Here is a 50,279-nt window from a genome sequence, read left to right as displayed (position 1 = left end):
CAAAATCCGCCGAGTCGATGGGCGAACGCGCGATCATCGAACGCGGCATGGAGACGCTCGAAGAGATCGGCAAAGGCGAGTCGACGACGTTCGTGTTGCCCCAGGAGATGACCTCGCTGTTGAGCCGCTACGGCAAACACCTCACCGGCGGCGACGCCGGCGGCGGGGAGTCCTTGGAGTCGATGGAGTTCGACGCGGAGACGCGCGAGATGCTCGGCATCGACAGCATCGACGACCTCGCGGCCGGCAACGGCGACGTCGATCTCGACCTCGAGGTCGAGACGGCCGACGTCGAGAGCGCCGACATCGAACTCGAGGACGACATCGAGTAGCGGCGACAGGTTCAGGTCGGTACGGACACACCTCCGCACATGGCCGGCGTCTCGGGACGGCTGTTGCGCTACGCGCCGCCGGCGCGGGCCGTCGATTGGTCGGTGCTCGTCTGCGTCTCGGTCGCGACCGCGAGCGGGCTGTACTCCTTTACTGTCGGGAGTCCGGCGGGCTTGGGGTGGCTCCCGGTCTGGATCCACCGCGTCGTCGGACTCGTCTTGCTCGTTCTCCTCGTGTTCAAGATCGCCCGCGTCCACCGCCGGCTCACGGACCCCGAGCGGTGGCAGCGCTCGACGGCGCTGTCGGCGGTGACCGGCGTCGTCGCGGCGGCGACGCTCGCAACGGGGATCGTCTGGGGCGTCGTCGGGCTCGTCTGGGTCGCGGTGTGGCCGCTTCTGGCCGTCCACGTCGGCCTCGGGCTGTCGTTGGTGCCGCTGACGCTTCTGCACATGTGGACGCGGTTTCGGCTCCCGCGGCGACGCGACGTCACCGGTCGCCGGACGGCGCTGAAGTACTTCGGGCTGTTGGCCGCCGGCGGGATCGCCGCCCGCCTCGGTGACGGCCTCACGCGGGTCTCGGGTGCGCCCGGCGCCGACCGGCGGTTCACCGGGTCGAAGCCCACGGGCGGGTCCGGCAACGGCTCGTTTCCGGTGACGATGTGGGTCGCGGACGACCCCGATCCGATCCGGGCCGACGAGTACGACCTCTCGGTCACGGGGCTCGTCGCCGACCCGCGCTCGTACGGGTACGACGACCTCGTCGGGGACGGCCCCGCGACCAGCGAGGAGGCGCTTTTGGACTGCACCAGCGGGTGGTACACCGTCGAGGAGTGGGGCGGCGTCCGGGTCGGCGCGCTGCTTTCGGCCGTCGGCGCGTCGGAGGCGGCGACCCACGTCCGGTTCGTCTCGGTCACCGGCTACCGGTGGTCGCTGCCGATCGCGGAGGCTCGCGGGGCGCTCTTGGCGACCCACGTCGGCGGCGAGACGCTCACCCACGGCCACGGCGCGCCGGCGCGTCTCGTCGCCCCCGGTCGCCGCGGGTTCCAGTGGGTCAAGTGGGTCGAGCGGATCGAGGTCCGCGACCGGGGCGACCCGGCGCAGTGGGTCGTAACGCTCGTCAGCGGGTTCGAGTAGCGGTCCGCCGAGGCCGTCCGCGCCGCCGGCGCCGCCGGCGGGTCAGTCGTTTTCGGGGTCGCCGTCGGGGGCCGGACGGAGATCGCGGTGCCGGAGGACGATCGGCAGGACCTCGCCGGTTTCGACGTCTCTGAGCCGGTAGGCGGCGTCGGCCGTCTCGCGATCGGAGGCGCCCTCGGCGGTCGGGTCGTCCGCGAAGACGTGAAGCACCCGACAGACCGTCCCCTCGAAGGGGCTGTCGGCCTCGGAGCCGACGCGAACCCGAACGCGGTCGCCGGCGTCGTAGGGGGTCGACGGCGGATCGGTGCGTGTCATCCCTTGGCGGGTCCGGGCCGTGGCCGTATGTCGCTGTCGGCGGCCACCAAGGCGCGCCAGGGGGTAGTGGGGCCCGACCGTTTTCTAAACCTCACTTGTCCTAAAACAACCACAATTGTTTTCACTGTGGGTTCGATTGTACCGCTATGGCACGCATAGCGCTTCCACACGACGCGAAGGCCGGGCCGACCAAACCCGAGGTCCGCTCGGTCACGGTCGGGAAACTCGGGTTGGACGAGCAGGATCACTTCGTCGAGGTCGGCTGCTGTACCGGGGCGGTGACGATCGAGGCCGCCGCCGACGCCGGCCGCGTGACCGCGATCGAGCGCAAGCCCGAACGGCTCGACGCGGCGAGAAAGAACCTCGCGGCCAACGGGGTCGACGGCGTCGAACTGATCGAGGGCGAGGCCCCCGAGGCGCTGCCCGACGACGCGGACGCGCTGTTTCTCGGCGGGTCGCGCAACTACGAGGAGGTGCTCGATCACGCCGCCGAGACGGGCGTCGACCGCGTCGTGATGAACGTCTCCCGGCTCGAGGTCGCGGGCGACGCCGTCCGGGCCTTCCGCGAGCGGGGGCTCTACGATGAGGTCGTCCAGATGCAGGTCTCGACGGGGTACGAACTCGCCGGCGCGACGAGTTTCGACTCGGAGAACCCGGTGTACGTCATCTCGGGTGGTGCGGCGTGACGCTGTACGGCGTCGGGCTCGGTCCGGGCGATTCGGAGCTCATCACGGTCAAGGGCCGGTCGGTTCTCGAGTCCGCCGACGTGGTCTACACGCCCGGACGGCTCTCGCGGGGCGTCGCGGAGGAGTACGTCTCGGAGTCCCAACTCGGGGACCTCGATTTCCCGATGACGAGAGACGAGGACGAACTCCGGCGGGCCTGGAAGGCGGCCGCCGCCGAGATCGCGCCGACGGCCCGGGAGGGGACCGCCGCCTTCGTCACGCTCGGCGATCCGAACGTCTACTCGACGTTCGGGCACCTGCGCCGGACCGTAGAGCGGTTTTACCCGGCGGTGGAGCTTGAGGTGGTCCCGGGGGTCTCGACGGTGACGGCCTTTGCGACCGCCTTCGGCGTCGAGATCACGGCCGGATCGGAGCTCGTGCTCCGGGAAGCCGACCGCGGGGCGGCCCCGATCGGCCCCGACCGGCTCGTCTTGTTCAAGGTGACCGACGTGCCGACGACCCACGAGAAGCTGACCGAGGCGGGCTACGACGTGGTCTACGGTCGCCGGCTGTTCATGGACGGCCACGAGACCGTCGTCACCGACGACCCCGAGGCGCTTGCCGAACGGGACTACTACACCGTCGCCTACGCCGAAAAGCCCGGGACCGACGAGGCCCCGGCGACGGCGGCGTTCGGCACCGAAACGGAGGCCGACGGCGGCGCGATCGGCGACCAACTCGCCGCCGCCGAGTCCGCCGGCGACGGTGAGGCCTACCGCGACGGGGAGGCTCAAGGCCGATGACGGACGAAAGCGAGGCGACGCCGCAGGCGGCGATCGACGCCGAGCGGGAGAAACACGCCCACGAGCGCGACGACCGCGTCTACGAGTTCGCCGCCGGCGACGAACAGGAGGGGATCCCCTTTGTCGGCGCGGGGCCGGGGCACCCCCGGCTGTTGACGGTCGCCGGCAAGCGAGCGCTGGAGGACGCCGAGTTGGTCGTCCACGCGGGGTCGCTCGTCAACAGCGAGGTGCTCGAGGCGTACTGCGAGCACGCGGAGTTGGTCAACAGCGTCGGCAAGGACTTGGAGGAGCTGGTGCCGCTGATGCGGGACGCCTACGAGGAGGGTCGGACGGTCGTCCGGCTCCACAGCGGCGATCCGGCGATCTACGGCGCGGCCCTCGAGCAGATGGACGCCCTCGAGCACGAGGGCGTGCCGACGTATCTCGTCCCCGGCGTCACCTCGGCGTTCGCCGCGAGCGCGACGCTGCGGACGCAGTTGACGCTCAACGAGACCGCGAACCACGTCGCGTTCACCCGGCCGCAGGGCAGGACGCTCGAGGCCGAGGACGACCACATCGCCGAGTTCGTCGGCATGGGCGACGTGACGACCTGCATCTATCTCGGCACCCACGCGGTCGCCGACACGATGGACCGGCTCCTCGCCGACGGCGTCGACCCCGACACGCCGGTGACGGTCGTGTACCACGCCTCCTGGCCCGACGAGGACGTCATCGAGGGGACGGTCGGAACGATCGGCCGGAAGGTCGACGAGGCGGGGTATCGGGCCTCGGCGATGGTGCTGATCGGCGACGCCGCGGCCGGTGCCGGCTACGAGCGGTCCTACCTGTACGGCGACTGGGCGAACCGAGGCGACACCGACGGCGGAACCGAGACGGAGACGACCTCCGACGACTGACAATGAGCACTGACACAGACGACACGGACGCTGGAACCGACACCAACACCGACGGCGGAAGCGAAAGCGGAGGCGGGGGCGGGCACTGCTCGACGCCCGACTCCGACGGCGAGGTCGCCGAGGAGATCGCGATAATCAGCTTCGAGCGGAAGCTGCCGGTCGCCAACGAGATCAGAGACGAACTGATAGACGACTACGAGTCGATCGAGATCCTCGAGTACCACGGCGACGTCTTCGCCGAGCACTGGGGCGAGTACGACTGTTTCGTCGGTCTGATGGCCTCCGGGATCGCGATGCGCAAGACGGCGGGGCTACTCGACGACAAGTGGGACGACCCCGCCGTCGTCGTGATCGACGAGGAGCTGACGTGGGCGATCCCGCTGACCGGCGGCCACCACGGCGCGAACCAGGTCGCACACGACCTCTCGACGCTCGGCGCGGTGCCGGCGATGACGACCGCCTCGGAGGCCGCGGGCAAGCAGGGCATCGAGTCGAAGGCGAAGGCCCTCGACGCCCACGTCGTCAACGGCGATTCGACGGTTGCGACGAACCTCGCCGTGTTGAACGACGACCTCGATGTCGTCGAGCGGCTCGACGGTCCCCGGGCCGTCCTCGTCGGCGACGACGTGACGGTGATGAAACGGAACGACGACGGCGTCGTCCTCGGGACGGGGACGGTCGAGGGCGTCCGAAAGGAGCAGGTCATAAACGCCTGGGAGGCCGCCCTCAACGCGGTCGATCGTAGCCTCTCGGACGTCGAGTTCGTCGCAACCGCGACCCGCAAGGAAGGCGAGGCGGGCCTCTACGAGGCGGCCGAGGAGATCGGCGCGGGCGTCGTGCTCTTCGGCAAAGGGACCCTCACGGACCACGAGGGTCCGACGCCCTCCCGGGCGAAGGAGCTCATCGGGTGGCCGGGGATCGCCGAGGCGTCGGCGATCGCCGGCGGCCGCGAGCACGAACTCCTCCGGGAGAAAGAGCGATTCGACGAGGCGGTCACCGTGGCGGTGGGGCGATAATGGCGGCCGGATCGACGCCGCCGGAGGACTACGGGACGCTGTACGTCGTCGGGATCGGCCCCGGGCTCCCGCACGCGATGACACAGCGCGCAACGGACGTGATCGAGACGGCCGACTGCGTCATCGCCTCGAACCTCTATCAGGAGTTCCTCAGGGCCGACGGGACGATCCCGCCGGAGGCCGCCGCCGACGGCGGGAGCGCGGCGGCCGCCGCCCGCCCGGAGGGGTGGACCGACGGGACGGTCGCGACCAGATCCGACGGGAGCCGACAGGAGATCGTCCGCTCCTCGATGGGCCAACAGGTCGAGTTGACGCGGGAGGCGTTCGACCGCGTCCGGGCGGGACAGGACGTCGCCCACGTCTCGGGCGGCGATCCGAACGTCTACGGCAAGAGCGATCTGGTCTTTCTGATGGCCGACGAGGACGACGCGGACGACGTCCCGATCGAGATCGTCCCCGGGGTGACGGCGGCGCTCGGCGGGGCGGCGAACCTCGGCGCGCCGCTGTCGAACGACTTCTGTACGATCTCGCTGTCCGACAAGTGGCGCGGGTGGGAGGAGATCGAGGAGAAGCTCCGGGCGGCGGCGATCTCGGGGTTCGTCATCGTCCTCTATAACTGCTGGCGCGACCACGAGCGCGCGATCGACGTGATCCGCGCGGAGCGCTCGGACGACGTGCCGGTCGCGATCTTCAACGACGCCGGGCGCGGCGAGGCCGGCCGGAACCTCGAGGACGAGACGCACACGATCACGACGCTCGGCGAGACCGACGAGCACGCCGACGAGGTCGGCGGGATGGGGACGTCGATCCTCGTCGGCACCGCCGACAGCCACGGGTGGGAGAACGACTACGGCGAGTTCCTCGTGACGCCGCGCGGCGGCCGCGAGGTGGAGGACTTCTAACATGAGCACCGACAACACCGCGGAGACCGAGGCATCGACGACGGAAACTGATTCGAGTTCGAAATGCGGCGGCGCGACGACCGAGGAGACCGAGAGCGCGTGTGGCGCGTCCGGCTCGTCTTCGTCTTCCTCCGCGTCCTCCTCGGGCGGCTGTGGCGCGTCCACGGACGCGGACGACGAGGAGGAGGTCGGCTCGACGGTCGAGGACTTCGAGGCCGATCCCGGCTCGCTGACGACCGTCGGGCTCGGCCCCGGCAGACCCGAGGGCATGACGGCGCGGGCCAAAGCCGCCCTCGCGGAGGCCGAACACATCGTCGGCTACCGGACGTACGTCGATCTCTTACCCGACGAGATCACCGAGGCCGCCGAGGACATCTACTCGACGCCGATGTGCGGGGAGGTCTCCCGGACCGAGGAGGCCATCGACCGGACCCTCGCCGGCAACGACGTGGCGATCATCGGCTCGGGCGATCCGAACGTGTACGCGCTGTCGGGGCTCGCCCTCGAGATCCTCGAATCGAAGGGCGGAAGCGCCGACGCGGTCGACTTCGAGGTCGTTCCGGGGGTCCCGGCGGCCCAGTCCTGTGGGGCGCGCCTCGGCGCGCCGCTGGTCAACGACACCGTTTCGGTGTCGCTGTCGGATCACCTCACGCCGATGGCGGAGATCGAATCGCGCCTCGAGGCGGTCGCCGGCGAGGGCTTTACGATCGCGATCTACAACCCCTGGAGCCGGAAGCGGCGGGAGAACTTCCAGCGCTGCTGTGAGATCCTCCTCGAACACCGCGATCCGGAGACGCCGGTCGGCATCGTCCACGGGGCCTCCCGCGACGACGAGGAGACGACGATCACGGACCTCGAGACCCTGCCGGAGCTCGGCGAGACCGACATCGTCGACATGACGACGACGATCATCGTCGGCAACGACGAGACCTACGTCTTCGAGGACCGGATGGTGACGCCGCGGGGCTACGAGACGAAGTACGACTACTGAGATGACCGAGTACGAGATCACGGTCGACATGGAGCTGTGTGACGGGATCTTCGCCTGTCTCGTCCGCGACGGTCGCTTCGAGGAGTCCGCCGACGGGCTGGTGACGCTGCCCGGGGGCCGCCGCGAGGACGGGACGCTTCGGGCGACGTTCGAGGACGACCGGCTGTCCGACGCCGAGGACGCCGCGGCGGCGTGCCCGACAGACGCGATCACCGTCGAGGTGAAAGGCGAATGAGCGTCGAACGGGAGACGCCGGAGCACCTCCTCGACGCCCACCCAGAGACGGCGTACTTCTGGGGGCGGGTCATCGGCGACGGCGGGGTGACAGAAAGCGGCGTGACGGTCCGGACGAACGACGAGACGGCGGCCGAGCGGCTCGCGGCGATCGCCGGCGCGGAGACGGCGGCCATCGATCACGACACGGTCGAACGGGAGTACGCCCACGACGCCTCGATCACCCGACGCGAGGACAGCTACACGGTGCAGGTACACGGCCCGATCGGCGAGCGGGCGGCGGCGGCGCTCGGGCTCCCCTTCGAGGCCGCTTCGGGGGGGTACAGACTCGACGTCCTCGCGGGGTGCGATCGGGAACTGCTCCGCGGGATAATCGAGGGCTGCGGGACGGTCTGTTTCAAGTCCTCGTCGGGCACCGTCGGGATCTCCGTCGTCCACGACGACAGAAAGCTCCTCGAGCGGGTCCAGGGGCTGATCGACGCCGCGGACGTCGAGGCGCCCTGCGGCGAGGTCTCCGAGACCTCCTCGGGGGGCTACTGGTTCGGGATCGACGACGCGGCCGCGCCGGCGTTCGGCGCGTGGCTGTACGCCGACAGCGACGCGACGGGGCTGTTCGCGCCGAGCCGGCGCCGAAAGACCGAGCGGAGCATCGAGGAGGCGGGGGCGTACTGATGCTGGACAGCGAGGCGGTCGTGCTGGCCGGGCACGGCTCCCGCCGCGAGAAGTCGAACGAACAGGTCCGGGAGTTGGCCGCGGGCTTAGAGGGACGGCTCGGGCTGCCGGCCAACGCGGGGTTCATCGAGTTGGCCGAGCCCTCGATCGCCGAGGCGATCGGGTCGCTCGTTCCCGCGGTGTCGGACGTGACGGTGGTGCCGCTGTCGCTTTTCGCCGCCAGCCACGTCAAGGCCGACGTGCCGCTCGTGCTCAACGAGGCCCGCGCCGAACACGACGTCGGGATCCACGGCGGGCGACACCTCGGCGTGCACCCCTCGATCGTCGAGTTGCTCGACGACCGGGCGGCGGCCGTCGAGGAGCGCCTCGGCGTCGACCGCGCCGAGGACGACGTGTTGATCGTGCTGTGCGCGCGCGGCTCCTCGGACCCGGACTCGAACGGCGACGTCCACAAACTCGCCCGGCTGCTGTACGAGGGCCGGGGGTTTCTCGACGCGAACGCGGCCTTTATCGGCGTGACCGAACCGCTGCTCGAGGACGCGTTACACACCGTCTCCAAGCGCCGGCCCGACGCGGTCGTCGTCCTGCCGTACATGCTCGGCGACGGGGTGTTGACCGACAGGATCCGCGAGCGGACCGCGGAGTTCGACGAGGAGTACCCCTACGCCGTCGCCGGGTGCGGCGACCCGCTCGGCACCGACGATCGGCTTCTCGACGTCCTCGCGGACCGCTTCGAGGAGGCCCGGACGGGCGACGTGTCGATGTCGTGTGACACCTGCAAGTACAAAGTCGAGATGGACGGCTTCGAGGACGACGCCGGCGGCGCGCGCGCGATGTTGCGGGCGATGACACACCGGGCGACCCACGCCGACCGCTCGTCGGTCGACGAGGAGACCGACACCCACGACGCGCCCGAGAAACACGTCTCCGTCTGTACGAACCGGACGTGCGCCGCACAGGGCGCGGCGACGGTCTTAGAGCGGCTCCGACAGGCCGTCGACGAGCGCGACATCGACGCGCGCATCACCCGGTCGTCGTGTCTCGACCGCTGTGGCGAGGGGCCGAACGTCGCCGTCTACCCGGACAGCGTCTGGTACGGCTCCGTCCAGCCCGACGACGCCGACCGCCTCGCCGACGCCGTCGCCGAGGATCGAATCGTGTCCGATTTAGTCGACCAGACCCTCTGAGAGAGTATGACGTGCCACGAGATCGAAGCGCTCCGGCTCGGCCTGATGAACAGCCTCGGCGTCGGCGACGACGCCACGGAGAAACACGCCCGCGACGAGCTCGGCGAGAGCCCCGAGCCCCACATCGCGGCGCTCGCCGACGCGGACGACCTGGCGGCCTGTCGTCGGCACCTCGACACCGCGATCGTCGAACTCGAGTCCGAGGTCGCCGCGACCGACGCCGACGACCCGGGGTACGACTACCTCCGCGGGCGGGTGGTCGCGGTCCGGGACGCCGCCGCGTCGCTCGATCGGCTGGTCGACGGCGGCGAGTCGTTCCTCGAGGACCTCGGCGACAGCCACCACGCGCTCCACGAGACGTTCCCCGTCGACGAGTGATGCGTGATCGACGATGAGTGATCGACGATGAGTGACCGGCGGGCGAACGGGGCGTTCGCGGGCCTCGAACGGCGGGTCGAACTCGGCGAGATCGATCCCTGCGGGTCGCGGCAGGCCGGACGGCGCTCCGGTCTCGCCATCTGTGACGCCGGCCCGGTCGTCGGGCGCGCCGACGGCGGCGTCCAGGCGTTCGACGACCGGGGGACCGAGCGGTGGCGCGTCGACGGCGAGGGCAGCGCGATCACGCTCGTCCCGTTCGGCGACGGCGTCGTGGTCGGGGAGCGCTCGGCGCGCGGCGCGGTCCGGTATCTCGTCGAGGGCGCCGAGCGGTGGCGCCACGACGCCGCCGACGCGATCGGCGATCCGACCGAGGAGACGCGCTTTCGTTTGCCGATGGTCGTCGACGCCGCCGTCGGCGAGGGGACCGTCTACGCCGCCGCCAGGCGCTACGAGCGGGAGGGCGGCGAGCGCCACTTCGAGAGTTCGGTGTACGCGCTGGCCCCCGACGGGTCGGTTCGGTGGCGCTACGACGCCGACGCCTCGCCGGTCTCGCTGGCGGCGTCCGACGGCGGCGTCGCGGTCGCGTACAACCGCTGTCCGGGGCGCCACGACGAGGGCCTCGTCGCGCTCGGAGCCGACGGCAGCGAGCGGTGGACGTGGGACCCTGGCGGGGGCGCCGACCGCCGCGTCGGCGACGTGGCGGCGCTCGAAGAGGGGGTCGTTGCGACGAGTCACGCCGACTACCGGGGGTACCGGATCGAGGACGGGACGGCGGTCTGGCGGGTCGATCTCGGCAGGCCCCGGGAGGGCGGCGACGAGGTGTACACCTACCCGAACCACGCGTACGCCGGCGGCTCCGGCGTGGTCTTTCTGACCGGGAACTCGTTTCCGGCGACGGGCAGGGAGACAGAGGAGAGACACCCGAACGAGCAGAGCGCCTTCGGCTACACGCCGGCGGGAACGCGGCGGTGGCGCGCCGACGTCGGCGGGTTCTGTCACGGGATCGCCGGCGACGGGGCCGAACTGCTCGCGCCGGTCGCCCAGCACTTCCGCGAGAGGGACCCCTCGGTCCACGGGTGGCGAGCGTTCGACACCGTCGAGGGGCCGATCGGTGGGGGGACGACACCGGGCGTGCTCACGGCGGCCGCCCTCGAAGACGGCCGGGCGGCGGCCATAGAGGAACCGGTCGCGTACCACGACGACGGGGCCGTCCGGGGCGCGTACGCGCTGTGGCTGTGAGCGCCCGTTAGAGGCGTCGTCGGGCGGCCGCTCTCGTCCGTTCGTGGCGATCGCGGCTCGGGCATCCGTCCACGGCTGACGGGAACGAGCGCGGAGTCAGACAGATCCGGGACCGCGAGCGCCCCGATCACGCCACGTCGTCGGCGTCCTCGCCGAACGCCTCCGAGAGCAGCGCCGGGACGTCCTCGGGGCTGACCTCGGCGTACCACTCGTTTCGCGGCTGGATCGTGATCGCCGTGCCCTCGGCGCTACAGAGCCCGAGACAGTCGGTCGTCGAGACGCCGATCGGCGACCAGAAGGCGTCGCGCTCGCGGAGCCAGGTCTTCACCGCGGCGGTCGTCTCCTCGCCGCCGGCGCCGGCGCAGGCGGCGTACTCGGAGTCGCGCTCGTTCGTGCAGACGAAGACGTGCGCCGCGAGTCGGGTCGTCTGCTCGTCGGTACAGCGCTTCATTCGGGGCTGCTCAACGCCCCCGTCCGTGGTCGTTCGGCGCGATCGGTCCCGCCGCGGCGCTGCAGCCGCGAGAAGGCCGCGGCGATCACCAGCCACAGCCCCGCCTGCGTGAGGACCGTGAGGCCGCGGTAGGCGGCCAGCAGGTCGGCCGGGAGTTCGGGGCTGATCACCGTCTGTGGGGCGAGCGTCGACAACAGAAGCGCCGCGGCCGAGACCGGCGCCGCGGCGGCGACGAGGCCGAGCCCCGGGCGTTCGGACCCGACCCGCCGGTAGGCGGCGACGGCGGCCGCGGAGACGGCGAGACCGACGGCGACGAGGCCGAGGTACGCGGCGATACGGACCTCGATCCCATAGAGGTGTTCGGCCCCGGGGGCGGCCGGCGGGAAGACGAGCCACGGCGTCGCGGAGACGCTGAAGAAGCCGACGCCGGCGAGGACGTAGGCCTTCGTCTCCGGGCGGCCGGGGAGGGCGGGTTCGAACAGGTAGAACGCGACGGCGAAGACGCCGCCGAGGAGGACCCCCCAGAGCACCCCGCTGCCGGCGCTGACGGCGGCCGTCGTCGCCTCCGAGACCGCGGGCCCTGCCTCGTGGGCGTGTTCGGCCGCGCCGGCGTGGGTGTGATCGGCCCCGTGGCCGGCCTCGTGGACGTGCTCGCTGAGCGGGTTGCCGACGAGCGCCATGTACGCCCCGTAGGCGAGACCGGCGACGGCGCCGGCGCCGACGCCGCGCTGGAAGTACTGCTGGATCATCCCTCAGTGACAGACGACGCCGGCGGCGTGCCGGAAGTTGTGCGCCGCGTCGTGGACGAGCGGTTCCTGGGCGAAAAGCAGCGCGGCGGCGATCGCGGCGCCGAAGAGGAGTCCGGCGGCGAGTCGCGTCGCGTTGAGTCGGCCCGAGGCGAGTTCGAAGCGATCGGAGACGGTGTCGTTCGCGGTCATAAAGTCTACTTGGGTTACTGAAAGTATGCTTGTAAAGCTTCGGGTGGGTCACTCCCGCGAGCGGGTCAACTCGGCCTCGACGCGTTCGGCCGTCAGCGCGTCGAGGTCGACGAGCGTCCCGTCTGTCGCCCGCGCGACGTCGCCGAGCAGGCCGCGGTCGTCGCCCGACTCGACACAAACCACGCCGGCGTCGGTCGCCGCGAGGGCGTCGGCGGCCGCCCGCGTGTCGGCGGTCGGGTTCGACGCCGCGTTCGCCCGCCCGTCGGAGACGACGACGCAGACGGCCGCGTCCGGGTCCGCGCGGTCGATCACCGACGCCGCGGTCCGGAGACCGGCCGGAAGCGGCGTTCGGTCGCCCGTCGGGAGCTCCTTGAGGTGGCGGGCGGCGAGGGACACCGAGTCCGTCGGCGGCAGCACGACATCGGCGTCCTCGCCGGCGAAGGCGACGACGGCGACGCTGTCGCGCTCGGTGTAGGCCCCCTTCAGCAGTTCGAGGGTGACGCCTTTCGTCGCCGCCATCGCGGGTCGCATCGAGGCGCTCGCGTCAACGGCGAAGACGACGAGGGCGTCGCCGCTGCCGGCCCGGACCGACTGCCGGAGGTCCCGCGTTCGCACCCGGTCCTCGCCGCGGGTCGCGGCGGCCCGGACCGACGCCGCCGCGTCGATCGATCCCGCGCCGTCGGTCGGCTCCGTTCGGACGCGAGCGCCCCTGTTTCCGGGGGCGGGATCGGACGCGGCCCGGCCGGACCCGGTCGCCGCGTCCGTCTCGGGGGCGTCGATCTCGGGGGCCGCGGCGTCGGCCGTCTCGCGTGGCTGGCCGGGGACGATCGGGGCCGCCTCCTCGCCCGAGTCGTCGCCGTCAGATCCCTCGCCGTCGCCGTCGGCCTCCGAACCGGGCGGCTCGCCCGCCTCGGCCGGCGCGGAGTCGTCGGGCGCGTCCGCGCTTTGCGGATCGGCGTCGGCGTCGGAGTCGGCGTCCCGCTGCGGCGAGGGCCCGTCGGATCGGCCACCGGAGGAGTCACCGTCCGGCGGATCGCCGCCGGGTTCCTCGTCCTCGCCGTCCCGGCCGTCGTCCGTCTCGGGAGGATCCGACCCGTCGGCGCGTTCCCCGCCGTCGGAGGGGTCGTCGCCCGACCTCTCGCCGTCGCCGTCCTCGGCGTCCGGGGCGTCCTCGAAGTGGTCCTCAACGACATCCTCGGCGTCCGGGGCGTCCTCGAACGGCGTCGACCGCATCCGGTGGCCGAGCGCGAACGTCGCCGCCCGGCGGACGTCGCCGTCCGTGACCGTCGGTCGCCCCGAGAGCGCGGCGAGGGCCCGCGCCGCCCGCGCGGTGGCGATGTCGGCGCGGTGGCCGTCGACGCCGGCGTCCAGACACAGCGTCGCGATATCGCGTTTCTGCTCGTCGCTCAGGCGGACGTCCCCGAGGAGTTCCCGCGCCGCCTTCAGCCGTTCGCGGTGGGTCTCGGTGTCGTCGCCGTCCGGGGGGCTCTCGTCGAGTTCGCCGTCGATGACGGCGACGCGGTCCTCGATGTCGCGTTCGCCCTCCACGTCGACCGACAGGGCAAAGCGGTCCCGGAGTTGGGGTCGCAGCTCCCCCTCCTCGGGGTTCATCGTTCCGACGAGGGTGAACTCGGCGGGGTGAGAGACGCTGACGCCGTCGCGTTCGACGCGGTTCTCGCCGGAGGCGGCGGCGTCGAGCAGCACGTCGACGAGGTGGTCGTCGAGCAGGTTCACCTCGTCGACGTAGAGGATGCCGCGGTTCGCGCGGGCGAGGAGGCCGGGATCGAAGGAGGCCTCGCCCGAGAGCGCCTCCGAGACCGAAAGCGTCCCGACGACGCGCTCTCTCGTCGCGCCCAGCGGGAGCGTCACGAGCGGGACCGAGCGCGTCTCGACGGGGTAACTCGCCCGGTCGCGACAGGAGCCGCACTGCCGGGCGCGGTCGGCCGGAGGACAGCCGTACGGGCAGTCCGCAACGGCGCGCTGGGCCGGGAGGAGATCGACCAGCCCGCGGACGAGCGTCGACTTCGCGGTCCCCTTCTCGCCGGTGACGAGCAGTCCGCCGAGGCCGTCGTCGGTCGCGACGGTCAACAGCGCCTCTTTGAGGCGGTCCTGCCCGACGACCGCGCCGAACGGCGTGGAAACGTTTTTCACACGAGCGGAATCAAACACAGTTGTACTAGCACAACTGGAGTTTATCAACCTTATGTCACGCATCGGACTTTACACCGCGACCGAAAACGAGCTCGGCGCGCTCGCCCGCGCCGCCGGCGAGGTCGAGACCGACCTCGCTGCCCGCTCCGAGAGCGACCTCGACGACCCCGAGGCGATCGAGGCGTTCTGCGAGGAACTGACCGACTGCGACGTCGTCGTGCTGTGGCTCCACGGCGGGAAAGACAGCATGCCCGGGTACGACCGGGCGAGAGAGGCCTGCCTCGAGGCGGGCGTCCCCGTGGTCGTCAAGGCGACCGGCGACGCCTTCGCACTCGAGGACACGACCGTCCCCGGCGAGATCAGAGAGCGCGTCTCGGAGTACCTCGAACGGGGCGGCAGCGCGAACCTCGCGAACTGCCTCCGGTATCTGACCGATCAGTTCACGCCGGCGAGCCCCGGCTACGACGACCCCGTGTCGCTGCCGACGGAGGGCGTCTACCACCCGGACTACCCCGGCGCGTCCGTCGAGGAGCTGATCGGGACCCTCGAGGCGGGGCGTCCGACCGTCGCCGTCTGGTTCTACGAGTCCCACTGGACCCACGAGAACACCCGCTACGTCGACGCCATGGTCCGGGCGATCGAGGCCGAGGGCGCCAACGCCCTGCCCGTGTTCTGTAATCCCGTCACCGACGCCGACGAGCAGCGCGACGCGGAGTGGGTCGTCGACAACTGGCTCACCGACGACGCGGGCGACGCACTCGTCGATGCGGTCTGTTCGTCGTTCATGTTCTCGCTGTCGATGGCCGAGCGCGGGCGGGCGGCCAACAGCGAGGGCGACGGCGCGGAGGAGGTCTTTTTGAAACGCCTCGGCGTCCCCGTCGTCCAGACGGTGACGACGATGCGGTCGCGGGCGCGGTACGCCTCGAGCGACACCGGCGTGATGGGCTTCGAACTCGCGCTGTCGGTCGCGCTGCCCGAGTTCGACGGCAACGTCATCACCCACCCCGTGTCGGGCAAGGAGCGGACCGACGACGAGGCGGGGATCGGGAGCGCGCCGAAACAGCACTTCCCGATCGAGGACCGGATCGACCACGCGGCCTCGCTCGCGGTCAACTGGGCCGAGTTGCGGCACACGCCGAACGAGAGAAAGGACGTCGCCGTCGTCCTGCACAACTACCCGCCGAGCGACGACGGGATCGGGACCGCCTTCGGGCTCGATTCGCCCGAGTCGACGGTGAACCTGCTTTCGGAACTGCGGGACCGAAACTACGACCTCGGCGGGCGCTTTCCCGGGTCGGGACAGGAGCTCATCGAAACGCTCACCGCCCAGTTGACCCTCGAGGACCGCTGGGTCGCCCCGGAGGACGTCCGGGAGCGGTCCGTCGACGTCGTCCCCGCCGAGCGGTACGCCGAGTGGTGGGCCGACGCGGACCCGGGCTTTCGCGAGAACGTCCGCGAGGAGTGGGGCGAGCCGCCCGAACGCCCGTTTGCGATCCCCGGCATCGAGTTCGGGAACGTCCTCGTGACCGTCCAGCCGCCGCGCGGGTTCGGGATGGACCCCTCGAAGGTGTACCACGACTCGGACCTCCAGCCGCCCCACGACTACGTCGCGTTTTACTCGTGGCTCCGAAACGAGTTCGACGCCGACGCCGTCGTCCATCTTGGCACGCACGGCTCGCTGGAGTGGCTGCCGGGCAAGACGGTCGGCCTCGACGGCGAGAGCGCCCCGGACGCGCTCGTCGGCGACGTCCCGAACGTCTACCCCTACATCGTCAACAACCCCGGCGAGGGGACCCAGGCGAAGCGGCGCTCGTACGCCGCCGTCGTCGACTACCTGACGCCGCCGATGGCGAACGCCGGCACCTACGACGACCTCGCCGAACTCGAGGAGCTCGCCGACCGGTACCGCGAGGCCGGCGGCGAGGCCGGCGAGACCACAGAGCGGCTGATACGGGAGACGATCGACGAGTTGGACCTCGCCGTCGAGTTGGGCGTCGCCGGCGAGATCGAGGAGGCGGCCGACGTGCGCGGCCCCGAGGCGGCCGGGACGACACTCGCCGAGGGCGCGGTCTCGGGCGACGAGGTGGGGATCGACGAGCTGGTCGAGCGCGTCCACGCCTACCTGACGGACGTGAAGACGACCCAGATCAGGATGGGGCTGCACACGATGGGCGAACCGCCGGAGGGCGACCGTCTCGTCGAGTACCTGATCGCGCTGACGCGGCTAGAGAACCCCGGGGGACCCTCGCTGCGCGAGTCGGTCGCGGGCGTGTTGGGCGTCGACTACGAGCGGATGTTGGACGCGCCGGGGGAGTACGACGAGACGCTGGGGATGACCTACGCCGAGGCCGCCGATGAGGTCCACGAACTGAGCGTCGAGTTGGTCGAGACGCTCGCCGAACACGACTTCGACGTGCCCGAGGCCGAACCCGACGCCGGCCCCGGCGACGAGACGACGGTGAATCTCATGGTCGTCGATGTCGACGCGCTCGGCGACGCCCGCGTGGCCGGCGGCGCACACGACGATCTCCGCGAGGCGCTCGCGTACATCTGCGAGGAGGTCGCCCCGCGGGTCGGCGGCGCACGGGCCGAGATCCCCCGGACGGTCGACGCCTTGGCCGGCGAGTACGTCCCGCCCGGCGGGAGCGGCGCGCCGACCCGCGGCGGCGTCGATCTGCTGCCGACCGGACGGAACTTCTACACGCTCGACCCCCGGAAGGTCCCCGCGAAGGCGGCCTGGGAGGTCGGCCGGGAGGTCGCAGAGGGGACGCTCCGGCGACACCGCGACGCCGAGGGCGAGTACCCCGAGGAGATCGGCGTCGTCGCGTGGGGGACCCCGACGGTCAGGACGCGCGGCGAGACGATCGCGCAGGTGCTCGCGCTGATGGGCGTCCGGCCGGTCTGGACCGACGCCGGGCGGATCGACGACGTCGAGCCGATCGACCTCGAGGCGCTCGGACGCCCCCGGATCGACGCGACGACGCGCGTCTCGGGGCTGTTCCGGGACGCGTTCCCGCAGGCCGCCGGGGTGATCCACGACGCCGTCGAGGCGGTCGTCGACCTCGACGAGCCCCACGAGATGAACTACGTCAAGAAACACGTCGAGGAGGAGGCCGAGGAACTCGAGGCCGAGGGGCTCGCGCCCGACGACGCCCGCGACGCCGCGATGCCGCGGGTCTTTACCACCCGCCCCGGCGGCTACGGCGCGGGCACGAACAAGGCCGTCGACGAGGGCAACTGGGAGGACCGCTCGGATCTGGCGGAGGTGTACGTCCAGTGGGGCGGCTACGCCTTGGGATCCCGGGGGCGCGTCTCCGAGGACCACGACGCCTTCCGGCGCCGACTCGGCAGCGTCGAGGCGACCGTCAAGATCGAGGACACGATGGAGCAAGACGAGTTCGACTCCTCGGATTGGTACGCCTTCCACGGCGGCTTCATCACCGCCGTCTCCGAGGTCGCCGGCGAGGAGCCGGCCTCCTACGTGGGTGACTCCTCGGACCCCGACAACGTCTCCGTCTACACGAACGAGGAGAAGGTCCGCAAGGCGATGCGGTCGCGCGTGCTCAACCCCGCCTGGCTCGATTCGATGGAGGAACACGGCTACAAGGGCGCGGGGGACCTCTCGAGCACCGTCGACGTCACGCTCGGGTGGGACGCGACGACGGGCGTCGTCAGCGACGCGCTGTGGTCGGAGGTGGCCGAGCGCTACGCCTTCGACGAGGACAGACGGGAGTGGATGCGCGACGTGAACCCCTGGGCGCTGGAGTCGATCACCGACACCTTACTCGAGGCCATCGAGCGGGGCCTCTGGGACGCCGACGACGGGGTCGAAGAGCGGCTGACCGATATCAACCTCCGGGTCGACGGCGACCTCGAGGAGCGCACGACGGGCGGCGACCCCGGGAGCCTCGGCGCGGGCGGGCGGCGAGGCGAGGGCGACGAGGAGGTGCCCGGCGATGACGACTGAAAGCGAGGACCACGAGGAGTACGCGGATCTGGGGGCGACGACCGCCGACGCCATGGAGATCGCCGAGACGAGCATGGACCGGGTCCACGAGTTGGTCCCACAGGAGACGCTCGCCGACAGGCTGCGCGGGAAGGCGGTCCACGCGACCGGCGACGAGGAGTTCCAGTACCTGCTGCGGTTCACCGGCGACGACGAGGACGAACCGGTCGTCGCCGGGGCCGAGGCCGTCCTCGCCGAGCGCCCGATCGTCACCGACATCACGATGGTCAGATCCGGGATCACGGGGCGGGGCCACGACTGCCCCGTCCGGAAGGCGATCGGCAACGGGGCGGAGTTGGCCGCCGAGACCGGGATGACCCGGACGGCGGCGTCGGTGCTCGAACTCGACCGCGAGGGGGCCTACGAGGGCGCGATCGCGACGATCGGCAACGCGCCGACGGCCGCCCTCGCGCTCGCCGACTGCATCGACCAGGGCACCCGCCCGGCGGTCGTCGTCGCCACGCCCGTCGGGTTCGTCAAGGCCGCCGAGAGCCGCGAGCGCGTCCGAGAGGTCTGTGCCGAACACGGCGTCCCGGCGGTCACGAACGTCGGACGGCGCGGCGGGAGCGGGCTCGCGGCGGGGCTGACAAACGAGTTGGTCCACGTCGCCAGCGACGCGCGAAACGACGAGGTGACCCTCGACCGATGACCGACGGGGTCGAGTTCCCCGAGGACCCCGGGGCGTTCGCCGCCGAGCGCCCCGAGGCGATCGGCGGGGACCGAAGCGGACGCGGCGAGGAGCCGGTGTACGCCGTCGGGATCGGCCCCGGGAACCCCGAGTACCTCACGCGACGGGGCGCGCGGGCGATCCGGGAGGCGGACGTCGTCGTCGGGTTCGAAACCGTCGTCGGGTTCGTCGGCGAGGAGATCACCGGCGAGGCGCTGTGTTGCGGCTACGAGGACGAACCGGAGGTGCTCGCGGCGTTCGCCGACCGGGTCGCAGACGGCGAGCGCGGCGCGGCCGTGCTGATGGGCGACCCCAACCACTCGGGATACCAGTTCGTCGGGAAACTCGAGTCGGCGGTCGGCGCTCCCGTGCGGGTGATCCCGGGGATCTCGTCGCTGCAGATCGCGGCCTCCCGGGCGCGCACGCCGATGGAGGAGACGACGTTCGTCACGCTGCACAAAAGCGGCCCCATCGAGGCGGACCTCGGGCGGCTCGAACGCGACGTCGGCGACCGGAACCTGCTCGTGTTGCCCCGGCCGTTCGACTGGATGCCCGAACGGATCGCCCGCCGGTTGCTCGAGGGCGGCGCGTCCGACCGCTCGGTTTGGGTCTGTGAGCGGCTGACACACGACGACGAGTCGATCACGAGGACGTCGCTTTCGTCGCTTGCGGCCGACGTCGACTCGAAAGAGGAAACGGCGTTTTCGGACCTCTCGGTGATGGTCGTCCGTCGGTAGATCCGGGCCGGGCGAAACGCCGCGTCGCCGCCCTCCTGTGGGGTGCGCCGGCGGGTCGGCCGCCCCGCGACACCACCGTTATGTGACCGACCCGTCTACGTCGGGGTGGGATGCCCGAGACCACACCGCCGAAGCCGTCGCTCGGAAACCGGATCCTCGACGCGGTCATCGGTCTCGGCGCGATGTTGCTTCTGTTGCCCGCCGCCCCGATTTTGGCGCTGATCTGGCTGCTTGATCGTCTCGGAAAAAACGACGAACCCGACGACTGACCCCGGGACTCGGGGGCTACTCCTCGTCGTCGTCGTCGACGTCCTCGAAGTCGGCGTCGACGAACTCGTCGTCGCCGGCCTGCGCGCCGGGTCCGGCACCGCCCGCACCCGGGCCGGGGCCGCCCGGACCGGCACCGCCCATGCCGCCCATACCGCCCATGCCGCCCGCGCCAGCGCCGGCACCGGCCCCTTCGGCGCCGGCGGCCTGCTGTTCGTACATCTGCTTGCCGATCTCCTGGAGTTTCTCGGTGAGGTCCTCGGTCGCCTCGGTGAGTTCCTCCGTCGTCGCGTCGTCGTCCTCGATGACGGCTTCGAGGTCTTCGATCGCGGCCTCGATGTCGCTTTCGGTCGCGTCGTCGATCGCGTCGTCGTTCTCCTCGAGGAGCGTTTCGGCCCGCTGGACGGTCGATTCGGCCTCGTTGCGCGCCTCGATCCGCTCGCGGCGCTTTTCATCCTCCTCGGCGTGTTCCTCGGCCTCCTCCTGCATGCGCTCGATCTCCTCGTCGGAGAGGCCGACGCCGCCCTCGATGGTGATGTCCTCGCTGTTGCCCGACCCCTGGTCCTCGGCGGAGACGTTGACGATGCCGTTCTCGTCGATGTCGAAGGAGACCTCGATCTGCGGCGTTCCGGCGGGTGCCGGCGGGATCCCGGTCAACTGGAACGCGCCGAGCAGTTCGTTCTCCTCGGCGATCTCCCGTTCGCCCTGGAAGACCCGGATGTTGACCGAGGTCTGGTTGGCGGCGGCGGTGGTGAAGACCTTCGAGGCCTCCGTCGGGATGGTGGTGTTCTTGTCGATCAGCCGCTCGAAGAGGCCGCCCTTGACCTCGATGCCGAGGCTGAGCGGCGTCACGTCGAGCAGGACGATGTCGTCGACGTCGCCCGAGAGCACGCCGCCCTGGATCGCCGCGCCGAGGGCGACGGCCTCGTCGGGGTTGACGTTCTTTTTCGGCTCCTGGTCGGTGAGTTCCTCGACCTTCTCTTGGACCTGGGGCATCCGCGTCGACCCGCCGACGAGGATGACCTCGTCGATGTCGCCCTTGGCGTACCCGGCGTCGGAAAGCGCCTGCTCGGTCGGCGCGACGGTCCGTTCGAGCAGATCACTGGTGAGCGATTCGAACTTCGCCCGCGAGATCTTGTCCTCGAGGTTGAGCGGCCCCTCGTCGGTCGCCGCGATGAAGGGGAGATTGATCGTCGCCTCCTTCCGCGAGGAGAGTTCGATCTTGGCCTCCTCGGCGGCCTCGGTCAGCCGCTGGAGGGCCTGGCGGTCCTCCCGGAGGTCGATGCCGTGTTCCTCGGCGAAGGAGTCGGCGAGGTAGTCGATGATGGCCTCGTCCCAGTCGTCGCCGCCGAGGTCGTTGTCGCCGTTCGTGGCGACGACCTCGTAGACGCCGCCGCCGAGATCGAGAATCGAGACGTCGAACGTGCCGCCGCCGAGGTCGTACACGAGGACGGTCTGGTCGGTCTCGTCGTCGAGACCGTAGGCCATCGCCGCCGCGGTCGGTTCGTTGACGATCCGTTCGACCTCGAAGCCGGCGATCTCGCCGGCGTCCTTCGTCGCCTGTCGCTGCCGGTCGTTGAAGTACGCGGGAACGGTGATGACGGCCCGCTCGACGTCGTCGCCGAGGTACTCCTCGGCGTCGCGTTTGATCTTCTGGAGGATCATCGCCGAGATCTGCTCGGGCGTGTAGTCCTCGCCGTCGACGGGGACGGTGTAGTCGTCCTCGCCCATGTGTCGCTTGATCGATTGGATCGTGTTCTCGGGGTTCTGGATCGCCTGGTTCTTCGCCGGCTTGCCGACCAGGCGCTCGTCGTCGTCGGTGAAGGCGACGATCGACGGCGTCGTCCGTTCGCCCTCGCCGTTGACGATGATCTCGGGATCGCCGCCCTCCATCACCGCGAAGGCGGAGTTCGTGGTACCGAGGTCGATACCGAGGATCTTGTTGCTAGCCATGTTGGCCGTAACTACCGGTCTGGATCGGTTAAAAGTTGCTAGACGCGTCCGAGGGGGCTCGCGGCGGGGGCGTTCCGTCCTGCGTTTTTTCCGCGCGCTCCGTCGAACCGGGACGTATACACGGAAGCGTTATTCGTCCCCGGCCGCGTCCCGCTCCTCGGGGTCGGACCCGCTTTCGGTCCCGTCGTCGTCGGTCGGTTCGGTCGCCGCCTGATCGTCCGCGTCGGCGGGGCCTTGTGAGACGGTGACCTGTGCCGGACGGAGGACCTTGCCGGCCATCTCGTAGCCGGGGCGGTGGACCTCGGCGACGGTGCCCTCCGGGCGGTCGCTCTCGACGCCCAACAGCACCTCGTGTCGGACCGGATCGGTCGGCGTGCCGGGGTCCGGTTCGACGGGTTCGACGCCCTCGCCCTCGAGGACCTCCTCGAGTTGCCGGAACGTCGCCTCGACGCCCTCGCGGATGTCCGCGTCCGCGTCCTGCGAGAGCGCGCGCGTGAGGTTGTCGCGCACCTCGAGGAGGTCCTCGACGAGGGACTCGGTCGCCCGGGCGCGCTCCTTTTTGCGCTGTTTTTCCTGTCGCTTCTTGTAGTTTTGAAACTCCGCTTGCTTCCGTTTGAGCCGCGCTTCGAGGTCGTCGCGGTCGGTCCGGAGCCCGACGGCCTCCTCGCGGAGCGCGGCGATCTCCTCGGCGATCTCCCCGGGATCGCTCCGCTCGATCCGGTCGGCGATCTCCGCGAGAGGCGGCTCCGTCGCGTCTTCGGTCGCGTCGGCCGAGGGCTCGTCGCGTTCGGCCCCCTCCGCGTCGGTCGCCGGCTCCGCCCCGGCGGTCGCTCCGGCGTCGCCCTGTTCGTCGCTCATACGCGAACGGTGCCGGTCGGCGGCAATAAGGGTTGACAAACGCGGCGGCCGCCGGAGTTAAACCGCCGCGTCGCCGAGGATCGCCGTGGTCACGCTCCGGTACGAGGAGGGGACGATCCGGATCGACGGCGAGGCCGCGGCCGAACTCGGGGGCCTGCCGTTCGTCGAGTCGGACGCGCGTTCGGGGACCTACCGCGCGCCCGCCGTCCGGTACGCCGACCTGTCGGCGCGCTGTGTCGATCGGGGGCTTCCCCTCGACGATCGGGTGCTCGATCTCGCCGACACCGGCGATCTGGCGACCGAGTACGAACTCCGCGGGTACCAGACGGACGCCGTCGACGCCTGGCGGGCGGCCGGCGACCGGGGCGTCGTCGAGTTGCCGACGGGCAGCGGTAAGACGGTCGTCGCGATCGGCGCCATCGCGGCCTCGGACACCCCGACGCTCGTCGTCGCCCCGACGATCGATCTCGTCGAGCAGTGGCACGCGGAACTCGACGCGGAGTTCGGCGACGGACGGCCGATCGGTCGCCTCGGCGGCGGCGAGCAGCGCGTCGAGGCGATCACCGTCAGCACATACGATTCGGCGTACCTCCGGGCCGACGAGTTGGGCGATCGGTTCGGTCTCGTCGTCTTCGACGAGGTCCACCACCTCGGCGGCGAGGGGTACCGCGACATCGCGCGGCTGAGCGCCGCCCCGGCGCGGCTCGGGCTGACGGCGACGTTCGAGCGGCCCGACGGGGCCCACGACGCCGTCGCGGAGCTCGTCGGGCCGGTCGTCTACCGGCTGTCGGCCGACGACCTCGCGGGCGAGCACCTCGCGGAGTACGACATCAAGCGGATCGACGTCGAGTTGACGCCCGAGGAGCGCGAGCGCTACGAGCGCCTCCAGGGGACGTTCACCGACTACCTCGCCGCGTCCGGGATCGAACTGCGGAGCGGCAGCGACTACCGGGAACTCGTCAAGCGCTCGGGGTCGGACCCGGAGGCCCGCGAGGCGCTTCTCGCCAAGCAGCGCGCCCGGGAGGTGATGATGAACGCCGACGCGAAGACGGACGCCCTCGCCGAGATCCTCGAGCGACACCGCGGCGATCGGATCATCGTCTTCACCGCCCACACCGACCTCGTGTACGACCTGGCCGAGCGGTTTTTGCTCCCGCCGATCACGAACGAGACGGGGGCCGACGAGCGCCGGGAGATACTCGATCGGTTCCGCCGCGGCGAGTACTCCCGGATCGTCGCGGCCAACGTCCTCGACGAGGGCGTCGATGTCCCCGACGCCAACGTCGCGGTCGTCCTCTCGGGGTCCGGCAGCGAGCGGGAGTTCACGCAGCGGCTCGGCCGGATACTCCGACCGAGCGGCGGGCACGCGACCGCGGACGACGGGGGCGGCCCCGAGTCCGGCGAGCGAACCGACGAGACGGACGAGCGGGCGCGGGGCGGGCGGGCGCTCCTGTACGAGGTCGTCACGAGCGAGACCGCCGAGGAGCGCGTGTCGCGGCGGCGGCGGTGAGCCGACGCGCCCAAACAGGCCCCGGGCGGCGGCCGGCCGGAACCCAGAACGTTCACGTTTGCGGCCTCGCTATCGGGGACAATGACTGACAGGACGGGCGAGGACCGCGCCGAGGATCCCGCGGACGCGTCGTCCGGGGCGGACGCGGATCGCGCCGGCGGGACGAGCGGCGGCCCGGACGAACCGATCGGACCGTCCGGCGGACCCGATCGAGCGGGATCGGAGGGCGACCGACCCGAGGGCGTGCTCGGGTGGATCCGGTGGTTCCGGGCGGTCGATTCGGGGCCGCTGCTCTACGTTCGCGACCTCGTGACGAGCGTCCTGATCGTGCTCGCCATCGGGGGGGTGCTGTTCGCCGCCAGCGGCGTGTGGCCGCCGATGGTTGCGGTCATCTCCGACAGCATGGAGCCGAACATGGAGCGGGGCGACCTCGTCATCGTGGTCGACAACGAGCGCTTTACGCCCGAGGCGGGCGTCACGCACGAGGGCGAACAGACCGGGGTCGTTCCGGCCGACGTCGCGCGGACGACGGGTCGGACGACCTTCAACGCGCCCGGGGACGTGATCGTGTTCCAGCCGAACGGCAACGCCGGGCGGACGCCGGTGATCCACCGCACGATGCTTTGGGTCGAGGAGGGCGAGAACTGGTACGACCGGGCCGATCCCGACGCCGTCGGCAGCGCCGACAGCTGCGCGGAACTGCATCACTGCCCGGCCGATCACGCCGGGTTCATCACCAAAGGCGACAACGAGCGGACGAACGCGAACTACGACCAGGTGACCCGGCTGTCGGCCCCGATCCGGCCCGCCTGGATCATCGGGACTGCCGAGCTCCGCGTCCCGTATCTCGGCCACGTCAGACTGCTGTTCTCGAGTGTGGGAGCCGATCCGGCCGGCAGCGCCCCGGAGGCGAGGGCGGGGCCGGACCCGACGCCGGCGGCGATCGATCGGGCGAAAAGAGGGGACGCGGCGGCGATGCGGGACGGGCGCGCGGCGTAGTTCCGCGTCGTCGGGGCGATCACTCCGTTTGGGCGATCCACTCCCCGGCGCGGCGCTCGGTGACCTCGGCGGCGTCGGCGACCGTCTCGATGCCGGCGTCGGCGAGGTCCGCGACCGTCTCGATGCCGGCGTCGGCGAGCCGTTCGGCGTAGGTCGGTCCGATCCCGTCGATTGCCGATCGAACGTCGACCGCGTTCGCCCCGGAGCCGTCGGGATCGTCCGCCCCGGAGCCGGCGTCGTCGATGTCGATCTCGACCGCCGTCGGGGTGTCGCGCTCGGCGGCGGCGCTTTCGGCGTCAACGTCGATCTCCTCGATGCCGATCTGGTCGGTCGCCGCCGCGACCGACTCCGCGACCGCCTCGAGCCGTTCGGGGTCGGCGGCGGACTTCTCGAGGAACCACTCGGCGACCCGGGGCCAGACGTCGCGGTGGCTCGACCCCGAGACGGACAGCCCGATGTGGCCGGTGGGGTACTCGATCGTCTCGGTGTCGTCGCTGCCGACGACCTCGTTGAACGGCTTGCTCGTCTCGGAGGGGATGAGGTGGTCGTACTCCCCGACGATCTGGAGCAGCGGCACGTCGATCTCGGTGATGTCGACGTGGTTGTCGCCGAGGTACAGTTCGTTGTTGTAGAGCTTGTTGTCCTGGTAGATGTCCTCGAGGAACTGGACGTACGTCTCGCCGGCGAGGTCGATCCCCTCGCCGAGCCACCGCTCCATCCGGGCGAAGTTCTCGACGAAGTCCTCGTTTTCGAGGTTGTCGTACAGGCGGACGTACTTCGAGACGTAGTTGGCGACGGGGTCCATGAGCGCGAACCCGACGTCGAGCATCGTCGCCGGGACGTTCCCGTGGGCGTCGACGACGTCCCGCGGGTCGTAGTGCTCGTCGTCGCCCCACAACTCGAGGACGCCGCCCGTGTCGTCGAAACAGAGCCCGGCCGCCATGAGCCCGAGGGTGCGGACCTTCTCGGGGTGCAACGCGGTGTACATCGCCGTCATCGTGCCGCCCATGCAGTACCCGAGGAGGTTGATCGACTCCCGTCCGGAGCGATCCCTCACGACGTCGACGCAGTTGTCGATGTAGCGGTTGACGTAGTCGTCGATCGTGAGGTGTCGATCGAGCCGGGAGGGCTCGTTCCAGTCGATGAGATAGACGTCGTGGCCGGCCTCCAACAGCCGCCGAACGACGCTTCGGTCCGGCTGGAGATCGAGGATGAACGGCTTGTTGATGAGCGCGTACACGATGAGGATCGGCACGTCGTGTTGCTCGTCGGTGATCGGCTCGTAGTGGAGGAGTTCGAGTTTGTTCTCCTCGTAAACCACCTCGCTCGGCGTCTGTCCCACCTCGACGTCCTCGATCCGGTCGTAGCGCTCGCCGGCGATCGATCCCTTCCGCACGGAGTCGGCCGCCGCGTCCAACACGTCGCGCTGGACGTTCAACGCGAACGAGAAGGGGTCGTTCGCGCTCATTCTACCGCCTCGAGGATGCGCTCGAGTTTCGCCTCGACGCTGTGCTGTCGGCGCTCGAGTTCGACGAGTCGCTCACCGATCTCGTCGAGGTCGGCGGCGGTCGGCATCCCCATCTCCGAGAGCGTCTCCTCGCCGATCTCGTCGACCTGCTGTTGCATGTCCATCATCGCGCTGACGAGCCGGCCGTTGGCCGCCGCGAAGGCCGAGGTGCCCATGACCTCTTTGAACGCCTCGTTCGCGCTCTGGAGCCAGATGTCCCGGAACTCGTCCACGGAGACGTCCTCGCCGGCGGCGCCGTCGGCGGTCCGTTCGAACATCTCCTCGGCGGCGTTCATCCAGACCTCGTAGGCCCCGTTGTAGCCTTCGACCGCGCTCGCCATCCCATCGGACTCCGGCATCGAGTCCTCCATCGCGTCGGCCCACGACTCCATGAACGCGGCGCTCGCCTCCATGTTCTGTTCCACCGATTGTGCGACCGCCTCGTTCACGTTCTCGGCCAGTTCGTTCCAGTCTTCCTGAAGCCGATCGTTGTTACTCATTGCCAATACGTAGTACCGATCGTTTCATAAACTGTCGGGTCGCTTTCGCTTTCGTCGGCGCGCGGCCGTCTCTCGGGGGGCGTTCGGGTCACATCGGGCGCCCGGCCCCGGCCCCGGCCGTTGGACCCGGCCGCGGCGGGCTCGGAGCCCTCACCCGTCGTCGTCGGCGCGCTTGACCGGCACCACGACGGTCTGGACGATGTCGCCCTCCCCGATGTCGAGCGCCTCGCGTTCGGCGTCGGGGATCGAGATCCGGCCGCCGCTCTGGATGCGCGTCTTGAACGTCGCCGTGCGGCTCATCGCCCCGAGTTGGTCGCCGATATCGCCGAAGTCGCCGAGATCGGGGGTAGCGGTCCCCGCGCCCGCAAAGAGACTCCGGAGCGCCTCCTGTTGTTTCCGCGTCGCCTGCTCGGAGGTCTCCTGGAACGCCTTCAGCATGTTCGGGGGCCACATCAGTCCGTCGCCGGTGTCGTCCGTGTCGGTCATCGTGGCGACGCGTACGCCGCGGCGCTGAATAAACGTTCCGCAGAGAACCAACGATTGTCGATGAAAACCACTGTGTGGAGCTTACCACCCGATTTAACACTACATTTTAGTACCGCAAGCGCGTAACCGGCGTAGCGATGAACGACAGCAGGTACTCAACGCCGCTCGATGCGTGGGCCAACGCCTCCTCTCGCGTGTTCAGTAGCCTCCTTGAGGCGAATCAGGCCGCGAACAGGGCGGCGTTTTCGGTGCTCGGTTCGCCCGCGCCGGCGGGAACCGACACCGACGCACCGAACCCGACCGGCGGGGCGGCCGACGGCCGCCTCGAGGGCGGGTCCGACCTTCCGGGATGGGACGTCGAGCGCGACGTCGGAAGCGAGGTCGACGTCGGCGACAGCGTCCGGTTCAGCAAGACCCTCGCCGAGGAGGACGTCCAGCGCTTTGCCGCCGCGTCGGGCGATACGAACCCGATCCACCTCGACGACGAGTGGGCCGAGGGCACCCGCTTCAACGGCCGCATCGTCCATGGGATTCTCGTCACCGGGCTGATAAGCGCGGCGCTGGCGCGGCTGCCGGGCAGTATCGTCTATCTCTCACAGGATATCGAGTTCCGCGCGCCGGTCCGCGTCGGCGACTGCGTCACCGCGACCGTCGAGATCGCCGAGGACCTCGGCGGCGACCAGTACCGGATCCGGACGACGGTCGCGAAGGGCGACGACCAGGTCATCGACGGGGAGGCGATCGTTCTCGTCGACGACGCGCCCGAGGCCGAGACCGAGTGAGAGCCGGGCGGGTCCGTCCGGTCGCGCCGGGGGCGGAGGTTTAAATCCGAACGCGCGGTACCCGTTCGTACGATGGCCACTCAGGACGCCCCCGTCCCGGAGTTGCGGTCCCGCGCGACCGCCTGTGCCGAGCGGCTGCTCGAGGCCGAGCGGGTGTTGCTCGTGTCTCACATCGACGCCGACGGGCTGACGAGCGCCGGGATCGCCGCGAGCGCGCTCGAGCGGGCCGGGATCGCCTTCGAGGCGGCGTTCGAAAAACAGCTCGACGAGGCGTCGATCGCCGCGATCGCCGAGCGGGGGTACGGGACGGTGCTGTTCACCGACTTCGGCAGCGGCCAGCTCGAGGCCATCGCCGAACGCGAGCGCGCGGGCGATTTCGTCCCCGTCATCGCCGACCACCACCAGCCGGCCGACGCCGAGACCGAGTACCACCTCAACCCGCTGTTGGAGGGGATCGACGGGGCCTCGTCGCTGTCCGGCGCGGGCGCGAGTTACCTCCTCGCCCGCGAACTCGCCGCCGAGTCGCCGGGCGGTAAGCGGCGCGACAACCGGGATCTGGCCGCCCTCGCGGTCGTCGGCGCGGTCGGCGACATGCAGGCGTCCGACGGGAAGCTCCGCGGCGCGAACGCCGCGATCGTCGCCGACGGCGTCGAGGCCGGCGTCTTAGAGGAAAAAAAGGACCTCGCGGTGTACGGCAAGCAGACCCGACCGCTGCCGAAGCTCCTCGAGTACGCCTCCGACGTCCGGATCCCCGGGATCACGAACGACGAGCGCGGGGCCGTCTCGTTTCTGGACGGCCTCGAGGTGTCGTGTCGGGCGGAGGGCGCCTGGAAGCGCTGGGTCGATCTGACCGACGACGAGAAGCGAACGGTCGCGAGCGCGCTCGTCAGACACGCAGTGAACCGCGGCGTTCCGGCGTTCGAGATCGACCGGCTCGTGGGCACGAGTTACGTCCTCACGGAGGAGGCGGTCGGGACGGAGCTTCGGGACGCGAGCGAGTTCTCGACGCTTCTGAACGCGACCGCCCGCTACGAGCGGGCCGACGTCGGTTTGGCCGTCTGTCTCGGCGACCGCGGGGCGGCGCTCGATCGGGCGGTGGAGCTCCTCCGGAACCACCGCCGGAACCTCTCGGAGGGGATCGAGTGGGTCGAGGACAACGGCGTGACCGAGACGGAACACCTCCAGTGGTTCGACGCCGGCGACGAGATCAAAGAGACGATCGTGGGTATCATCGCCGGGATGTCGATGGGGACCGACGGCGTCTCCAGGGACCGCCCGATCGTGGCCTTCGCCGAGAAGAACGACAAGGAGACGAAGGTCTCGAGCCGGGCGACCGGTCCGCTCGTCGGCGACGGGTTGGACCTCTCGGTCGTCATGGGCGAGGCCGCGCGCGCCGTCGGGGGCGACGGCGGCGGGCACGACATCGCCGCCGGCGCGACGATCCCGAGCGGAAAGAGGGCGGCGTTCATCGAGCACGCCGACCGGCTCGCCGCCGAGCAGCTCGGCTGATCAGACCAGCTCCGAGAGGCGACCGAGCGTCCCGGGGGTCTCGTCGTCCGCGACGGCGGCGGCGGCGTGTTCGCCGCTCACCAGACACATCGGGACGCCGATCCCCGGGGAGGTGTACGAGCCCGTGTAGTACAGCGAGTCGGCGACCGACGAGCGGATCGACGGGCGGAGCGGCCCGGTCTGTGAGAGCGTGTGCGCGAGCCCGAGGGCGGTGCCTTGAGGCGCGCCGAAGCGCTCGCCGAACTCGGACACACAGGCCGTCCGCTCGAGGACGATCCGGTCGGCGAGGTCGACGCCAGTGTGTTCGGCGACGTCGTCGAGGACCTTCCGGCGGAACCGCTCTCTGGCGGGGCCGTCGTCCGCTATCCCCGGCGCGATCGGGACCAACACGACGACCGCCTCGTGGCCGGCGGGGGCCATCGTCGGGTCGGTCCGGGAGGGGACGTTGATGTAGTACGCGGGGTCCTCGGGCCAGCCGGGGTCCTCGAAGATGGTCTCGAAGTGGTCGTCCCAGTCGGTCGGCAACACGAGGGTGTGGTGCTCGAGCGGCTCGACGTCGCCCTCGACGCCGAGGTACATGAGAAACGCCGAGGGGGCGTACGTCCGATCCTCCCAGTAGCCCTCGCCGTACTCGCGGGTGCCCTCGGGCAGGAGGTCCCGATCGACGTGTGCCGGGTTGGCGTTGGCGACGGCGGCGTTCGGGTTCAGCGTGCCGCGCTCCGTTCGGACGTCCACGCCCCAGGGCGTCGGGTCGAGCCCCGTCACCGCGCGGCCGGTCTGGACGTCGACGCCGAGTTCGCCGGCCAGTTCGGCGACGCCGTCGACGACGCTCGCGATCCCGCCGGTGGGGTGATAGACGCCCAGATTGTAGTCGACGTGGGACATGAGCGTGTAGATCGCGGGCGTGTTGTGCGGCGCGCCGCCCAGAAAGACGAGCGTGTACTGGACGAGCTGTCGGAGCTTCGGGTGCTCGAAGTAGTCGGCGACGTGGTCCTGCATCGAGTCCAGAAGCGTCACCCCGCGGGCGGCGCGCGCCAGACGCGGGTCGAGACAGTCCCGGAACCGCGAGCGATCGCGGTAGACGAACTCCTCGACGCCGACCTCGTAGGCGCGCTCGGCCTCCTCGAGGTAGGACCGAAAGGCGTCGGCGGCGCCGGACTCGTAGGACTCGAAGAGCTCCGCGACCGCCTCGGGGTCGTCGGGGACATTGAGGCGGTCGCCGTCCTTCCAGAAGATCCGGTAGTGCGGATCGAGCCGTTCGAGCTCGTAGTACTCCTCGGGGCGGCGATCGAAGTGGCCGAAGAAGCGCTCGAAGGTGTCGGCCATCAGGTACCACGACGGGCCGGTGTCGATCCGGAAGCCGTCGGTCTCGATCCGGCCGGCGACGCCGCCGAGGTCCTCGTGCCGTTCGAGAAGCGTCACGTCGGCCCCGTCGGCGGCGAGATAGCAGGCCGCCGAGAGGCCGCCGAACCCGCCGCCGACGACCGTTACCGTCCGGTCGGCGAGGGGTCGTTCGTCGCGTCGGTGCGTCCGTCGTACCGCGTCTGTCGATCCGAGCATTGGTTCTAATGAGTGGTCTGTGATCGGCGTCTCCCGGCGCGTCAGGGCGTGTACCAGATGCCGCGGTCGGCGTCGAGCCAATCGCCCACGACGACGTGGGGGAGCGCGACGATGCTGATGAAGACGCTGAAGAAGGCGACGCCGCTGACGAGGGGCGTCCCGCCCGAAAGCGGGTTCGGGGCGAGCGTCGCCAACAGGGCGGCGAGGCCGAACGTGGCGACCGTCCCGCCGACGAACGCGGCGACGACCGCCCCCGGCGAGGGGGCCGATCCGGGGTCGGCGGGGTGTTCGTTCTTGATCGCCTCGGCGCGGGCACTCTGTCGCAGCGAGTACCAAAGCGGAAAGTACAGCCCGACGGCGACGAGGACCGGAACGACGGCGAAGTACGCGATCAAAAGCGCCGTTTCGCCGACGTCGACGAGCCACGTCGAGAGCCCCTCGCGGCGGGCGAATCCGAGGGCAACGTGGGCCCCGACGGCGACGGCGAAGACGCCCCCCCAAAGCGAGCGCACCGTCGGGAAGTGCGGCGCAACGGCCGCGAATGCCCCCGGCTGGAAGATGTCGATCATGAACGTCGAGAACGCCGCGAAGTCGCCGGGCCAGGCGTACATCGGGACGATCATCACGGTGCCGCCGCGGACGAACGCGGCGAGGGCGCGCTGTGGTCCGGTCCGGAGGTGGTCGGTGCCGACGAGGGCGTCGAGCACCCGCAGGCCGCCGTGGCCGCCCTTGATGACGGCGACGGCGATGGCGACGGCGAGGCCGACGACCGGCGCGGCGAAAAACAGCGCAACGAACGCCGCGGCCGCGAGCAGGTACAGCCCGATGTAGCGGGCGCCGAACGGGAGCCCGCGGCTCCGGAGGTTCGACATGTGCTCGTAGCCGCCGTACGGGAGGTTCAAAACGACCATCCCGAAGAGATAGATCCCGGCCTGGGTCCGCACGTCGAGCGAGACGTTCGCCCACCGCGCGAGCAGGAACCACCCGATCGAGGCGAGCAGAGCGATCCGGGAGGCCGACAGCAGCCATCGCCACCGGTCGGTGCGGAGCCGCCCGATCCGCGTCTCGACGGTCGCCATACACGGTCGTACCGGCTTCGGCGGCCTCGGTTGTGGGCCACGGTTCCGTGGGGGTTTATCATCCCGTCAGCGCGTCGAAGCGAAGGGACTCGGCGACTCCGTCCAGGCCCACCCGGGGAGTCGGGTCTGGAACCCGGCGGCGAGGGCGGCCTCGAGGTCGTCGGCGCCGGCCGGGTCGTCGGACCCGCCGTGGGTGTGGACGTCGGCGAAGTGAAACGTCGCCTCCGCGAGGAGCGCGGACGGCTCCCCGCCGGCGATCGTCGCCGCGAGCTTCCGGCCGAGGAACTCGTCGACGACGAACCCCGGGTAGTCCCCCTGACAATCGAGGTCCCGGAGGAGCGCACAGAGAGCGGTCACGTTCACGGCGCGGTCGCCGTCGGCGAACACCGCGTCCACCGCCTCGCGGTAGGCCGCCGCGGTGACCGGGTTGACCTCGGTCCCGAACAGCGGCCCGAGTCGGTCGCGGACGTCGTTTATCAGCGCGGGGATCGCTTCGTCGGCCCGCAGCCTGTCGTGCTCCTCGGCGACGGCGGTCGGCGTGATCTCCATGCGCCACTTTGCGAAGGGTTTTATATCAGTGGTGGGTTAGACTCGGTTACGAGCGGGTTTTCCGGTAGCTCCCGCGGCCGTCGGCGGCGGCGGCCACCGCAGACCGAGTCCATATGACCTGTTGTCACCGATACAGTCGGCGAACCTGTACGTCCCGTCGAACCCGGGGCGTGGACGCGGAGCGACCGGAGCCCGAAGCAAGGATTTCTAACGTATGAGTGCAGTAGAGCGGAAACTCGATGATATCAAGGCAACGATCGTAAGCGAGGTCCCCAACGACATCTCCGTGTCCGACGTGACCTACGAGGGCCCGGAGTTGGTCATCTACACCCGCGATCCGAAGAAGTTCGCGAGCGACGGGGACCTGATCCGGCGGCTCGCCTCGAAGCTCCGAAAGCGGATCACGGTGCGGCCGGATCCCGAGGTCCTCGTGCGGCCGAGCGAGGCCCGAGAGCGGATCCGGGGGGTGATCCCCGAGGAGGCGGGCGTCACGGGGTTGGACTTCCACTCCGACACCGGGGAGGTCGTGATCGAGGCCGAAAAGCCCGGCGTCGTCATCGGCCGCCACGGCTCGACGCTCCGGGAGATCACCCAGGAGGTCGGCTGGACGCCGGAGGTCGTCCGGACGCCGCCGATCGAGTCCTCGACGGTCTCGAACGTCCGGAACTTCCTGAAACAGGAGCGCGACGATCGCCGGGACATCCTCGAGCGCATCGGCAGGCAGATCCACCGCGAGGAGATGTCCGACGACGAGTGGGTGCGGATCACCACGCTCGGCTGTTGCCGGGAGGTCGGGCGGGCGGCGTTCATTCTCAACACGCCCGAGACCCGCGTGCTCATCGACTGCGGCGACAAGCCCGGCGCGGAGGGGGAGGTGCCGTACCTGCAGGTCCCCGAGGCGCTCGGGGCCGGGGCGGCGAACCTCGACGCGGTCGTGTTGACGCACGCCCACCTCGATCACTCGGCGCTCGTCCCGCTTTTGTTCAAGTACGGCTACGACGGGCCGATCTACTGCACCGAACCGACGCGGGACCTGATGGGCCTGCTCACGCTCGATTATCTCGACGTCGCGGCCAAGGAGGGCCGGACGCCGCCCTACGAGTCCGAGCAGGTCAGAGAGGCGATCAAACACTGCATCCCGCTGGAGTACGGCGACGTGACCGACGTTGCGCCGGACATCAAACTCACCTTCCACAACGCGGGGCACATCCTCGGGTCGGCGGTCACGCACTTCCACATCGGCGACGGCCTCTACAACGTCGCGTTTTCCGGGGACATCCACTACGACGACACCCGGCTGTTCAACGGCGCGGTCAACGACTTCCCGCGCGTGGAGACGCTCGTCATGGAGTCGACCTACGGCGGTCGGAACGACTACCAGACCGACCAGGAGGACTCCGAGCGGAACCTCGAGGAGATCGTCCGCGAGACGACACAGGAGGGCGGGAAGATACTGATCCCCGCCTTCGCCGTCGGGCGATCCCAGGAGATCATGCTCGTCCTAGAGGAGGCGATGCGGAAAGGGGAGATCCCGACGGTCCCGGTCCACCTCGACGGCATGATCTGGGAGGCGACGGCGATCCACACGACCTACCCCGAGTACCTCCGGGACGACCTCCAAGAGCGGATCTTCCACGACGACGAGAACCCCTTTCTCGCCGAGCAGTTCAACCACATCGACGGCGGCGAGGACGAGCGCCAGGAGATCGCCGACGGCGGCCCCTGTATCATCCTCTCCACGTCGGGGATGATCGAGGGCGGCCCGATCATGTCGTGGCTCAACCACGTCGGGGGCGAGTCCGACTCCTCGCTCGTGTTCGTCGGCTACCAGGCCCAAGGGACCCTGGGCCGTCGGATCCAGAACGGCTGGGACGAGATCCCGATGAACGACCGGGCGAGCGACCGCGGGACGCTCGCGTTGCACATGGACATCGAAACCGTCGACGGGTTCTCGGGGCACGCCGACCGGCAGGGGCTGATGAACTTCGTCCGGACGATGAACCCCCGCCCGGAGAAGGTGCTCTGCGTGCACGGCGACGAGTCCTCCGTGCAGGACCTCTCCTCGGCGATGTACCACGATTTCAACATCCGGACGTTCGCGCCGAAGAACCTCGAAACGTTCCGGTTCAAATGAGCCGACGGGGCGATAGCCCGGCCGCCGCCGGAGCACCGACGGGGGCAGCCGGGGCGGCCGGAGGCCCCGGGTCGCTACGCTTTTGAGTACCGACAGCGACATACGACCGTGCCACAGGAGGAGCCGGCCCGCATCGCCCGGGAGCTCGCGGCCCACGGGTACGCCGCCGACAGGGAGGCGATCACGCTGCTGGCGAGGGCCGAGGACACCGCCGAGGCGCTCGCCGTGGCCGTCGAGGCGACCGCCGAGGGGGCGCTGAAGCTCACGGCGGCGGACGTTCGGGCGGTGCTTACCGAGGCCCCCCGAGACGGCCGGAACCCGATCGCGGACGCCGGGACGGCGGCGGAACCGACGGGCGATACCGGCGAGGGCGCCGCTCCGGATCCGGACGGGACCGACCGGCCCGACCCCTTCGTTTCGACTGGAGAACGCCCCGAGAAGCCGAACCACGACTCCGAGGGAGTTCCAGTCGAAACGAAGGGGGTAACGGAGGAGGGCCGGGAGCCGACACGCGAGGAGGGCGCTCCGGCGACGACGGCTGGGGCCGAAGAACCGTCCGAGGGGGAGGCGACGCGGACCGTCGATCCGTCGCTGCGCTCGCTCGAGGTCGGCAACGACATGACGGGCTACTCGACCGGAACGGGCGAGTACGACGACTTCGTCTCGACGTTCCGGGACCGCTACGAGCGCCTCGCGGGGACGCTGCGGGGCCGCGTCACCCACCGCAACGCGGCGGCAATGCAGTCGAGCCCCGGCGGCGGCGACGCCGGCATGATCGGGATGATCTCGGACATCCGCTCGACGGCCTCGGGCCACTGGCTCGTCGAACTCGAGGACACGACGGGCGTGTTCCCCTGTCTGGTCATGAAAGACAGGCCGATCGCCGACCTCGTCGACGAGTTGCTGTACGACGAGGTCATCGCCGTCGAGGGGACGCTCTCCGACGACGGCGGGATCCTGTTCGTCGACGAGTTGTACTTCCCGGACGTGCCCCGGACGCACGAGCCCTCGACGGCCGACAGGCACGTCCAGGCCGCGCTGATAAGCGACGTCCACGTCGGGAGCCAGGAGTTCATGGCCGAGGCGTGGCGGGAGTTCGCCGCCTGGCTGCACACCCCGGAGGCCGCCCGGATCGAGTACCTCCTCATCGCCGGGGACATGGTCGAGGGCGTCGGCGTCTACCCCGACCAGGACGAGGAACTGGAGATCGTCGACATCTTCGATCAGTACCGCGCGTTCTCCGAGCGCCTCAAGGAGGTCCCCGGCGACATCGAGATCGTCATGATCCCGGGGAACCACGACGCCGTGCGGCTGGCCGAGCCACAGCCGGGCTTCGACGAGGAGCTGCGTGGGATCATGACCGCCCACGACGCGCGGATCGTCTCGAACCCGGCGATGGTGACGATCGAGGGCGTCTCGGTGCTCATGTACCACGGCGTCTCGATCGACGAGGTGATCGCGGAGCTCCCCGAGGGGAAAGCGAGCTACGAGAAGCCCCACAGGGCGATGTACCAGCTGTTGAAAAAGCGCCACGTCGCCCCGCAGTTCGGCGGTCACACGCGTCTGGCCCCCGAACAGAAGGACTACCTCGTCATGGACGAGGTGCCGGACGTCTTTCACACCGGGCACGTGCACAAACTCGGGTGGGGGAAGTACCGGAACGTGCTGGCGGTCAACTCCGGCTGTTGGCAGGCCCAAACGGAGTTCCAGCGCAGCGTCAACATCGATCCGGACGCCGGGTTCGCGCCGATCCTCGAGTTGGACACGCTCGGGATGACCGTCCGGAAGTTCTCCTGAGCCGCGTTCCGATCGGCGCCGCGAGCGGCGGGGCTCTTATGCGGTCAGCGGGGCCGGCGAGCGACGGGTGTCGCGCCGGGAGGAGCCGCGTCGCGTCGGGAGACGCCGGCGCCCGACGGCGGTATGTCACGTCATCACATCGTTACCGTTATATACCGAGTGACAACAATTAGCATGTATGTCGCAGAACCCGGCTACCCCGACCGCCGCCGACTGCGAAGTCATGGCCTCGGTCGACGACGGCGATGAGGGCGAACAGCTCATCATCGCCGAGCTCTGTCGCGAGGACGCGTACGTCTCGATGTCAACCGAGGCGACGGTCGTCGTCACCGACTGGCGGTAGCCGAATCGCTTTTGCTTCCGGGGGGTGTTGTCGGGGGTATGGATCACCGACGTGTCGAGGGCGACCGCGAGTACGTCGCCCGACTCGATCACGGGGGCGGTTGGCGCGGGCAGATAGAGGACTTCGCCGAGAGCGAGGGGATCGACGCCGCCTTCTTTTTCGGGCTCGGCGCGGTGCAGGACGCGACGGTGCTGTTCTACGACCAGGACGACCAGGAGTACTACCCCGCCGAGTTCGACGAGCCCCTCGAGGTGACGTCGGCGCTCGGGAACGTGTCACACCTCGACGACGGCCGCTTTGCCCACACCCACGCGACGCTTTCGCGCCCGGACGGCTCGATGGTCGGCGGGCACCTCGATTCGGCGACCGTCTTCGCGGGGGAGCTCTACGTCAGGGAGCTCGACACGCGGCTCGAACGCGAACACGACGACGTGACGGACCTCGATCTCTGGCCGCTGTAGATGCGGCCCGACGACGAGCGGTACTTCGAGCGCTTGGAATCCGGCCTCGAGGAGGCCCTCGAGGTGGCCGAGGAGGCGAGACGGCGCGGTGGGGACCCGACGGACGACGTCGAGATCCCGATCGCGAAGGACATGGCCGACCGCGTCGAGAACATCCTCGGGATCGACGGCGTCGCCGAGCGGGTCCGGGAGATGGAGGCCGACCCCGACCTCTCGCGCGAGGAGGCGGCCCTGGAGTTGGCGGCCGACTTCGCCGACGGGACCGTCGGGGAGTACGACACGCCCGCAGGGAAAGTCGAGGGCGCGGTCCGGACGGCCGTTGCGCTGTTGACCGAGGGCGTCGTCGCCGCGCCCATCGAGGGGATCGACCGCGTCGAGGTGTTGGAAAACGACGACGGGACGGAGTTCGTCAACATCTACTACGCCGGGCCGATCCGCTCGGCCGGCGGGACCGCACAGGCGCTGTCGGTCCTCGTCGCCGACTACACGCGAACGCTCGTCGGGATCGAGGAGTACGGCCCGCGGGACGACGAGATCGAGCGCTACGCCGAGGAGCTGTCGCTGTACGACGACGAGACGGGGCTGCAGTACGCCCCGAAGGACGCCGAGGCGAAGTTCATCGCCCGGAACATGCCGATCATGCTCGACGGGGAGGCGACGGGCGACGAGGAGGTCTCGGGGTTCCGGGACCTCGAACGGGTCGACACGAACAACGCCCGCGGCGGCATGTGCCTCGTGTTGGGCGAGGGGATCGCACAGAAGGCCCCGAAGATCCAGCGGTACACGTCCCGACTCGAGGAGGTCGAGTGGCCGTGGCTGGAGGATCTCATCGACGGGACGTACAAACAGTCAGAAGGGGCGAGCGAACCGGACGCCGGCGGCGGGGACACAGAGGGGGCAGTCGCCGAGAGCGGCGCGCGCTCCGAGGACGGCGCGGGCGGTCCCGAGACCGAGGCCGAGCTCACGGCCGATCCCGGCGACGCGACGGGCGGGCGGGCGCCGAGCGGCCCCGCCCGCCCCGAGCCGGAGGCGAAGTTCCTCAGGGACCTCATCGCCGGGCGGCCGGTGTTCGGACACCCCTCCGAGGAGGGAGGGTTTCGGCTCCGGTACGGCCGGGCGCGGAACCACGGCTTCGCGACCGCCGGGGTCCACCCGGCGACGATGCACCTCCTCGACGACTTCCTCGCGGCGGGCACGCAGATCAAGACCGAGCGCCCCGGCAAGGCCGCCGGGGTGGTCCCCGTGGACACCATCGAGGGGCCGACCGTCAGGCTCGCGAACGGCGACGTCCGGCGGATCGACGACCCGGAGGAGGCGCGCGCGGTCAGAAACGGCGTCGAGGCGATCCTCGACGCCGGGGAGTACCTCGTCAACTACGGCGAGTTCGTCGAGAACAACCACCCGCTGTCGCCGGCGAGCTACACCGTCGAGTGGTGGCGCGAGGACCTCGCGGCCGCCGGCGCGGACGTCCAGGCGCTCGCGGACGCGCCGCGGGTCGACCTCGAACACCCGAGCGCCGAGCGGGCCTTAGAGTGGGCCGAGGCGTACGACGCGCCGTTGCACCCCGAGTACACGTACCTCTGGCACGACCTCGACGTCGGCCGCTTCGAGGCGCTCGCCGACGCGGTGGCCGACGGGGACTGGGTCGAGTCCGACGGGTCGGCGCTCGAAGCGCCGGGGGCGACGGCGGGGCGGACGCTCGTCGTCGAGGACGCCGACCCGGTGCGGGAGGCTCTCGAGGTCCTGTTGGTCGAACACAGCCGGGGCGAGGAGACGATCACGGTCCCGGACGCGGGCCCGTTCGTCCGTTCGCTCGGGGCCACGGACGACCTCGAGTTGACCTGGGAGCGCCTCTCGGCGGCGGCGAGAGAGTACGAGGGCGGCGAGAACGCCGTCGAGGCCGTCAACGAGGTCGCGCCCTTCGAGGTCCGCGAGCGGGCCCCGACCCGGATCGGCTGTCGGATGGGCCGCCCCGAAAAATCCGAGAAGCGCGACCTCTCGCCGGCGGTCCACACGCTGTTTCCGATCGGCGAGGCCGGCGGCGCACAGCGCGACATCGCGAAGGCCGCAAAGCACGCCGACACGATGCGGGACACGCCGGGCGAGATCGAGGCCCAGGTCGGGCGGCGGCGCTGTCGCGCCTGCGGGACGGCGACGTTCCGGTCGCGGTGTCCGGACTGCAACGGCGTGACCGAGCCCCACTACGTCTGTCACAGCTGCGAGATCGACGTCGAACCCGACGCCGCGGGGCGGGCGGTCTGTCCGCGTTGTGAGACCGAGGCGGACGCGGTCCAGCGAACGACGATAGACGTCAACGCGGAGTACCGCTCGGCGCTGGAGGCCGTCGGCGAGCGCGAGAACGCCTTCGAGGTGCTGAAAGGCGTACAGGGGCTCTCCTCGGAGCACAAGGTCCCCGAGCCGATCGAGAAGGGGATCCTGCGGGCGAAAAACGGCGTGTCGTCGTTCAAGGACGGCACCGTCAGATACGACATGACGGACCTGCCGGTCACGTCGGTCCGACCCGCCGAACTCGACGTCTCCGCGGACCGGCTGCGGGCCCTCGGCTACGAGACGGACGTCCACGGCGAGGCGCTGACCCACGAGGACCAACTCGTCGGGTTGCGCGTCCAGGACGTGGTGCTGTCCGACGGGGCCGCCGAGCACATGATGCGGACCGCGGACTTCGTGGACGACCTCTTGGCGCAGTACTACGGGATGGAGCGGTACTACGAACTCGAGACCCGCGAGGACCTCGTCGGCGAGTTGGTCTTCGGGATGGCGCCGCACACCTCGGCGGCGGTCGTCGGCAGGGTGATCGGGTTCACGTCGGCGGCGGTCGGGTACGCACACCCGTACTTCCACGCCGCCAAGCGCCGGAACTGCTTCCATCCCGAAACCAAACTCTGGTACGAAGACGACGGCTGGCACTACGAGGAGATCGAGACGCTGGTCAAAGGGCATCTTAACCCGGAAACCGCCGACAAGGACGACTTCGGCGCGCTCGTACAGCAACTCGACACCGACGTGTTTGTACCGTCACTCACCGAGGGGGGCGAGCGGACGCGCCAGCGGGTCGAGACAGTCTCGAAACACCCCTCTCCCGACCATCTCATCCGGGTCGAGACAAGAGCCGGACGCGAACTGACCGTAACGCCGGACCACTCGATGCGGCGCCGGGAAAACGGCAGTATCGAGCGCGTCGCGGCACACAGGCTTACCGAGGGCGACGCGATACCGGCGCCGAAACAGGTCTCTGTCGACGGATCGGCCGAGACAGTCGACCTGCTCGCCGAGTTCCTCGATGCCGGTTCTATCCCGAACGAGGACCTCATGGTTCGCGGCCTCGGCAAAGCCCGTCTCAGGGAACTGCTCGATGACGCGACCGACGCGGACAGCTACCTGAACCCCGTCGCGGAACGTCTCGGAGTGAGCGATTCGACGGCGCACAACCGGGTGTCTCGTGACAGCGTCCCCGTGGACGCGTTCCTCGAACTGTTTGACCGCGAAACCGTACTCGATCGGGTTCCCGACGACGTTACCCTGAGTGTCCGACGTGACACCGCTGAAATCCCCCGTCACTTCGAACTCGACGAGGCCGTCGGCACACTGCTCGGGTACTACGCTGCGGAAGGTTTCACGCGGAAAGAGGACGGCTCGTTCTATCAGACGACCATCTGTACGCCCGAGGAGACACCCCGGGCAGAACTGACCGAAACGTTCGCGGAGACGCTAAACGTCGACGCGTTCGAGGAAAACGAGTGGAAGATCACGGTGTCCAGCCGTCTCGTGACGACGCTGTTCGCGGACGTCCTTGATGCGGGCAGTCGAGCCGAGACGAAACGCATCCCGCGTCGTGTCCTCTCGGCACCGGACCCCGTGTTGCGCTCGTTCCTCGCAGCGTACGTTTCGGGCGACGGTAGCACCGCAAGCGACCGCGTCGAGGTGCGCGCACACACCGTCAGCGACGAACTCAAGTCGGACCTCGTCGCGGCGCTCAAGCGGTTCGGCGTCGCCACGAAGGTGTACAGCGAAGAGCGTACCCCGGAGACCGGTGCGATCGCGGAGTGTTACGACGAGCCCCGGTCGTTCGAAACGTGGGTCCTGAAAATCACTTCGCAGAACGCGGTCCGGTTCGCGGACCGCGTGGGTTTCGACCTCGATCGGAAATCCGAGACGCTCGCGGACGCCGTCGAAGGCGTTGAAACACGAACACAGCGTCTCTTCGGCGACGGCGGCGACGTGTGGCTGGACGAAGTCGTCGACGTGGAGATCGTCGAATCGGCTGTCGAACACACCTACTGTGTGACCGTCGAAGGGACCAACACGCTCGTCGCCAACGACGTGTTCGTCGGTCAGTGCGACGGCGACGAGGACTGCGTAATGTTGCTCATGGACGGGCTGATCAACTTCTCGAAGTCGTTTCTCCCCGACCAGCGGGGCGGGAGGATGGACGCGCCCCTGGTCATGTCCTCCCGGATCGACCCCTCCGAGATCGACGACGAGGCCCACAACATGGACATCGTCCGGTCATACCCAAGGGAGTTCTACGAGGCGACGCGGCGGATGGCCGACCCCGGCGAGGTCGAAGGGCTGATACGACTCGGCGAGGACACCCTCGGCACCGACGGGGAGTACCGCGGGTTCGATCACACCCACGACACGGCCGACATCGCGGCGGGCCCGGATCTGTCGGCGTACAAGACGCTCGGGGATATGATGGAGAAGATGAACGCCCAACTGGAACTCGCCCGGAAACTGCGGGCGGTCGACGAGACCGACGTCGCCGAGCGGGTCATCGAGTACCACTTCCTGCCGGACATCATCGGCAACCTCCGGGCGTTCTCGCGGCAGGAAACGCGGTGTCTGGACTGCGGCGAGAAGTTCCGGCGGGTGCCGCTTTCGGGCGACTGTCGGGAGTGCGGCGGCCGGGTCGCGCTCACCGTCCACGAGGGGTCGGTCAAGAAGTACATCGACACCGCGATGCGGGTCGCATCGGAGTACGGCTGCCGGGAGTACACCAAACAGCGACTCGAGATACTACAGCGCGCGGTCGAGTCCGTCTTCGAGGACGACACCAACAAGCAAAGCGGGATCGAGGACTTCATGTGAGCGGGGCGTTCGACGACCTGACGGCGATCGACGGCGTGGGCGAGAAGACGGCGGCGCGGCTGGCCGAACTCGACGACCCCGCGGCGGCGCTGGCGGCGGGGGACGTTTCGGCGATCGCGCGCGCACCGGGGATCAGCGACGGGCGGGCCGCGCGGATCGTCCGGGCGGCGATCCGACACCGCCACGGCGACGAGGGGTCGTTTCTGGCGACCGACCGGGCGCGGGAACTGTACGAGTCGGTCCTCGGGTTGCTCGAGGAGCGGGCGGTCACGGAGTACGGCAGAAAGCGGCTCCGGACGTTCTACCCGAGCGCCTCGGCCGACCGGATCGCCGAGGTCAGGGCGATGGCCGAGGCGGCCGTCGAGCGGGAGCCGACCCCGGAGCTCATCGAGGCGCTCTCGGGCGTCGAACCGCTCGAACCCCCGCGGGACGTGCGGGTCCGGGACCGCTGTCTGGCGACGAACGACGCCGAGACGTTCTCGGCGGCGACCGAGGCCGTCCCGGAGATGAGCGTCGAGTTGGTCGACAACGCGCGGGCGATCGCGGACCTCGCGCGGGGGTACTCGACGGTCATCGTCTTAGACGAGGCCTTTTCCGGGGTCGAGATCGACGGCGACGTGCGGGTGCGGCCCGAGGCCCTGCGGAGCCCGGCGTCGGTCGTCCCCGAGCGGACGCTCGCGTTTTTCGCCCGGAACCGCGATCGGATACGGGCGGCCGCGGCCGTCCACCGCGCCGCGGGGGCGGACGCCGGGTGCGACCTCGCGGCCCTGGAGGCGGCGCTCGAACGCCTCGGCGCCGACGGGACCGTCGCCGGGGACGACCGACTGGAGGGTTTGGAGGCGGCGCTGGACGACCTCGAGGCCGCGGTCTCGATGGCCGAGGGGGTCGCGAACGACCGCCTCCGGGCGGCGATCGAGGAGCGCGACGTGACGATCGAGGGCACGGACCTGCTGTCCCTCGTCGAGCGCGGGGCCGGCGTCGACTCGCTGCTCGAGCGGGAACTCGACTCGGAGTTCGCCGACGCGATCGAGGCGGCGCGGACCGACCTCGTCGAGACGCTCGGGGTGACGGACCACGAGTCGCTCGCGAGGCGGGTGTTCACCGAGGAGCCGACCTATCCGGTCGAGCGCGACGAGCGCGTCGTCGAGCGGCTCCGGGAGGAACTCACCGCCGAGCGCGACCGCCGCGGCACCCGGCTGAAACGGGAGCTCGCCGAGGAGCTCGGCGCGATGCGCGAGCCGGCCGAGAAGCTCGTCGGCGACGCCCTAGAGATCGACGTCGAGCTCGCCGTGTCGCGGTTCGCCGAGGACTTCGAGTGTGCGTTCCCGACGATCGAGGGGCGGGGCGTCTCGATCGAGGGCGGGCGCTCGCCGCTGTTGGACGTTCCCTTCGAGGCCGTCGAAGCGGTCGATTACGCCGTCGAGGGCGTGTCGCTTCTCTCCGGGGTCAACAGCGGCGGGAAGACGTCGACGCTGGATCTCGTCGGCGCGGTCGTCGTGTTGGCCCAGATGGGGCTGCCCGTGCCGGCCGAGCGCGTCCGGACCGAGCGCTTCGAGGCGCTGCACTACCAGGCGAAATCGCAAGGGACGCTCGACGCCGGGGCGTTCGAGTCGACGCTGCGGGAGTTCGGCTCGCTCGTCGAGGGCGACCGGACGCGGCTGGTGTTGGTCGACGAGTTGGAGTCGATCACGGAGCCCGGCGCGAGCGCCGTGATCATCGCGGGCATCCTCGAGGCGCTGACCGAAAGCGACTCGACGGCGGTGTTCGTCTCGCATCTCGCCGGCGAGATCCGCGAGGCCGCGGCGGTCGACGTGAACGTCGACGGGATCGAGGCGGTCGGCCTCAAGGACGGGGAGCTCCGGGTGAACCGCTCGCCCGTCAAGGACCACCTGGCGCGGTCGACGCCGGAGCTCATCGTCGAGAAGCTCGCCGAACGCGAGACGAGCGGGTTCTACGCGGAGCTACTGGAGAAGTTCGATTCGCCCGAGGCGGGGTAGGCGGTCTCAGACGGCGGGCAGCACCACGAACCGGACGAGCCACAGCGTCCCCATCCCGGCGGCCATCGTCGCCAGGACGCTCTGTCGCCACCACGCGACGCCGATCGCCGCCGCGCCGGCGACGAGCCTGTCGGCCTCGAGGCCCCCGGCGCCGGGGGCGATCGTCACGAACGCCGGGAATACCAACGCCCCGAGGACGGCGGGCGGGACGTACCTGAGAACGCGCTCGAGCCCGTCGGGGATCTCGTCGACGTAGCCGAACAGCGCGATGAACGAGAGCCGGATGAGATACGTCAACAGCCCGATCGCCGCGATGACGCCCCAGATGAGGGGGTCGGCGTAGCTAGTGGGCATCGCTCGCCCCCACGGGCAGCGTCGTCTCGGAGGCAACGCCGGCGGCGATGCCGACCGCCGCGCCGACCAACAGACCGAAGTTGAGCGGGAGCCCCGCGCCGAGGACGGCGATCCCGCCGCCGACGAGCCCGGCGACGACGGTCGGGCCGTCCTCCATCGCCGGCACCAACAGCGCCAGAAAGACGAGCGGGACGGCGAACTCCAAGCCGAGCGCGTCCGGGACGCCGGCCTGAAGCAGCGCGCCCGCGACCGTTGCGACCTGCCAGACGACCCAGAGCGTAGCGGCGGCCCCCAGGTAGTACGCGAGGCGATCGATCGCGTCCTCGGAGCGGTAGGCCGACACCGAGAGCGCGTAGGCCTGATCTGTCAGGAGGTACGCCGCGATCGATCGGCTCCGGGCCCGGAGCGACCGGAAGTACGGGGCGATCGACGCCGAGTACATCAGCATTCGGAGGTTGATGACGACGGCCGTCGCGACGACGACCGAGAGCGGTGCGTCCCGTCCGATGAGTTCGAGCGCCGCCAGCTGGGAGGCCCCGGCGAAGACGATGACCGACATGCCGAGCGCCTGTTCGAGCGTCAGACCGGCGTTGATCGCCGCGACGCCGGCCACGAGACCGAACGGCGCGACGCCCAAAAGCAGCGGTGCCACGTCTCGGATCCCACGGCGGACCGCGCTGACGTCCATAGGCGGTGTCTCGACGGCCAGCGGTTTACGCGTAGCCATTTCGCGCCGGCGGGGGCGGCCGCGTCACTCGGGGATGCCGTTTCTGACCGCGACCGCCATGCCCGTTTCGAAGTCGGCCATCGCGTCGGCCGAAAGCTCGGCGCGTCCGACCGCGATGAGCTCGCCGTCGTCGCGCTCGACGAGGACCTCGTCGCCGGGGCGGACGGCCGGATCGACGCGGCGGACGAACTTGGCGAAGACGTTCCGGCCCTCCCTGACGAACGGTTCGCTCTCGTCGCCGACGACGACCCGCGAGGCCGGCGGCGAGAGGGCGGCCCGGAGCCTGCGGCCGCCGGCGACGCCGAGCGTGAAGCGGCCGTCGGTGCCGTACGAGACCAGACGCCCCTCGTCGGCGTGGATCTGTTGGGGCCGTCCGGAGCCCGTGCGGTGGATCGTCACGTCGCCGGCGAAGAGCGCGGCGCCGGCGCCCGCGCCGAACTGGTAGTCCGCGACCGTCGCCAGCGCGTCGACGTCGGTTGCCATACCTCCGAGCGGGTGCCGCGGCGGAATACGCCTTTCGGCTCCCCGAGCGGCCCGCTCGGCGGGCCCAGCGGCGACGGCGGGGGTCGGGCGTTTCGCTGGCTTTATCTGATCGACATACCGAGTTCGGGGCATGGCAACCGACAAGCGGAGACTCGTCGTCGGTGCGGCGCTGTTGGTCCTCGGCAGCGTCCTGATCTTCGGCATGAGTTTCATCGGATCGCCGCTGCCCGCCGGGACGGCGGCGCTCGCGGCGCTCGTCATCACCGCCGGGACGCTCCTCGTCGGGCTCTCGGGCGAGGAGACCGGCGTCTGATCGGCGGTGGCGGCCGACGATCGGCGGGGCCCCGTCTCCGTCCTCTTGTCCTCCGGTTGGCGGGCGCGCCGCGCCGTTTAACACGACGCCGGCCCACGGTCTGTGTAATGAGCGGACTCGAACGCGTCGGTCGTCTCGGTATCGGGCTCGGTGTCGCCGCGGCGTTGGCCGCCGTCGGGTGGCTCGCGTTCGTCCGGGTTCCCTCGGACATAGCGGAGCTTCTGGGCGTGTTGCTCGTCGTGGCGACGCTCGGCGTCGGGCTCAAGCTCGGAGGCAGCGTCGCCGAAAGCGTCGTTCCGGGGTACAACGCCGCCGAGGTCGCCGTCGAGGGGCCCATAACGCGCGACGGCGGCGGCGGTGGCGTCCCGCTCTCGTCGCCGGGCGCGCCGGGAGCCGACGACGTCGTCGAGTTGATCGAGCGGGCCGACGAGGACGACAGCGCCGAGGCGCTCGTGCTCCGGTTGAACACCCCGGGCGGCGCCGTCGTTCCGAGCGACGACATCCGGCTGGCCGCGAAGGCCTTCGACGGCCCGACGCTCGCGTACGCGACGGACGTCTGCGCCAGCGGCGGCTACTGGATCGCAAGCGGGTGCGACGAGCTGTGGGCCAGAGAGGGCAGCGTGGTCGGCTCGATCGGCGTCCGCGGCTCGCGGGTGACGGCGGCGGAGCTCCTAGAACGGGCCGGGGTGGAGTACGAACAGCTCACCGCCGGCGAGTACAAGGAGGCGGGCGTTCCGTTCAGCGACCTCGAGGAGGACGAGCGGGCCTACCTCCAGGGCATCGTCGACGACTACTACGACCAGTTCGTCGAGACCGTCGCCGAGGGGCGCAACGCCGACCCCGAAGCGATCCGGGACACCGAGGCGAGGGTCTTTCTCGGACGCGAGGCCGCGGAGATGGGGCTCGTCGACGGGATCGGAACGAGAGAGGACGTCGAGGACCGCCTCTCGGAGCTCCTCGATGGGGAGCCGAGCGTGACCGAACTCGAGCCCCGAACGGGCGTCACGGAGCGCATCCGGGGCGGGGCCGAGCGGGTCGCCTACGCGTTCGGCGCCGGGATCGCAGGGCGGTTCGTCGGCGACGCGTCGCGGTTCCGGTTCCGGTTCCGGTTCTGACCGCCGAAGGGGCGGGGTTTAGAAGCTGTTTTTGAGCTTCTCGAAGAAGCCCTGTTCGACGTCGATGTCCTCACCGCCCGCCTCGGCGAACGCCTCTAGGGCCTCGCGTTGGTCGTCGTTGAGGCTCTCAGGCGTGACGATGCGGGCCTCGACGTAGAGGTCGCCGTGGCCGCGGCGCTGGAGCCGGGGCATCCCCTTGCCGCGCAGCCGGAAGGTCTCGCCGCTTTGGGTCCCGGCGGGAACGTCCATCTCCACCGCGCCGTCGAGCGTCCCGACCTCGACGGTGTCGCCGAAGACCGCCTGTGGGAACGAGATCGGGTGTCGCTTCCGGAGGTCGTCACCGTCGCGCTCGAAGACGGCGTGCTCGTCGATCCGGATCTCGACGAGCAGATCGCCGTTCGGGCCGCCGTTCTCGCCGGGCGCGCCCTCGCCGTCCATCCGGAGCGTCTGGCCGTCGCGGATCCCCTCGGGGACGTCGACCTGAAGCGTCGCCTCGTTGCGCATCCGGCCGTCGCCGCGACACGTCGAGCAGGTCTCGGAGTGGACCGTCCCCTCGCCGTCGCACTGCGAGCAGGTCTGGGTCTGCTGGACGCGCCCGAGCGGCGTCTGTCGGACGGTCGTCTGCTGGCCGCGGCCGTCGCAGACCGAACAGGTCCGCGAGTCGGCGTCCGGCGGGTGGCCGGTCCCGCCGCAGTCCGGACAGCGCTCGGGACGGGTGACCGTCAGCTGTTTCGTGACCCCGCGGTAGGCGTCCTCGAGGTCGATCCGGAGGCGGGTCTTCAGGTCCGAGCCCTGCCGAGGACCCGACTCGGAGCGCGATCCGCCGCCGCCGAAGAACTGCTCGAAGATGTCGTTCATCCCGCCCATGCCGCCACCGCCCATACCGCCTCCACCCATGCCGCCCATCCCGCCCGCGCCGCGGCGGCCGTCGGTGTCGGTCGCGCCGCGCTTTTCGGCCTCTTTGAACCGCTCGTGGCCCATCTGGTCGTACATCCGGCGCTTCTCGTCGTCCAACAGCACCTCCTTGGCCTTCTTGGCTCGCTTGAACTTCTCTTCGGCGTTCGGATCGTCGGAGACGTCCGGGTGGTACTCGGCGGCCATCTTTCGGTACGCCTGTTTGATCTCGTCGTCGTCCGCGTCCCTCGAGACGCCGAGCACCGAGTAGAAGTCCTCGCTCATTCCTTACCAACCGTAGTCGGTTGAGACACTTGAAAAGAACGGGTCGCGACCGTCAGCGGCCGCGGCCGTCGGTGGCGACGGGGCTGACGGCGGCGGTGCCGGAGCCGATCGCGCGGGCCTTGGCGAGTTCGGCCTCGATGGCGTCGGTGACGGCCTCGTGGGTTCCGAGGGGATCGGCGTACGTGAGGCCGCCGCGGTCGAGTTCGAGCTTCTCGGGGATCGCCCGTTCGGTCTCCTCACACGGCGCGATGAAGAACGGAACGACGACGGCGGACTCACCCGAGAGGTTGTACCGGAGGCACTCGACGGCGGGGTTCTGCAGCAGGTACGCGGTCGTGACGCCGCCGTACTCGGTGGCCTCACGGAGCCGATCGGCCTGCTGTTCGGTGGTCCGCCACGATCCGGAGCCGGAGCCGTCCCCGAAGGCGGCGAGCGCGAGCGAGACGTCCGGGGCCGGCGACAGCGCCGCGCGGGCCCGGTCGGCGACGGCGCGGGCGACGGCGGGGCTCGTGCCGACGGGTTCGCAGTGGTGGGCGTCCGGGATCGCGCCCGGGATCGCCCGCGTCGTGTCCCTGTCGGGGGCGGCCGTTATCGGGACGACGTAGGCGGTTCCGTCCGTGTCGGGATCGAGCCCAGCGGGGTCGTCGTACGTCGCGACCGACACGCGGTCGGCGACGCCGCGCTCTCGGAGACGGTCGGCGTGGACGCGGGCGACATCGTCGACGTGCGATCGACCGACGAGGAGGAGTGTGTCTGTCATGGGTCTGAGATCAAGTGTATTTTAACTAACGCAACTCCGCTTGTACGATCCTGTGACGCCATCACATAAATAGATTGCGGCGGAACCCGCGGCGGTGTTCAGATAAGGATGAAGAGTGAGGCGGTGTGTTTTCTGAGTGGTTCATGCCCGAAAACACACGCCTCGGCGGTAATATCGACCAAATTGAGTTAGGTTTTGTGGAACGAGAAGCGACACCACGATTGCTGATGAAGCTCG

The 50,279-nt window shown here is 70.2% G+C and carries 46 protein-coding genes and 2 pseudogenes; 30 read left to right on the top strand and 18 right to left on the bottom strand.

The annotated features are described in order from the left end of the window. Positions 1–332 (top strand): annotated as a pseudogene (locus Q0916_RS07575) (phosphoesterase); the annotation flags it as partial. A 39-nt stretch (positions 333–371) separates the two neighbouring features. After that, positions 372–1,463 carry a molybdopterin-dependent oxidoreductase gene (locus tag Q0916_RS07570; protein WP_299236275.1) on the top strand — a complete coding sequence of 364 codons (1,092 nt, stop codon included), beginning with the start codon at positions 372–374 and terminating at the stop codon, positions 1,461–1,463. Positions 1,464–1,505: 42 nt separating this feature from the next. Here the strand turns inward: Q0916_RS07570 and Q0916_RS07565 are convergent, their stop codons facing one another. Continuing rightward, positions 1,506–1,778, bottom strand: a complete 273-nt coding sequence (locus Q0916_RS07565; protein WP_299236273.1) for a hypothetical protein — start codon at positions 1,776–1,778, stop codon at positions 1,506–1,508. 146 nt (positions 1,779–1,924) lie between these two features. On the opposite strand from Q0916_RS07565, the gene cbiT reads away from it, so the two are divergent. The 11 genes from cbiT to Q0916_RS07510 are packed head-to-tail and all read left to right on the top strand — an operon-like array spanning position 1,925 to position 10,761. Next, positions 1,925–2,464: a precorrin-6Y C5,15-methyltransferase (decarboxylating) subunit CbiT gene (gene cbiT, locus Q0916_RS07560; RefSeq protein ID WP_299236271.1), complete on the top strand. Its 540-nt coding sequence runs from the start codon at positions 1,925–1,927 to the stop codon at positions 2,462–2,464. After that, on the top strand, positions 2,461–3,246 hold the full coding sequence (locus tag Q0916_RS07555) for a cobalt-factor II C(20)-methyltransferase (RefSeq protein WP_299236269.1): 786 nt from the start codon (positions 2,461–2,463) through the stop codon (positions 3,244–3,246). Before cbiT ends, Q0916_RS07555 begins: the two co-directional genes overlap by 4 nt. Continuing rightward, a complete protein-coding gene (locus Q0916_RS07550; protein ID WP_299236267.1) occupies positions 3,243–4,142 on the top strand; it encodes a cobalt-precorrin-4/precorrin-4 C(11)-methyltransferase in 900 nt (299 codons plus the stop codon). Before Q0916_RS07555 ends, Q0916_RS07550 begins: the two co-directional genes overlap by 4 nt. A 2-nt stretch (positions 4,143–4,144) precedes the next feature. Further along, a complete protein-coding gene (gene cbiG / locus Q0916_RS07545; RefSeq protein WP_299236265.1) occupies positions 4,145–5,158 on the top strand; it encodes a cobalt-precorrin 5A hydrolase in 1,014 nt (337 codons plus the stop codon). Further along, positions 5,158–6,060, top strand: coding sequence for a precorrin-3B C(17)-methyltransferase (locus Q0916_RS07540; RefSeq protein ID WP_299236263.1), 903 nt, complete (start codon positions 5,158–5,160; stop codon positions 6,058–6,060). Before cbiG ends, Q0916_RS07540 begins: the two co-directional genes overlap by 1 nt. A gap of 1 nt (position 6,061) precedes the next feature. After that, entirely contained in the window at positions 6,062–7,051 is a 990-nt protein-coding gene (gene cobJ / locus Q0916_RS07535; protein ID WP_299236261.1) for a precorrin-3B C(17)-methyltransferase, read from the top strand. Position 7,052: 1 nt separating this feature from the next. After that, the gene (locus Q0916_RS07530; RefSeq protein WP_299236259.1) at positions 7,053–7,286 is read left to right on the top strand and encodes a ferredoxin; all 234 of its coding nucleotides are present in this window, start codon (positions 7,053–7,055) and stop codon (positions 7,284–7,286) included. After that, positions 7,283–7,957 carry a cobalamin biosynthesis protein gene (locus Q0916_RS07525; RefSeq protein ID WP_299236257.1) on the top strand — a complete coding sequence of 225 codons (675 nt, stop codon included), beginning with the start codon at positions 7,283–7,285 and terminating at the stop codon, positions 7,955–7,957. The genes Q0916_RS07530 and Q0916_RS07525 overlap by 4 nt, the downstream gene beginning before the upstream one ends. After that, on the top strand, positions 7,957–9,144 hold the full coding sequence (locus tag Q0916_RS07520) for a CbiX/SirB N-terminal domain-containing protein (protein ID WP_299236255.1): 1,188 nt from the start codon (positions 7,957–7,959) through the stop codon (positions 9,142–9,144). Before Q0916_RS07525 ends, Q0916_RS07520 begins: the two co-directional genes overlap by 1 nt. A 6-nt stretch (positions 9,145–9,150) precedes the next feature. After that, positions 9,151–9,522 (top strand): DUF3209 family protein, encoded by a 372-nt coding sequence (locus Q0916_RS07515; protein ID WP_299236253.1) that lies wholly within the window; start codon positions 9,151–9,153, stop codon positions 9,520–9,522. A 27-nt stretch (positions 9,523–9,549) separates the two neighbouring features. Continuing rightward, a complete protein-coding gene (locus Q0916_RS07510) occupies positions 9,550–10,761 on the top strand; it encodes a PQQ-binding-like beta-propeller repeat protein (RefSeq protein WP_299236251.1) in 1,212 nt (403 codons plus the stop codon). 127 nt (positions 10,762–10,888) lie between these two features. Here the strand turns inward: Q0916_RS07510 and Q0916_RS07505 are convergent, their stop codons facing one another. The 4 genes from Q0916_RS07505 to Q0916_RS07490 are packed head-to-tail and all read right to left on the bottom strand — an operon-like array spanning position 10,889 to position 14,364. Then, positions 10,889–11,212: a (2Fe-2S) ferredoxin domain-containing protein gene (locus tag Q0916_RS07505; RefSeq protein ID WP_299236250.1), complete on the bottom strand. Its 324-nt coding sequence runs from the start codon at positions 11,210–11,212 to the stop codon at positions 10,889–10,891. Next, positions 11,209–11,961 carry a CbtA family protein gene (locus Q0916_RS07500; protein WP_299236248.1) on the bottom strand — a complete coding sequence of 251 codons (753 nt, stop codon included), beginning with the start codon at positions 11,959–11,961 and terminating at the stop codon, positions 11,209–11,211. The genes Q0916_RS07505 and Q0916_RS07500 overlap by 4 nt, the downstream gene beginning before the upstream one ends. A 3-nt stretch (positions 11,962–11,964) precedes the next feature. Then, positions 11,965–12,150, bottom strand: coding sequence for a CbtB domain-containing protein (locus Q0916_RS07495; RefSeq protein WP_299236246.1), 186 nt, complete (start codon positions 12,148–12,150; stop codon positions 11,965–11,967). Between the two features lie 48 nt (positions 12,151–12,198). After that, on the bottom strand, positions 12,199–14,364 hold the full coding sequence (locus tag Q0916_RS07490; protein ID WP_414689320.1) for an ATP-binding protein: 2,166 nt from the start codon (positions 14,362–14,364) through the stop codon (positions 12,199–12,201). Between Q0916_RS07490 and cobN the strand changes: the two genes are divergently transcribed. The 4 genes from cobN to Q0916_RS07470 all read left to right on the top strand — a co-directional run bounded on the left by cobN (position 14,354) and on the right by Q0916_RS07470 (position 19,980). Next, positions 14,354–18,268, top strand: coding sequence for a cobaltochelatase subunit CobN (gene cobN / locus Q0916_RS07485; RefSeq protein ID WP_299236244.1), 3,915 nt, complete (start codon positions 14,354–14,356; stop codon positions 18,266–18,268). The genes Q0916_RS07490 and cobN overlap by 11 nt on opposite strands. Beyond that, entirely contained in the window at positions 18,258–18,956 is a 699-nt protein-coding gene (locus tag Q0916_RS07480; RefSeq protein ID WP_299236243.1) for a precorrin-8X methylmutase, read from the top strand. The genes cobN and Q0916_RS07480 overlap by 11 nt, the downstream gene beginning before the upstream one ends. After that, the gene (locus tag Q0916_RS07475) at positions 18,953–19,711 is read left to right on the top strand and encodes a cobalt-precorrin-7 (C(5))-methyltransferase (protein WP_299236241.1); all 759 of its coding nucleotides are present in this window, start codon (positions 18,953–18,955) and stop codon (positions 19,709–19,711) included. The genes Q0916_RS07480 and Q0916_RS07475 overlap by 4 nt, the downstream gene beginning before the upstream one ends. A gap of 110 nt (positions 19,712–19,821) precedes the next feature. Then, on the top strand, positions 19,822–19,980 hold the full coding sequence (locus Q0916_RS07470) for a hypothetical protein (RefSeq protein WP_299236239.1): 159 nt from the start codon (positions 19,822–19,824) through the stop codon (positions 19,978–19,980). Positions 19,981–19,996: 16 nt separating this feature from the next. Here Q0916_RS07470 and dnaK read toward each other — a convergent pair whose 3' ends face one another. Then, positions 19,997–21,931, bottom strand: a complete 1,935-nt coding sequence (gene dnaK, locus Q0916_RS07465; protein ID WP_299236237.1) for a molecular chaperone DnaK — start codon at positions 21,929–21,931, stop codon at positions 19,997–19,999. Between the two features lie 129 nt (positions 21,932–22,060). Then, positions 22,061–22,789: a nucleotide exchange factor GrpE gene (locus tag Q0916_RS07460; RefSeq protein WP_299236236.1), complete on the bottom strand. Its 729-nt coding sequence runs from the start codon at positions 22,787–22,789 to the stop codon at positions 22,061–22,063. Positions 22,790–22,874: 85 nt separating this feature from the next. Here Q0916_RS07460 and Q0916_RS07455 point away from each other — a divergent pair, with 85 nt between their 5' ends. Together Q0916_RS07455 and Q0916_RS07450 are read left to right on the top strand one after the other, a co-directional pair. Then, positions 22,875–24,299, top strand: a complete 1,425-nt coding sequence (locus Q0916_RS07455) for a DEAD/DEAH box helicase family protein (RefSeq protein ID WP_299236235.1) — start codon at positions 22,875–22,877, stop codon at positions 24,297–24,299. An 81-nt stretch (positions 24,300–24,380) separates the two neighbouring features. Next, entirely contained in the window at positions 24,381–25,298 is a 918-nt protein-coding gene (locus Q0916_RS07450) for a S26 family signal peptidase (RefSeq protein ID WP_299236234.1), read from the top strand. Positions 25,299–25,317: 19 nt separating this feature from the next. On the opposite strand, the gene phaC is transcribed toward Q0916_RS07450, so the two are convergent. The 3 genes from phaC to Q0916_RS07435 form a co-directional block, all read right to left on the bottom strand. After that, a complete protein-coding gene (gene phaC, locus Q0916_RS07445; protein ID WP_299236233.1) occupies positions 25,318–26,766 on the bottom strand; it encodes a class III poly(R)-hydroxyalkanoic acid synthase subunit PhaC in 1,449 nt (482 codons plus the stop codon). After that, the gene (locus Q0916_RS07440) at positions 26,763–27,305 is read right to left on the bottom strand and encodes a poly(R)-hydroxyalkanoic acid synthase subunit PhaE (RefSeq protein ID WP_299236231.1); all 543 of its coding nucleotides are present in this window, start codon (positions 27,303–27,305) and stop codon (positions 26,763–26,765) included. Before Q0916_RS07440 ends, phaC begins: the two co-directional genes overlap by 4 nt. A 150-nt stretch (positions 27,306–27,455) precedes the next feature. Continuing rightward, positions 27,456–27,791 carry an AbrB/MazE/SpoVT family DNA-binding domain-containing protein gene (locus Q0916_RS07435; protein ID WP_299236229.1) on the bottom strand — a complete coding sequence of 112 codons (336 nt, stop codon included), beginning with the start codon at positions 27,789–27,791 and terminating at the stop codon, positions 27,456–27,458. A 137-nt stretch (positions 27,792–27,928) separates the two neighbouring features. Between Q0916_RS07435 and Q0916_RS07430 the strand changes: the two genes are divergently transcribed. Together Q0916_RS07430 and Q0916_RS07425 are read left to right on the top strand one after the other, a co-directional pair. Beyond that, positions 27,929–28,573 carry a MaoC family dehydratase gene (locus Q0916_RS07430; RefSeq protein WP_299236228.1) on the top strand — a complete coding sequence of 215 codons (645 nt, stop codon included), beginning with the start codon at positions 27,929–27,931 and terminating at the stop codon, positions 28,571–28,573. A gap of 72 nt (positions 28,574–28,645) precedes the next feature. Further along, on the top strand, positions 28,646–30,082 hold the full coding sequence (locus tag Q0916_RS07425) for a single-stranded-DNA-specific exonuclease RecJ (protein WP_299236226.1): 1,437 nt from the start codon (positions 28,646–28,648) through the stop codon (positions 30,080–30,082). On the opposite strand, the gene Q0916_RS07420 is transcribed toward Q0916_RS07425, so the two are convergent. The 3 genes from Q0916_RS07420 to Q0916_RS07410 all read right to left on the bottom strand — a co-directional run bounded on the left by Q0916_RS07420 (position 30,083) and on the right by Q0916_RS07410 (position 33,270). After that, positions 30,083–31,642, bottom strand: a complete 1,560-nt coding sequence (locus Q0916_RS07420) for a phytoene desaturase family protein (RefSeq protein WP_299236225.1) — start codon at positions 31,640–31,642, stop codon at positions 30,083–30,085. Positions 31,643–31,683: 41 nt separating this feature from the next. Further along, positions 31,684–32,721, bottom strand: a complete 1,038-nt coding sequence (locus Q0916_RS07415) for a Brp/Blh family beta-carotene 15,15'-dioxygenase (protein WP_299236224.1) — start codon at positions 32,719–32,721, stop codon at positions 31,684–31,686. Between the two features lie 66 nt (positions 32,722–32,787). Beyond that, positions 32,788–33,270 (bottom strand): hypothetical protein, encoded by a 483-nt coding sequence (locus Q0916_RS07410; RefSeq protein WP_299236223.1) that lies wholly within the window; start codon positions 33,268–33,270, stop codon positions 32,788–32,790. 214 nt (positions 33,271–33,484) lie between these two features. Here Q0916_RS07410 and Q0916_RS07405 point away from each other — a divergent pair, with 214 nt between their 5' ends. The 6 genes from Q0916_RS07405 to Q0916_RS07380 all read left to right on the top strand — a co-directional run bounded on the left by Q0916_RS07405 (position 33,485) and on the right by Q0916_RS07380 (position 45,111). Continuing rightward, positions 33,485–35,404, top strand: coding sequence for a beta-CASP ribonuclease aCPSF1 (locus Q0916_RS07405; RefSeq protein WP_299236220.1), 1,920 nt, complete (start codon positions 33,485–33,487; stop codon positions 35,402–35,404). A 108-nt stretch (positions 35,405–35,512) separates the two neighbouring features. Beyond that, a complete protein-coding gene (locus Q0916_RS07400; RefSeq protein WP_299236218.1) occupies positions 35,513–37,201 on the top strand; it encodes a DNA-directed DNA polymerase II small subunit in 1,689 nt (562 codons plus the stop codon). 178 nt (positions 37,202–37,379) lie between these two features. Continuing rightward, positions 37,380–37,544 (top strand): DUF7556 family protein, encoded by a 165-nt coding sequence (locus Q0916_RS07395; RefSeq protein ID WP_299236216.1) that lies wholly within the window; start codon positions 37,380–37,382, stop codon positions 37,542–37,544. 38 nt (positions 37,545–37,582) lie between these two features. Then, positions 37,583–38,005, top strand: coding sequence for a PPC domain-containing DNA-binding protein (locus Q0916_RS07390; protein WP_299236214.1), 423 nt, complete (start codon positions 37,583–37,585; stop codon positions 38,003–38,005). Next, entirely contained in the window at positions 38,006–43,114 is a 5,109-nt protein-coding gene (gene polC / locus Q0916_RS07385) for a DNA polymerase II large subunit (RefSeq protein ID WP_299236212.1), read from the top strand. After that, positions 43,111–45,111: a helix-hairpin-helix domain-containing protein gene (locus Q0916_RS07380; protein ID WP_299236211.1), complete on the top strand. Its 2,001-nt coding sequence runs from the start codon at positions 43,111–43,113 to the stop codon at positions 45,109–45,111. Before polC ends, Q0916_RS07380 begins: the two co-directional genes overlap by 4 nt. A 6-nt stretch (positions 45,112–45,117) precedes the next feature. On the opposite strand, the gene Q0916_RS07375 is transcribed toward Q0916_RS07380, so the two are convergent. The 3 genes from Q0916_RS07375 to Q0916_RS07365 all read right to left on the bottom strand — a co-directional run bounded on the left by Q0916_RS07375 (position 45,118) and on the right by Q0916_RS07365 (position 46,675). Next, the gene (locus Q0916_RS07375) at positions 45,118–45,465 is read right to left on the bottom strand and encodes an AzlD domain-containing protein (protein ID WP_299236209.1); all 348 of its coding nucleotides are present in this window, start codon (positions 45,463–45,465) and stop codon (positions 45,118–45,120) included. Continuing rightward, positions 45,455–46,153 (bottom strand): AzlC family ABC transporter permease, encoded by a 699-nt coding sequence (locus Q0916_RS07370; RefSeq protein WP_299236208.1) that lies wholly within the window; start codon positions 46,151–46,153, stop codon positions 45,455–45,457. Before Q0916_RS07370 ends, Q0916_RS07375 begins: the two co-directional genes overlap by 11 nt. Before the next feature lie 63 nt (positions 46,154–46,216). Beyond that, positions 46,217–46,675, bottom strand: a complete 459-nt coding sequence (locus Q0916_RS07365) for a PUA domain-containing protein (RefSeq protein ID WP_299236207.1) — start codon at positions 46,673–46,675, stop codon at positions 46,217–46,219. Between the two features lie 130 nt (positions 46,676–46,805). Between Q0916_RS07365 and Q0916_RS07360 the strand changes: the two genes are divergently transcribed. Together Q0916_RS07360 and sppA are read left to right on the top strand one after the other, a co-directional pair. After that, on the top strand, positions 46,806–46,988 hold the full coding sequence (locus tag Q0916_RS07360) for a hypothetical protein (protein WP_299236205.1): 183 nt from the start codon (positions 46,806–46,808) through the stop codon (positions 46,986–46,988). 107 nt (positions 46,989–47,095) lie between these two features. Further along, on the top strand, positions 47,096–48,103 hold the full coding sequence (gene sppA, locus Q0916_RS07355; protein WP_299236204.1) for a signal peptide peptidase SppA: 1,008 nt from the start codon (positions 47,096–47,098) through the stop codon (positions 48,101–48,103). An 18-nt stretch (positions 48,104–48,121) separates the two neighbouring features. On the opposite strand, the gene dnaJ is transcribed toward sppA, so the two are convergent. Beyond that, positions 48,122–49,282, bottom strand: coding sequence for a molecular chaperone DnaJ (gene dnaJ, locus Q0916_RS07350; protein ID WP_299236202.1), 1,161 nt, complete (start codon positions 49,280–49,282; stop codon positions 48,122–48,124). 52 nt (positions 49,283–49,334) lie between these two features. Continuing rightward, positions 49,335–50,042 carry a CbiX/SirB N-terminal domain-containing protein gene (locus Q0916_RS07345; protein ID WP_299236199.1) on the bottom strand — a complete coding sequence of 236 codons (708 nt, stop codon included), beginning with the start codon at positions 50,040–50,042 and terminating at the stop codon, positions 49,335–49,337. A 143-nt stretch (positions 50,043–50,185) separates the two neighbouring features. Between Q0916_RS07345 and Q0916_RS07340 the strand changes: the two are divergent. After that, positions 50,186–50,279 (top strand): annotated as a pseudogene (locus Q0916_RS07340) (IS6 family transposase); the annotation flags it as partial.

This window comes from Natronomonas sp., assembly GCF_028274965.1.
Lineage (GTDB): Archaea > Halobacteriota > Halobacteria > Halobacteriales > Haloarculaceae > Natronomonas.
The sequence above is the reverse complement of the archived record's forward strand: the minus strand, read 5'-3'. Positions and strand labels throughout refer to the sequence as shown.

Excerpts from the sequence above, each read along its gene's own strand:
- Q0916_RS07420 (WP_299236225.1), bottom strand. The coding sequence starts at position 31,642 with ATGCTCGGATCGACAGACGCGGTACGACGGACGCACCGACGCGACGAA.
- Q0916_RS07425 (WP_299236226.1), top strand. The coding sequence starts at position 28,646 with ATGGCCACTCAGGACGCCCCCGTCCCGGAGTTGCGGTCCCGCGCGACC.
- Q0916_RS07410 (WP_299236223.1), bottom strand. The coding sequence starts at position 33,270 with ATGGAGATCACGCCGACCGCCGTCGCCGAGGAGCACGACAGGCTGCGG.
- cbiT (WP_299236271.1), top strand. The coding sequence starts at position 1,925 with ATGGCACGCATAGCGCTTCCACACGACGCGAAGGCCGGGCCGACCAAA.
- Q0916_RS07430 (WP_299236228.1), top strand. The coding sequence starts at position 27,929 with ATGAACGACAGCAGGTACTCAACGCCGCTCGATGCGTGGGCCAACGCC.
- Q0916_RS07500 (WP_299236248.1), bottom strand. The coding sequence starts at position 11,961 with ATGATCCAGCAGTACTTCCAGCGCGGCGTCGGCGCCGGCGCCGTCGCC.
- Q0916_RS07395 (WP_299236216.1), top strand. The coding sequence starts at position 37,380 with ATGTCGCAGAACCCGGCTACCCCGACCGCCGCCGACTGCGAAGTCATG.
- cobN (WP_299236244.1), top strand. The coding sequence starts at position 14,354 with ATGTCACGCATCGGACTTTACACCGCGACCGAAAACGAGCTCGGCGCG.
- Q0916_RS07480 (WP_299236243.1), top strand. The coding sequence starts at position 18,258 with ATGACGACTGAAAGCGAGGACCACGAGGAGTACGCGGATCTGGGGGCG.
- Q0916_RS07570 (WP_299236275.1), top strand. The coding sequence starts at position 372 with ATGGCCGGCGTCTCGGGACGGCTGTTGCGCTACGCGCCGCCGGCGCGG.
- Q0916_RS07450 (WP_299236234.1), top strand. The coding sequence starts at position 24,381 with ATGACTGACAGGACGGGCGAGGACCGCGCCGAGGATCCCGCGGACGCG.
- Q0916_RS07530 (WP_299236259.1), top strand. The coding sequence starts at position 7,053 with ATGACCGAGTACGAGATCACGGTCGACATGGAGCTGTGTGACGGGATC.
- cobJ (WP_299236261.1), top strand. The coding sequence starts at position 6,062 with ATGAGCACCGACAACACCGCGGAGACCGAGGCATCGACGACGGAAACT.
- Q0916_RS07440 (WP_299236231.1), bottom strand. The coding sequence starts at position 27,305 with ATGAGTAACAACGATCGGCTTCAGGAAGACTGGAACGAACTGGCCGAG.
- Q0916_RS07490 (WP_414689320.1), bottom strand. The coding sequence starts at position 14,364 with ATGCGTGACATAAGGTTGATAAACTCCAGTTGTGCTAGTACAACTGTG.
- Q0916_RS07470 (WP_299236239.1), top strand. The coding sequence starts at position 19,822 with ATGCCCGAGACCACACCGCCGAAGCCGTCGCTCGGAAACCGGATCCTC.
- dnaK (WP_299236237.1), bottom strand. The coding sequence starts at position 21,931 with ATGGCTAGCAACAAGATCCTCGGTATCGACCTCGGTACCACGAACTCC.
- Q0916_RS07515 (WP_299236253.1), top strand. The coding sequence starts at position 9,151 with ATGACGTGCCACGAGATCGAAGCGCTCCGGCTCGGCCTGATGAACAGC.
- sppA (WP_299236204.1), top strand. The coding sequence starts at position 47,096 with ATGAGCGGACTCGAACGCGTCGGTCGTCTCGGTATCGGGCTCGGTGTC.
- Q0916_RS07375 (WP_299236209.1), bottom strand. The coding sequence starts at position 45,465 with ATGCCCACTAGCTACGCCGACCCCCTCATCTGGGGCGTCATCGCGGCG.
- Q0916_RS07370 (WP_299236208.1), bottom strand. The coding sequence starts at position 46,153 with ATGGACGTCAGCGCGGTCCGCCGTGGGATCCGAGACGTGGCACCGCTG.
- Q0916_RS07460 (WP_299236236.1), bottom strand. The coding sequence starts at position 22,789 with ATGAGCGACGAACAGGGCGACGCCGGAGCGACCGCCGGGGCGGAGCCG.
- polC (WP_299236212.1), top strand. The coding sequence starts at position 38,006 with ATGCGGCCCGACGACGAGCGGTACTTCGAGCGCTTGGAATCCGGCCTC.
- Q0916_RS07520 (WP_299236255.1), top strand. The coding sequence starts at position 7,957 with ATGCTGGACAGCGAGGCGGTCGTGCTGGCCGGGCACGGCTCCCGCCGC.
- Q0916_RS07475 (WP_299236241.1), top strand. The coding sequence starts at position 18,953 with ATGACCGACGGGGTCGAGTTCCCCGAGGACCCCGGGGCGTTCGCCGCC.
- Q0916_RS07505 (WP_299236250.1), bottom strand. The coding sequence starts at position 11,212 with ATGAAGCGCTGTACCGACGAGCAGACGACCCGACTCGCGGCGCACGTC.
- cbiG (WP_299236265.1), top strand. The coding sequence starts at position 4,145 with ATGAGCACTGACACAGACGACACGGACGCTGGAACCGACACCAACACC.
- Q0916_RS07550 (WP_299236267.1), top strand. The coding sequence starts at position 3,243 with ATGACGGACGAAAGCGAGGCGACGCCGCAGGCGGCGATCGACGCCGAG.
- Q0916_RS07525 (WP_299236257.1), top strand. The coding sequence starts at position 7,283 with ATGAGCGTCGAACGGGAGACGCCGGAGCACCTCCTCGACGCCCACCCA.
- Q0916_RS07390 (WP_299236214.1), top strand. The coding sequence starts at position 37,583 with ATGGATCACCGACGTGTCGAGGGCGACCGCGAGTACGTCGCCCGACTC.
- Q0916_RS07415 (WP_299236224.1), bottom strand. The coding sequence starts at position 32,721 with ATGGCGACCGTCGAGACGCGGATCGGGCGGCTCCGCACCGACCGGTGG.
- Q0916_RS07540 (WP_299236263.1), top strand. The coding sequence starts at position 5,158 with ATGGCGGCCGGATCGACGCCGCCGGAGGACTACGGGACGCTGTACGTC.
- dnaJ (WP_299236202.1), bottom strand. The coding sequence starts at position 49,282 with ATGAGCGAGGACTTCTACTCGGTGCTCGGCGTCTCGAGGGACGCGGAC.
- Q0916_RS07435 (WP_299236229.1), bottom strand. The coding sequence starts at position 27,791 with ATGACCGACACGGACGACACCGGCGACGGACTGATGTGGCCCCCGAAC.
- Q0916_RS07365 (WP_299236207.1), bottom strand. The coding sequence starts at position 46,675 with ATGGCAACCGACGTCGACGCGCTGGCGACGGTCGCGGACTACCAGTTC.
- Q0916_RS07405 (WP_299236220.1), top strand. The coding sequence starts at position 33,485 with ATGAGTGCAGTAGAGCGGAAACTCGATGATATCAAGGCAACGATCGTA.
- Q0916_RS07345 (WP_299236199.1), bottom strand. The coding sequence starts at position 50,042 with ATGACAGACACACTCCTCCTCGTCGGTCGATCGCACGTCGACGATGTC.
- Q0916_RS07510 (WP_299236251.1), top strand. The coding sequence starts at position 9,550 with ATGAGTGACCGGCGGGCGAACGGGGCGTTCGCGGGCCTCGAACGGCGG.
- phaC (WP_299236233.1), bottom strand. The coding sequence starts at position 26,766 with ATGAGCGCGAACGACCCCTTCTCGTTCGCGTTGAACGTCCAGCGCGAC.
- Q0916_RS07495 (WP_299236246.1), bottom strand. The coding sequence starts at position 12,150 with ATGACCGCGAACGACACCGTCTCCGATCGCTTCGAACTCGCCTCGGGC.
- Q0916_RS07565 (WP_299236273.1), bottom strand. The coding sequence starts at position 1,778 with ATGACACGCACCGATCCGCCGTCGACCCCCTACGACGCCGGCGACCGC.
- Q0916_RS07360 (WP_299236205.1), top strand. The coding sequence starts at position 46,806 with ATGGCAACCGACAAGCGGAGACTCGTCGTCGGTGCGGCGCTGTTGGTC.